This window comes from Nannocystis bainbridge (genome assembly GCF_028368995.1).
Taxonomy (GTDB): domain Bacteria; phylum Myxococcota_A; class Polyangia; order Nannocystales; family Nannocystaceae; genus Nannocystis; species Nannocystis bainbridge.
In genome coordinates, this window is record NZ_JAQNDL010000003.1 from 2130257 (window position 1) to 2186955 (window position 56699).

General features: G+C 71.3%; 50 protein-coding genes and 5 tRNA genes (1 of these 55 cut by a window edge). 22 read left to right on the plus strand and 33 right to left on the minus strand.

All coding sequences use genetic code 11. The features are described 5' to 3' along the window. Positions 1 to 71: 71 nt before the first annotated feature. The 16 genes from rplA to POL25_RS33720 all read right to left on the minus strand — a co-directional run bounded on the left by rplA (position 72) and on the right by POL25_RS33720 (position 9542). Positions 72 to 773, minus strand: a complete 702-nt coding sequence (gene rplA, locus POL25_RS33645) for a 50S ribosomal protein L1 (RefSeq protein ID WP_272090404.1) — start codon at positions 771 to 773, stop codon at positions 72 to 74. A 120-nt stretch (positions 774 to 893) separates the two neighbouring features. Next, positions 894 to 1334, minus strand: a complete 441-nt coding sequence (gene rplK / locus POL25_RS33650) for a 50S ribosomal protein L11 (protein WP_272090405.1) — start codon at positions 1332 to 1334, stop codon at positions 894 to 896. 124 nt (positions 1335 to 1458) lie between these two features. Further along, complete coding sequence (gene nusG / locus POL25_RS33655) at positions 1459 to 1995, minus strand: transcription termination/antitermination protein NusG (protein ID WP_224192981.1); 537 nt, start codon at positions 1993 to 1995, stop codon at positions 1459 to 1461. Between the two features lie 21 nt (positions 1996 to 2016). After that, complete coding sequence (gene secE, locus POL25_RS33660; protein ID WP_272090406.1) at positions 2017 to 2445, minus strand: preprotein translocase subunit SecE; 429 nt, start codon at positions 2443 to 2445, stop codon at positions 2017 to 2019. Between the two features lie 46 nt (positions 2446 to 2491). Beyond that, positions 2492 to 2564: transfer RNA gene (locus tag POL25_RS33665), tRNA-Trp, on the minus strand. Positions 2565 to 2581: 17 nt separating this feature from the next. Further along, positions 2582 to 2743, minus strand: coding sequence for a 50S ribosomal protein L33 (rpmG, locus tag POL25_RS33670; protein WP_272090407.1), 162 nt, complete (start codon positions 2741 to 2743; stop codon positions 2582 to 2584). Between the two features lie 147 nt (positions 2744 to 2890). Next, a complete protein-coding gene (gene tuf / locus POL25_RS33675) occupies positions 2891 to 4090 on the minus strand; it encodes an elongation factor Tu (protein ID WP_272090397.1) in 1200 nt (399 codons plus the stop codon). A 53-nt stretch (positions 4091 to 4143) separates the two neighbouring features. Continuing rightward, positions 4144 to 4216 (minus strand) — tRNA-Thr (locus tag POL25_RS33680). A gap of 37 nt (positions 4217 to 4253) precedes the next feature. Continuing rightward, positions 4254 to 4326 (minus strand) — tRNA-Gly (locus POL25_RS33685). 9 nt (positions 4327 to 4335) lie between these two features. Next, positions 4336 to 4420 (minus strand) — tRNA-Tyr (locus POL25_RS33690). Positions 4421 to 4475: 55 nt separating this feature from the next. Further along, positions 4476 to 4548, minus strand: a tRNA-Thr gene (locus POL25_RS33695). A gap of 233 nt (positions 4549 to 4781) precedes the next feature. After that, positions 4782 to 5972, minus strand: a complete 1191-nt coding sequence (locus tag POL25_RS33700; RefSeq protein ID WP_272090408.1) for a tetratricopeptide repeat protein — start codon at positions 5970 to 5972, stop codon at positions 4782 to 4784. Positions 5973 to 6115: 143 nt separating this feature from the next. Beyond that, on the minus strand, positions 6116 to 7846 hold the full coding sequence (locus POL25_RS33705; protein WP_272090409.1) for a HEAT repeat domain-containing protein: 1731 nt from the start codon (positions 7844 to 7846) through the stop codon (positions 6116 to 6118). Between the two features lie 274 nt (positions 7847 to 8120). Continuing rightward, positions 8121 to 8825 carry a bactofilin family protein gene (locus POL25_RS33710; RefSeq protein WP_272090410.1) on the minus strand — a complete coding sequence of 235 codons (705 nt, stop codon included), beginning with the start codon at positions 8823 to 8825 and terminating at the stop codon, positions 8121 to 8123. Beyond that, the gene (locus POL25_RS33715) at positions 8822 to 9136 is read right to left on the minus strand and encodes a bactofilin family protein (protein WP_272090411.1); all 315 of its coding nucleotides are present in this window, start codon (positions 9134 to 9136) and stop codon (positions 8822 to 8824) included. Before POL25_RS33715 ends, POL25_RS33710 begins: the two co-directional genes overlap by 4 nt. A gap of 31 nt (positions 9137 to 9167) precedes the next feature. Beyond that, positions 9168 to 9542: a bactofilin family protein gene (locus POL25_RS33720; RefSeq protein WP_272090412.1), complete on the minus strand. Its 375-nt coding sequence runs from the start codon at positions 9540 to 9542 to the stop codon at positions 9168 to 9170. A gap of 187 nt (positions 9543 to 9729) precedes the next feature. On the opposite strand from POL25_RS33720, the gene POL25_RS33725 reads away from it, so the two are divergent. Further along, positions 9730 to 11136 carry a glutamate--cysteine ligase gene (locus tag POL25_RS33725; RefSeq protein ID WP_272090413.1) on the plus strand — a complete coding sequence of 469 codons (1407 nt, stop codon included), beginning with the start codon at positions 9730 to 9732 and terminating at the stop codon, positions 11134 to 11136. 149 nt (positions 11137 to 11285) lie between these two features. Here POL25_RS33725 and POL25_RS33730 read toward each other — a convergent pair whose 3' ends face one another. The 3 genes from POL25_RS33730 to POL25_RS33740 form a co-directional block, all read right to left on the minus strand. Next, positions 11286 to 13040 (minus strand): hypothetical protein, encoded by a 1755-nt coding sequence (locus tag POL25_RS33730; RefSeq protein ID WP_272090414.1) that lies wholly within the window; start codon positions 13038 to 13040, stop codon positions 11286 to 11288. A gap of 38 nt (positions 13041 to 13078) precedes the next feature. Beyond that, complete coding sequence (gene alaS, locus POL25_RS33735) at positions 13079 to 15754, minus strand: alanine--tRNA ligase (RefSeq protein WP_272090415.1); 2676 nt, start codon at positions 15752 to 15754, stop codon at positions 13079 to 13081. A 255-nt stretch (positions 15755 to 16009) separates the two neighbouring features. Then, positions 16010 to 17218, minus strand: coding sequence for a class I SAM-dependent rRNA methyltransferase (locus tag POL25_RS33740; RefSeq protein WP_272090416.1), 1209 nt, complete (start codon positions 17216 to 17218; stop codon positions 16010 to 16012). Positions 17219 to 17567: 349 nt separating this feature from the next. Here POL25_RS33740 and POL25_RS33745 point away from each other — a divergent pair, with 349 nt between their 5' ends. Both POL25_RS33745 and POL25_RS33750 read left to right on the plus strand, forming a co-directional pair. Then, positions 17568 to 19256 carry a GspE/PulE family protein gene (locus tag POL25_RS33745; protein ID WP_272090417.1) on the plus strand — a complete coding sequence of 563 codons (1689 nt, stop codon included), beginning with the start codon at positions 17568 to 17570 and terminating at the stop codon, positions 19254 to 19256. Positions 19257 to 19260: 4 nt separating this feature from the next. Beyond that, positions 19261 to 20418, plus strand: a complete 1158-nt coding sequence (locus POL25_RS33750; protein ID WP_272090418.1) for a type II secretion system F family protein — start codon at positions 19261 to 19263, stop codon at positions 20416 to 20418. Positions 20419 to 20518: 100 nt separating this feature from the next. Here POL25_RS33750 and POL25_RS33755 read toward each other — a convergent pair whose 3' ends face one another. The 3 genes from POL25_RS33755 to POL25_RS33765 all read right to left on the minus strand — a co-directional run bounded on the left by POL25_RS33755 (position 20519) and on the right by POL25_RS33765 (position 24097). Continuing rightward, entirely contained in the window at positions 20519 to 22222 is a 1704-nt protein-coding gene (locus POL25_RS33755) for a hypothetical protein (protein WP_272090419.1), read from the minus strand. 145 nt (positions 22223 to 22367) lie between these two features. Beyond that, positions 22368 to 23594 carry an OmpA family protein gene (locus tag POL25_RS33760; protein ID WP_272090420.1) on the minus strand — a complete coding sequence of 409 codons (1227 nt, stop codon included), beginning with the start codon at positions 23592 to 23594 and terminating at the stop codon, positions 22368 to 22370. A 29-nt stretch (positions 23595 to 23623) separates the two neighbouring features. Further along, on the minus strand, positions 23624 to 24097 hold the full coding sequence (locus tag POL25_RS33765) for a DUF4398 domain-containing protein (RefSeq protein WP_272090421.1): 474 nt from the start codon (positions 24095 to 24097) through the stop codon (positions 23624 to 23626). Between the two features lie 339 nt (positions 24098 to 24436). Between POL25_RS33765 and POL25_RS33770 the strand changes: the two genes are divergently transcribed. Next, the gene (locus POL25_RS33770) at positions 24437 to 25351 is read left to right on the plus strand and encodes a hypothetical protein (RefSeq protein WP_272090422.1); all 915 of its coding nucleotides are present in this window, start codon (positions 24437 to 24439) and stop codon (positions 25349 to 25351) included. Positions 25352 to 25433: 82 nt separating this feature from the next. Here POL25_RS33770 and POL25_RS33775 read toward each other — a convergent pair whose 3' ends face one another. Next, positions 25434 to 25793, minus strand: coding sequence for a hypothetical protein (locus POL25_RS33775; protein WP_272090423.1), 360 nt, complete (start codon positions 25791 to 25793; stop codon positions 25434 to 25436). Between the two features lie 353 nt (positions 25794 to 26146). Between POL25_RS33775 and ribF the strand changes: the two genes are divergently transcribed. From ribF to POL25_RS33830, 11 genes are all read left to right on the plus strand, one after another. Then, positions 26147 to 27145, plus strand: coding sequence for a riboflavin biosynthesis protein RibF (ribF, locus tag POL25_RS33780; RefSeq protein WP_272090424.1), 999 nt, complete (start codon positions 26147 to 26149; stop codon positions 27143 to 27145). Beyond that, positions 27138 to 27611, plus strand: a complete 474-nt coding sequence (locus POL25_RS33785; protein ID WP_272090425.1) for a hypothetical protein — start codon at positions 27138 to 27140, stop codon at positions 27609 to 27611. The genes ribF and POL25_RS33785 overlap by 8 nt, the downstream gene beginning before the upstream one ends. A gap of 197 nt (positions 27612 to 27808) precedes the next feature. Further along, positions 27809 to 28705, plus strand: coding sequence for a 4-hydroxy-tetrahydrodipicolinate synthase (dapA, locus tag POL25_RS33790; RefSeq protein ID WP_272090426.1), 897 nt, complete (start codon positions 27809 to 27811; stop codon positions 28703 to 28705). 30 nt (positions 28706 to 28735) lie between these two features. Further along, complete coding sequence (gene dapB, locus POL25_RS33795; protein ID WP_272090427.1) at positions 28736 to 29560, plus strand: 4-hydroxy-tetrahydrodipicolinate reductase; 825 nt, start codon at positions 28736 to 28738, stop codon at positions 29558 to 29560. Then, positions 29560 to 29943, plus strand: a complete 384-nt coding sequence (locus POL25_RS33800) for an ApeI family dehydratase (RefSeq protein WP_272090428.1) — start codon at positions 29560 to 29562, stop codon at positions 29941 to 29943. Before dapB ends, POL25_RS33800 begins: the two co-directional genes overlap by 1 nt. A 46-nt stretch (positions 29944 to 29989) precedes the next feature. Further along, positions 29990 to 31588 (plus strand): NAD(P)/FAD-dependent oxidoreductase, encoded by a 1599-nt coding sequence (locus POL25_RS33805; RefSeq protein WP_272090429.1) that lies wholly within the window; start codon positions 29990 to 29992, stop codon positions 31586 to 31588. A 104-nt stretch (positions 31589 to 31692) separates the two neighbouring features. After that, positions 31693 to 31962, plus strand: a complete 270-nt coding sequence (locus tag POL25_RS33810) for an acyl carrier protein (protein WP_272090430.1) — start codon at positions 31693 to 31695, stop codon at positions 31960 to 31962. A gap of 7 nt (positions 31963 to 31969) precedes the next feature. After that, positions 31970 to 32554, plus strand: a complete 585-nt coding sequence (locus POL25_RS33815) for a hotdog family protein (RefSeq protein WP_272090431.1) — start codon at positions 31970 to 31972, stop codon at positions 32552 to 32554. After that, the gene (locus POL25_RS33820) at positions 32551 to 33783 is read left to right on the plus strand and encodes a beta-ketoacyl-ACP synthase (RefSeq protein WP_272090432.1); all 1233 of its coding nucleotides are present in this window, start codon (positions 32551 to 32553) and stop codon (positions 33781 to 33783) included. The genes POL25_RS33815 and POL25_RS33820 overlap by 4 nt, the downstream gene beginning before the upstream one ends. Positions 33784 to 33855: 72 nt before the next feature. Continuing rightward, a complete protein-coding gene (locus tag POL25_RS33825) occupies positions 33856 to 34719 on the plus strand; it encodes a lysophospholipid acyltransferase family protein (RefSeq protein ID WP_272090433.1) in 864 nt (287 codons plus the stop codon). A gap of 319 nt (positions 34720 to 35038) precedes the next feature. Next, positions 35039 to 35764, plus strand: a complete 726-nt coding sequence (locus tag POL25_RS33830) for a hypothetical protein (RefSeq protein ID WP_272090434.1) — start codon at positions 35039 to 35041, stop codon at positions 35762 to 35764. A gap of 734 nt (positions 35765 to 36498) precedes the next feature. On the opposite strand, the gene POL25_RS33835 is transcribed toward POL25_RS33830, so the two are convergent. Next, complete coding sequence (locus POL25_RS33835; protein WP_272090435.1) at positions 36499 to 39102, minus strand: serine/threonine-protein kinase; 2604 nt, start codon at positions 39100 to 39102, stop codon at positions 36499 to 36501. A 262-nt stretch (positions 39103 to 39364) separates the two neighbouring features. Between POL25_RS33835 and POL25_RS33840 the strand changes: the two genes are divergently transcribed. The 4 genes from POL25_RS33840 (at position 39365) to POL25_RS33855 (ending at position 43362) form a co-directional block, all read left to right on the plus strand. Next, a complete protein-coding gene (locus tag POL25_RS33840) occupies positions 39365 to 40201 on the plus strand; it encodes an inositol monophosphatase family protein (RefSeq protein ID WP_272090436.1) in 837 nt (278 codons plus the stop codon). After that, the gene (locus POL25_RS33845) at positions 40198 to 40635 is read left to right on the plus strand and encodes an HNH endonuclease (protein ID WP_272090437.1); all 438 of its coding nucleotides are present in this window, start codon (positions 40198 to 40200) and stop codon (positions 40633 to 40635) included. The genes POL25_RS33840 and POL25_RS33845 overlap by 4 nt, the downstream gene beginning before the upstream one ends. A gap of 571 nt (positions 40636 to 41206) precedes the next feature. Continuing rightward, a complete protein-coding gene (locus POL25_RS33850; RefSeq protein WP_272090438.1) occupies positions 41207 to 42208 on the plus strand; it encodes a hypothetical protein in 1002 nt (333 codons plus the stop codon). Between the two features lie 173 nt (positions 42209 to 42381). Further along, positions 42382 to 43362 (plus strand): hypothetical protein, encoded by a 981-nt coding sequence (locus POL25_RS33855; protein WP_272090439.1) that lies wholly within the window; start codon positions 42382 to 42384, stop codon positions 43360 to 43362. Positions 43363 to 43446: 84 nt separating this feature from the next. On the opposite strand, the gene POL25_RS33860 is transcribed toward POL25_RS33855, so the two are convergent. Together POL25_RS33860 and POL25_RS33865 are read right to left on the minus strand one after the other, a co-directional pair. Beyond that, positions 43447 to 44364, minus strand: coding sequence for an alpha/beta hydrolase (locus tag POL25_RS33860; protein WP_272090440.1), 918 nt, complete (start codon positions 44362 to 44364; stop codon positions 43447 to 43449). Then, the gene (locus POL25_RS33865; RefSeq protein WP_272090441.1) at positions 44361 to 44801 is read right to left on the minus strand and encodes an acyl-CoA thioesterase; all 441 of its coding nucleotides are present in this window, start codon (positions 44799 to 44801) and stop codon (positions 44361 to 44363) included. The genes POL25_RS33860 and POL25_RS33865 overlap by 4 nt, the downstream gene beginning before the upstream one ends. A gap of 165 nt (positions 44802 to 44966) precedes the next feature. Between POL25_RS33865 and POL25_RS33870 the strand changes: the two genes are divergently transcribed. Further along, complete coding sequence (locus POL25_RS33870; RefSeq protein WP_272090442.1) at positions 44967 to 45806, plus strand: SirB1 family protein; 840 nt, start codon at positions 44967 to 44969, stop codon at positions 45804 to 45806. A gap of 21 nt (positions 45807 to 45827) precedes the next feature. Here POL25_RS33870 and POL25_RS33875 read toward each other — a convergent pair whose 3' ends face one another. Further along, on the minus strand, positions 45828 to 46103 hold the full coding sequence (locus tag POL25_RS33875) for a hypothetical protein (protein WP_272090443.1): 276 nt from the start codon (positions 46101 to 46103) through the stop codon (positions 45828 to 45830). A 72-nt stretch (positions 46104 to 46175) separates the two neighbouring features. On the opposite strand from POL25_RS33875, the gene POL25_RS33880 reads away from it, so the two are divergent. Next, positions 46176 to 47066: a YybH family protein gene (locus POL25_RS33880; RefSeq protein ID WP_272090444.1), complete on the plus strand. Its 891-nt coding sequence runs from the start codon at positions 46176 to 46178 to the stop codon at positions 47064 to 47066. Positions 47067 to 47141: 75 nt separating this feature from the next. Here the strand turns inward: POL25_RS33880 and POL25_RS33885 are convergent, their stop codons facing one another. From POL25_RS33885 to POL25_RS33895, 3 genes are all read right to left on the minus strand, one after another. After that, positions 47142 to 47513: a hypothetical protein gene (locus tag POL25_RS33885; RefSeq protein WP_272090445.1), complete on the minus strand. Its 372-nt coding sequence runs from the start codon at positions 47511 to 47513 to the stop codon at positions 47142 to 47144. 79 nt (positions 47514 to 47592) lie between these two features. Beyond that, complete coding sequence (locus POL25_RS33890; protein ID WP_272090446.1) at positions 47593 to 48252, minus strand: YceI family protein; 660 nt, start codon at positions 48250 to 48252, stop codon at positions 47593 to 47595. Positions 48253 to 48368: 116 nt separating this feature from the next. Then, on the minus strand, positions 48369 to 49361 hold the full coding sequence (locus tag POL25_RS33895) for an alpha/beta hydrolase family protein (RefSeq protein ID WP_272090447.1): 993 nt from the start codon (positions 49359 to 49361) through the stop codon (positions 48369 to 48371). A gap of 95 nt (positions 49362 to 49456) precedes the next feature. Between POL25_RS33895 and POL25_RS33900 the strand changes: the two genes are divergently transcribed. After that, positions 49457 to 50605, plus strand: coding sequence for a CaiB/BaiF CoA transferase family protein (locus tag POL25_RS33900; protein WP_272090448.1), 1149 nt, complete (start codon positions 49457 to 49459; stop codon positions 50603 to 50605). Between the two features lie 16 nt (positions 50606 to 50621). Here POL25_RS33900 and POL25_RS33905 read toward each other — a convergent pair whose 3' ends face one another. The 3 genes from POL25_RS33905 to POL25_RS33915 all read right to left on the minus strand — a co-directional run. Further along, the gene (locus tag POL25_RS33905; RefSeq protein ID WP_272090449.1) at positions 50622 to 53816 is read right to left on the minus strand and encodes an FG-GAP repeat domain-containing protein; all 3195 of its coding nucleotides are present in this window, start codon (positions 53814 to 53816) and stop codon (positions 50622 to 50624) included. Next, complete coding sequence (locus POL25_RS33910; protein WP_272090450.1) at positions 53813 to 54865, minus strand: hypothetical protein; 1053 nt, start codon at positions 54863 to 54865, stop codon at positions 53813 to 53815. The genes POL25_RS33905 and POL25_RS33910 overlap by 4 nt, the downstream gene beginning before the upstream one ends. Positions 54866 to 55444: 579 nt before the next feature. Further along, positions 55445 to 56699, minus strand: partial view of a proteinase inhibitor gene (locus POL25_RS33915; protein WP_272090451.1) — the 3' portion only. Its footprint extends 119 nt past the window's final position; 1255 of the gene's 1374 nt are visible here — the last part of the coding sequence; its start codon lies beyond the right edge, outside the window; it ends in the stop codon at positions 55445 to 55447.

Below are 56699 nucleotides of genomic sequence, written 5' to 3' on the forward strand. Positions count from 1 at the left end.
CGCGGGCGGCTTCTTCACGTCACTACTGCGACAGACTTGGTGAACTCCTCGAATGAGAACTCGAGACTCGCCTAGCGCTCGAGCAGCGCGGCGACCTCGTTGGTGTCGAGGCGGACCGACGGGCCCATCGTCGACGAGAGCGAGATGCTCTTGAAGTACTTGCCCTTGGCCGTCGACGGCTTGAGGCGCTGCAGCGTGTCCAGCAGCGACATGATGTTCTCCCGCAGCTTGTCGGGGCCGAAGGACATCTTGCCGACAGGCGCGTGGACGATGCCGGTCTTCTCGGTGCGGAACTCGATGCGACCGGCCTTGATCTCGCGGACCGCCCGGGCGACGTCCATGGTCACGGTGCCGACCTTGGGGTTGGGCATCAAGTTGCGGGGTCCGAGGATACGACCGAGGCGACCGACGAGGCCCATCATGTCGGGCGTGGCGATCGCGCTGTCGAAGTCGAGCCAGTTCTCCTTGAGAACGCGATCGACCAGGTCCTCGGCGCCGACGAAATCAGCGCCCGCCTCGCGCGCCTCGTTGGCCCGCTCGCCCTTGGCGAACACGACCACCCGCAGCGACTTGCCGGTGCCGTGCGGCAGGGCGCACGACGAACGGATCATCTGGTCGGCGTGCTTCGGGTTGACGCCCAGGCGGGCGGCGACATCGATCGTCTCGTCGAACTTGGTGAACTTCAGCTTCGGCAGCAGTTCAACAGCCTCGGCGAGGGTATAACGCTTGTCGCGGTCGACCAGCTTGCGGGTCGCCTCGTACTTCTTGCCCATTGTGTCTTGCCTTTCCGGGGTCCAGGCGGCCTGTTCGGCCTCCCCCGGGGTTGTCCCCGGCCGCGATGGGCCGGGGCTCCTGCCCGCATGTCCTCAGGGGCAGGAAGGAATTCTCGACGCTCAGGCCTCGACCACGTCGATGCCCATCGAGCGCGCCGTGCCGGCGATCGTGCGGGCGGCGGCGTCGATCGACGCGGCGTTCATGTCCTTGTACTTGTACTCGGCGATCTCGCGGACCTCCGCGGTCGTCAGCTTGCCGATCTTCTGCCGATTCGGCACGCCCGAGCCGCCCTCGATCTTCGAGTTGGCCGCTTGCACCTTCTTCAACAACAAGATCGACGCCGGCGGGGTCTTGGTGATGAAGGTGAACGAACGGTCCGAGTAGACGGTGATGACCACCGGAATCACGAGGCCCTGGTCCTTCGCCGTGCGGGCGTTGAACTGCTTGCAGAACTCCATGATGTTGACGCCCTTGGAGCCGAGCGCAGGGCCGATCGGGGGCGCGGGGTTCGCCAACCCGGCCTTGATCTGGAGCTTGACGTACGCGGTTACCTTCTTCATGGCAGTGCTTCGTGACGAAAAGGGTGTTCGGTCGGTGCGGCTAGCGCCGACCTTCAGGGACAGTGAGCTTGACGCCGCTCACTGGGCGGGACAGGCGTGCTGGCTTGTCGCAGATCCGCCGGCGTTACACAACCGGCTCGACCTCGGAAAAGTCGACCTCGACGCGCGTGGGGCGGCCGAACAGCGACACCGACAGCCAGATCTTCTGCTTGTCGTTGTTGATCTCCTCCACCTCGCCGGTGAAGTTGGCGAACGCGCCGCTACGGACACGCACCTGCTGGCCGACCGAATACGTGATGTTCGGCACGACCTTCTCGACGGGCGCCTGCTCGTCCGGCGGAGCCTGGCCGAGCATGCGGTTCATCTCGGCCTTGCGCACCGGCTTGGGGTTCTGGCCGCCGAGGAAGCCAGTCACCTTCGGAGTGTTCTGGACCAGGTGCCAGCTCGCCTTGGTCAGGTCCATGCTGATGAAGATGTAGCCGGGCAGAAGCTTGTTGGTCTTCTGGACGGTCTTCTTGCCGCTCCGGGTGGTCACCTTCTCCGAGGGGATCAAGATCTCCCCGAACTGCTCCTCGAGCCCGGCATTCTTGATCCGGTCCTCCAGGGCCTTCTTTACCGAATTCTCGTAGCCCGAGAAGGTGTTGACGACGTACCACTCCATGGGAATTTGTGCCCCGATCCGTCAGAGAGCGTAGAGCCAGTCCGTCACGTTGGACCAGAACAAGTCCATCATCGCCAGAATGACGGAGCAGACGAGCGTGAGGACGACGACCACCATGGTGGCGACCCGCGTCTCCGCTCTGGTCGGCCACGTCACCTGCGAGACCTCGACAGCGACCTCGCTCACGAACGTGAACCAGCGCTTGTTCCGCCAGGCGATGAGGGCGCTGACCAGAGCGACGCCGGTGCCGAGCGCCGAAGCGATGTTCGGCGCCGGGCGGCCGAGTTGCCGCGGCCAGTACGACCACAGCAACGCCCACATGTCCTCAGTGAGATTGCTGAGGACATACGCAAGCAGCAGGAAGCCCAGGAAAAACGCCGCGTGCGCCCACCGACTGGGGTCGAACTCACGGGCGACTACGAGCTTTCTATTGCGCGGCGGGGTCGTCATGGCGGGGGCTCAGAGTGTCCGAAGATCGGCCATCTCTGACAGGAAGCAGGGGGTGGGGGACTCGAACCCTCGGCCTGCGGATTTGGAGTCCGCTGCTCTACCAACTGAGCTAACCCCCTGTAAGAACCCACTTAACCTACTTGGTCTCCTTGTGATCCGCCTGCTTCCGGCAGTGACGGCAGAACTTCTTGAGGACGAGCTTCTCGGGCGTCGTCCTCTTGTTCTTGGTCGAGGAGTAGTTGCGCCGCTTGCAGGTCTGGCACTCGAGCTGGATGATGATGCGGTTGCCGGCAGCCATAGGAGCCTCAACAGGCGAAGGGGTCCCGTTCTAGCAAGACCCGTTCCGGTTGACAAGTTCGAGCCCGGGACCGACAGATGCCGGCAAACCGGGGAGTTAGGGCAAAACAAGGCGGGGGTCACGCCCCCCGCCTCGCCATCTCGAGGTTTACTCGAGGATCTTGGTAACGACGCCGGCGCCGACAGTCTTGCCACCCTCACGGATGGCGAACTTCAGCCCCTCTTCGCAGGCGATCGTGCTGTGCAGCTCGACGACGATCTCGATGTTGTCACCGGGCATCACCATCTCCACACCCTCGGGCAGCGTCACCGAGCCCGTCACGTCCGTCGTGCGGAAGTAGAACTGCGGCCGGTACCCCTTGAAGAACGGAGTGTGACGACCACCCTCTTCCTTCTTCAGCACGTACACCGTCGCGTTGAACTTCTTGTGCGGGGTGATCGAGCCCGGCTTGCAGAGGACCTGCCCGCGCTCCACACCCTCACGGTCGATGCCGCGGATCAGCAGGCCGACGTTGTCGCCCGCCTGGCCCTGGTCCAGCAGCTTCCGGAACATCTCGACGCCCGTCACCGTCGTCTTCTGCGTGTCCCGCAGACCGACGATCTGAACCTCGTCGCCGACCTTGATCACGCCGCGCTCGATGCGACCCGTCGTCACCGTGCCACGACCCGAGATCGTGAACACGTCCTCGACCGGCATCAGGAACGGCTTATCCAGCTCACGCTGCGGCTGCGGGATGTACGAGTCGCACGCGTCCATCAGCTCCCAGATGCACTTCGCATCCGCGTGATCCCACGTCGGCGCGTTCAGGGCCTTCAGGGCGCTCCCACGGGTGATCGGGACGTTGTCCCCGTCGAACTGGTACTTCGACAGCAGCTCGCGCAGCTCGACCTCCACCAGCTCGAGCATCTCCTCGTCGCCGGCGCCGATCATGTCGCACTTGTTCAGGAACACCACCATCGCCGGGATGCCCACCTGACGGCCGAGCAGGATGTGCTCACGCGTCTGCGGCATCGGACCGTCCGGCGCGCTCACGACGAGGATCGCCCCGTCCATCTGAGCCGCGCCCGTGATCATGTTCTTGATGTAGTCCGCGTGCCCCGGGCAATCCACGTGCGCGTAGTGCCGCTGGCTCGACTCGTACTCCACGTGCGCCGTCGAGATCGTGATGCCGCGCGCCCGCTCCTCGGGCGCCTTGTCGATCATGTCGTAGCCCTTGAACTCCGCCTGTCCCTTCAGGCTCAGCACCTTCGTGATCGCCGCCGTCAGCGTCGTCTTGCCGTGGTCCACGTGACCGATCGTGCCGATGTTCACGTGGGGCTTGTTGCGTACGAATGTTTCCTTCGCCATGGCTGTGCTTCTCTGGGGGTGACGGGTTCAGTCGTCGAGAGGGATTCTCTGGGAGCCCATGAGCGGATTCGAACCGCTGACCTCATCCTTACCAAGGATGTGCTCTACCAACTGAGCTACATGGGCATAATTGTCAGGATTCACTTGCGCGGGTTGCGCAGAGAGCGGGAGACGAGGGTCGAACTCGCGACATTCAGCTTGGAAGGCTGACGCTCTACCAACTGAGCTACTCCCGCGGTAGGCAGTGGATGGGGAAGGATTCGAACCTTCGAAGCGCGGTGCGCGGCAGATTTACAGTCTGCTCCCTTTGGCCGACTCGGGCACCCATCCTCGTGATCTTGAAACAGTCGCTGCGCGCGTGGCCCGGAGGGCCGTTCGGTTGGAGAGCTGACGATGGGACTCGAACCCGCAGCCGCCTGATTACAAATCAGGTGCTCTACCAATTGAGCTACGCCAGCGTGATGGTGAGAAATCCCTCCGGGGTCTTCAGGGCGGTAACACCGCCGGTCGAGTGTCGGGCTTAGGCTAACGAAAAGCTTCAGACCCGGTCGGGGTCCGAAAGTGGACGCGCTGTATAGCCGCGGATCCGGCAGAGTGTCAAGCCACGTGGGGCGCGGGTCCACCCGGACGAGCGACGACGACGAGAGCCCCAGTTCGCGGCCCTACGCGGCCTGAACCGGCCATGCGGGCGTCAGAGCGGCGTCAGCTCCGGCACGAACAGCTTGCGATCGACAGGGCTGGGCTCGCTGCCGGCGGAGGCGATCTCCCCGGCCGCGATTTCGCGGCGGGCCTCGGGCGCGAGCGGCGGGTGCGGCTTGCCCAGCGTGGTGTCGCCGGCGAGCAGGACGGCCTGCAGCTCGCTGAGCTTGGCCTCGGTCTGGGCCGTGAACTCGCTCTCGTAGCCGAGCCGCCGGGCGGTCGCCAGGTTCTTCTCGAACACCCAGATCGCCTTGTTGACGACCGGCCTGAGCTGACCCTTGAGCTCTTCGTAGTAGACCTGGCGCTGCTTGTCGTCGAGCCAGTCGGGCACGGGGGCGTGCATCATGGCGTCGTAGAACTCCTCGAACAGGCTGCCCAGCTGGTAGCCGGCGGCCGAGACCCAAAACATGTGCTTGGCCTTGATGGTCTCGTTGTAGGCGTCCTGGGCCTTCTCCAGCAGGGCGAACTTGCGGGCGAAGTCCTCGGTCATCTGCTTCTCGGGCAGGCGGATCGCCACGTCGCGGAAGCGCCGGTGCCACACGGCGGCGCGGTAGAAGCGGGCCATGCCGACGAAGTAGTAGTTGCTGAAGCGCTCGCTGTTCTGCTCCTGGGAGGCGACGTAGACCTGGTCGGCCTGCAGCAGGAGGGGCTCGGCCTGGTCGAGCTGGCCGAGCTCGAAGTGGGCATAACCCTGGCGGGCCAGGGCCTCGACCCGCGCGCTCGGCAAGGTGGCGCGGGTGAAGGCCTCGGCGTAGCTGTCGGCCGACGCCTTCCACTCGCCGAGTTCGGCGTAACAGGCGCCCCGGCGGGCGAACAGGTCGGCGGGGCCGTCGCTGAAGCGGGCCACGTAGGCGTCGTAGGCCCGGACCGCCGCGGCGCAGTCGTGCAGGAGCTCCTGGGCGCGCGCGAGGCCGAGGTAGGCCTGGCGCACGCCGGTCTCGTCGGGGTCGCCGCCGAGGTAGCCGGAGAACAGAGCGACGGCCCGCGCCGCGTCGCCGCCGGCGAGCGCGGCCTCGGCGTCGGGCAAGGTGGCCGGGCCCGTGGGCACCGCTGCGGCCGCCTCGCCGGGCTGGACGGAGAGGGCCGCGTCCTCGGGGGTGACGACGCCGGCGGACTTGCCGGCGCAGGCGACGGGCGCGCTGGCGAGGGCGACGAGCGCGAGCCGGACGAGCGGGCGAGACATCGGCGTGAGCATGGCACACGAGGCCGTGGACATCACGGCCTGATTGTGAGTTGTCGCGTCGGAGATCGCTCCGGACGGGTTCGCGCAGCGACGCCGGAGTCACCCGCAGCCCGGATGCTGCTGCGGGTCGGCGTCGCCAGGGCTCACTCGGTCAGCTTGGCGATCGTGTCACGGGCGGTCAGCACGGCCTTCTGGTAGCTGATGTCCGTCGTGCCCTTCTCGCCCTTCATGATGTCCTCGAGCGCGTCGACGCACTTCTGGCAGCGCTTGCCCTGCATGATGCGCGAGGCCAGCAGCGCCATCGTCACGCGCGCGTCGACCTCGCGGACCTTGTAGGCCTGCGCGATCGCCTCGGCGACGGCGGCGTCGCCCGGCGCGACGCGGGTCAGCTCCATCGCCGCGTTCTCGCGTGCGACCCAGTTGGCGTTGGTGTCCTTGAGGACCTTGAGGTAGCAGTCCTTGTCGGACTTGCAGGTCTCGAGGGTGGTGAACGCGGGCTCCCACTGCTTGAGGCCCTCGGCGACCTTGGGGTCGGTGTTGGCGGCGAAGGCCTCGCGGACGGCGGCGACCTGGTCGGGGCCCGCGGCGAGCACGGCGAAGCGACCGGCCTCGATGCGGATCGACAGCGGCGTCTTGTCGGTCGACGGCAGGGTCTCGGGATCGCTCTCGGCGGTCTTGATGAAGTTGGTGAGGCACTTCACGGCCTCTTCGCCGCCGACGTAGCCGAGCGCCTCGGCCATCATGAACTGCTCCTCGAAGTGGACCGAGGCCTGGGTGCACGGACAGATCGCGGCCGCGGCCTTGGGGTCGCCGATCTGGCCCAGGGTGGTGACGATGGCGTTGCGCAGGTTCTCGCTCTCCGCCTTGTCCGGATCCTCTTCCTCTTCCTCGGCGGCCTTCTTCTTCTTGTCCTTCTTCTTCGGGTCTTCCTTGACCACGGCCTTGCAGGAGTCGGCCGGGATGTTCTTGACCAGGGCGTCGACGGCCTGCGGGCTGCCGAGCGAGCCGAGCATCAGGGCGGCGGTGAAGCGGACCACCGGGACGGTGCTGCCGGCCTCGACGACCTTCTTGATGACGATGTCGTCTTCCTTGCCGGTGAGCAGCTCGACGAGGCGCGGGACGGCCGGCTCGCCGATGCTGTTGAGGGCCAGCTTGACGCGGTTGCTGAGGTTCTTGCTGTCGGTCTGGTCGTCGGGGATCGAGAAGTTGGCGATCACCAGCGGCTCGATCGCGGCCGGGTCGCGCAGGCTGCCGAGCGCCTCGGCGACGATGCGGTGGATCTGCGGCGGCCGCATCTCGGTCGGCTGCTGCAGCGCGGCGATCAGCGCCGGCGCGGCCTTGGGGTCCTTCAAGATCCCGAGCGTGCGCGCGAGTTCGCGGCGGATCTCACCCTCGGCCTTGCCCTTGTCCTTGCTCGGGTCCTTCGTCAGGCCCTCGAACAGGCCGAGCACCGCGTCGGTCGAGCCGGTGGCCTTGGCGCGCTGGATGCCCTGCAGGGCGATCAGCACGCGCTTGCGGCCCTCCTCCGAGCCGTCGAGGGTGCTGAGCGCCTTGCTCCACAGCGGGGCGGCCTCGGGCCGGCCGATGTCGCGGAGCATCTCGAGCATGTTGACCTGGTGCTCCGGCGACGAGTCCCACTGCTCCTCGAACACCGGGACCACCTTCTGCACGAACTCGTCGAGCCGCGGCGCGTTGTCGGGCGAGGTGATGACGGTCTTGACCAGCTCCTTCATGCCCGAGAAGCCGATGCCCTTGGCGCTGGTGTTGCGGATGTTCTCGATGTGCGTCTCGTAGGCGTAAGGGTCGGGCTCCTTGCAACCAGTGGTCGTGAACACCGACAGGGCGAACAGGGACGAGAGAAGGAGCTTGCGCATCAGGCCGACCTTTCAGGAACAGGCCCGCTCGGGCCGAGGAGGAGAGATTGGGAGATCCGGCTTTATGACGGCCGAATACGGGCCGCACGGGCCATGACAGAGCTACGCCGATGTTACCAAAGGCGCGCGCGGGATGTTTGCCGCAGTTTCGTCGCGCGTCAAAAAACCCAGGCCCGACGAGGGCCGGCGCCCGAAAGGAGCACCAGACGTCGGTTGGCCGCCGCGTCGGTCGCGGCGGCGGGCTCGATGACACGAACGCGTCGCGGGGGAGCGCTCAGATGCGCTCGACCTTGTGCTTGCCGCGAGCCAGGATCCGCGGGCGGGCGACCTTCTTGGCCCGCTTGGCGCTGTCGCCCCACTCCGCTTCCTCGCCCTCGCCGTACGGGTCGCTCGCCTGCTCCTCGAGGCGAGGACGGGCCAGCGACGGCTTGGCGATGGCGCTGTCACGCCGCGGGGCGGTCCGCTGCGGGGGCAGCCGAACGCCGTTCTGAGTGGCGTACGGGGCCGCGGGGCGGGCCTGCGCCGGGCGGGCCTGCGCCTGCGCCTGCGTCCACTGGCGACCCTCGCGGCGGTCACGGGCGGCCTCGGCGTCGGTCTCTTCTTCGTCCTCGTCGGGCGGCTCCATGCTGACCTGGCCGCGGAAGGCGGCGCCGGGAGCGACGACGAGGCGGGGGGCCCGGAGATCGCCGACGACGCGGGCGCTGGCGGCGAGCACGATGCTGCCAGCGGCGGTCACGTTGCCGACCACGGTGCCGGCGACGACCACGTCATCGGCGTGCACGTCGGCGGCGATGATGCCCTCGGGCTCGACGTAGAGCGTGGCAGAGAGGTGGATGCGGCCCTCGATCGTGCCGTGGACGCGCACGTCCTCCTGGCCAGAAAGACGACCGACGATGTGCGTGCCGGGGGCGACGACGGTGGAGGCCTCGTCGGGCGAGCCGACAGCCGAGTGCGTGGAATCCGACTGCGACACCTTCATCCCCCCATGTCAACGTTGCCCTTGAACGAGGCACCGTCGGCGATGAGGATCCGCGGGGCGCGGATGTCACCGATGACGGTGCTGCTCGGGCGCAGCTCGGCGCGCTCGCTGGCGGCGACGTCGCCGCGGAGCGTGCCCTGGACTGTGATCGTCGCGGCGTCGACGGTGGCCTCGACGACCCCGCCGTCCTCGATGACGAGGGTGTCCCGGACCTGGATCCGGCCCTTCACGGTGCCTCGGACGACGAGGTGCTCTTCGCCGGTGATCTCGCCGTCGATGAGGATGCTGGAGCCGATGACGGTGCTGGACATGGTGTGCCTGCGAAGTCGGGGAATTGAAACGTCAGCGAGGACGCGGTTGCCGGAGGACGTTGCCGGGCAGCGGGACGTCCATCTCGACGGCGCCCTTGAACTGCGCGCCGTCGGCGATCTCGACGCGCGGGGCGCGAAGGTTGCCGACCACGCGGGCGCCCTCGCGGAGGGTGATGCCCTCGGCGGCGACGACGTCACCCTCGACCTGGCCGTGGATCTCGACGCTGTCGGCCTCGATGTCGGCAGCGACCATCGCCGGCCCGGCGATGAGGAGGTGCGCGGACAAGGCGATGCTGCCCTCCACCCTGCCCTGCACTACGACGTCTTCCTCGCCGACGAGAGACCCGCGGACGGTGATCCGTGGGCCGATGACACAGGGTGCTTCGTGGACGGCAGATCCAGCCATGAGCGTTACGCCGGCGAAGAGTAACGGCGGGTCTGCGCCGCGGTCAAGCGCAGGTGACGGTCGGGGCCGGCGCCGCGGCGCCTGTGGGCCGATCGCACGCGGCGGCGGCCTGCAATTCGCTGTCAAGTCGCGCCAAACGCCACGTACACTGACTCCCCGCCAGACCTGGCGACGACCCGGAGCCTCCGTGAGCAGCACCCCCGAGACCCCCGCCTCCAGCGCGCCGCTGCAGCCCGAAGACCTCACGGGGTTCTTCCGCCGCGCCGAACGCCCCGACCGCCGGACCCACAAGATCGGCACCGAACACGAAAAGTTCGGCGTGTTCGTCGCCGACGGCGAGTACCGCCCGGTCGAGTACGAGGCCCACGTCCTGGCGGTCATGAATAGCTTCATGGAGCGGTTCGGCTGGCAGCCGGGCGGCGAACGCGGCAACGACGGGGCGCTCATCAGCCTCGTACGCGACGGCGCCTCGATCACGCTCGAGCCGGGCGGCCAGTTCGAGCTCAGCGGCGCACCCCTGGCCGACGTCCACCTCACCTGCCAGGAGTTCACGCAGCACCAGCGCGAGCTTCACGCGGTGTCGCAGGAGCTGGGGATCGCCTGGATGGCGTCGGGCTTCCATCCGTTCGCCACCCGCGAAGAGATCCACTGGATGCCCAAGCCGCGCTACGCGGTGATGCGGGCCTACTTGCCGACCGTCGGCCAGCGCGGCATCGACATGATGCTGCGCACGTGCACGGTGCAGGCCAACTTCGACTTCGCGTCGGAGGAGCAAGCCGGGACCCGGCTGCGCCTGGCGATGGGGGTGTCGGCGCTGACGACGGCGCTGTTCGCCAACTCCCCTTATAAGGAGGGCGAGGACCGCGGGTTCGCGTCGCTGCGCAGCGACAACTGGACCGACGTCGACGCCGCCCGCTGCGGGCTGCTGCCGCTGGCGTTCGAGGCGCCGTTCTCGTACGAGCGCTACGCCGCGTGGGCGCTGGCGGTGCCGATGTTCTTCATCCGGCGCCAGGGCCGCTACATCCCGCTGCACGTGCCGTTCCGCGAGTACATGGCGACCGGCTACGTCGACCCGGACGGGGTCCGCCACACGGCGACGCTGGGCGACTGGGAGCTGCACCTCAGCACGCTGTTCCCGGAGATCCGCCTGAAGCCGTACCTCGAGGTCCGCGGCTGTGATTCGGTGCAGCAGAACATCCTCTGCGCGCTGCCGGCGCTGTGGAAGGGGCTGCTCTACGACGACGACGCCGGCGAGGCAGCGTGGGAGCTGGTGGCCGACCTCGACTTCGGCGAGCGGCTGACGCTGTGGTCCGAGTGTCGCCAGGCGGCCCTGGCGTCGCCGCGCGTCCGCGCGCTGTGCCAGCGCCTGCTCACCATCGCGCGCGAGGGGCTCGACCGCGCCGACATCCGCGACCGTCGCGGCCGCACGGAGGCGTTCTTCCTCGACCCGCTCGAGGCGCTGGTCGCCGCCGGCACGTCGGCCGCCGACGTCGCGCGAGCCAAGATCGGCCCCCACCCCGGCCGCGACGTGGCGGCCCGCCGCGCGTTCGTCCGCGCGTTCCACTTCGCCGGCGCCGGGCTCGAAGAGGGCTGACCTCTCGGGCATGTTCTCGAGGGCATGTCCGAGAGGGCATGTCCGCAGGAACATGACCTAACAAGCAGGAGCCGCGCGGGCGAGGAAGCGGACGCTCGCGCCTCCGGTCAAACAGGGCGCGGCGCGAGGACATGTCCCTCGCGCCGGCCTCACTCGTCGTCGTCGCGCAGGTAGGACGGCAGGTCCTCGATCAGCTCGACGCGGCTCAGCTCCTGGATGTCGTCGTCGACCGGCGGGGGCGGCGGAGGCTTGCGCGCCGGCGGGGGCGGCGGCTTGCGCGGGTTCGGCGGCTTGGGGCTCGGGCCGCGCGGGCCGACCGCGGCCGCGCCGGAGCCGGCGCGCGGCTTGCCGACCGGGGCGCCGAGCTCGACGACCTTCTTCTTGGGAGTGCGGTGGCGCAGGACCGGGGCGCCGCTTTCGGCGTCGACGTCGATCGCCGGCAGGCCGGGCATCGGCGGGGTGTCGCGGGTGCGCGCCGGTTGGGCGACCGGCTCGTCGTCGTCGTCGTCGAAGCCGTGCGCCGGCGGCAGGTTGGGCGCGTCGTCGTCGTCGTCGAGCAGCGCGCCGCGCACGTCCTCCATCGACGAGCGACGCACCGGGGCCTGCGAGCGCGTCGGCGGCGGCGACTCATCGTCGTCGTCGTCGTGCAGCACGCCGCGTACGTCGTCGATCGACGAGCGACGCACGGGCGCCTGCGAGCGCGGCGGCGGTGACTCGTCGTCATCGTCGTCGTGCAGCGCGTGGCGCTCGTCTTCCATGGACGGACGGCGCACCGGCGCCTGCGGCGAGCGCATCGGCGGCGGCGCGTCGTCGTCGTCGTCCAGCACCCTGCGCACGTCGTCGATCGACGAGCGGCGCACCGGCGGCGAGACGGGCCGGCGCGCGTCCTCGACCGCGGCGCGATGCACCGGCCGGATGTCTTCGCGGCGCGGATCCTCGGGCGCCGCGTGGCGCACCGGCGGCGCGTCGTCGTCGTCGATCAGGACGCCGCGCGCGTCGTCCAGCGAGGCCCGCCGCGCCGGCGCGTCGTCGCGGCGGCGCAGGTCGTCGAACGCGGCGCGCCGGACCGGCCCAGCGTCCTCGAACATGCCGCCGCGACCGAGGTCGAGCGGCGGATCGTCGTCGCGCGGCTCGTCGTCGTCACTCAGGGTGGGCAGCGGCAGGTCGTCGTCGTCGTCCTGGATCGGCATCCGGACGTCGTCGTCGTCGTCGATGAAGCCCGACGCGTGCGCGCTGGTGTGCGAGGACACCGTCGGCGCGCGCGGTTCGTCGCGGTCGTACCGCATGCTGGGGTAGAACAGGTCGCTGACGCCCGAGCCCTCGCTCGCGTCCTCGTCGGGGATCCCCAGCACCAGGGCCGCCGACTCTTCGCTGCTGATGCCGAGCGCCGCGGCCAGCGGCAAGGTCGCCGAGAGGTCGGCCGGCGGCGAGTGGTTCGACGACGAGTAGTCGCTCTCGCGCTGGGCCGCGAGCGCGAAGCTCCGCAACAGCGTCGGACGCGGCTCCTCCGCGGCCGGCTCCTGCTGGCGGTACGGGTACGGGCGGCTGAGCTTGAGCATCGACTGGAAGCGGGCGAACCCGCCGAGCCCGGAGTCGGGGTCGTCGTCGATCACCGGGGCCGACGGCTGCGACGAGGTCGCCGCCGTGACCGCCTGGCGCAGGTCGGCCGGGATGTCGCCGTCGAGCTCGTCGAACTCGGTGCGGAAGTCGTCGCTGTCGCGGCGGACCGGCGCGCTGTCCCTCGAGACATGTCCCGAAGGACCGCCGAGGAGCTCGCCCAGCGTCGAGTCAGGGTCGAGGCCCTGGAGCAGCACGTTGGCCCGCGCGCGCGCCCACGCGAGCAAGGCCGGCACTTCCCTGGGGCCGTAGCCTTCGCGCGCGAGCAGGTCGTCGGGCTGCGGCATGGAATTTCACCGTATCACAGCGCGCCCGGGCCAGGCGCTCAGCCGAGCTGCGCGGCGAGGGCGCTGCCGGCGGCCTCGATGGCAGCGGGCAAGCCGGCGGCGTTGGGGCCTCCGGCCTGGGCCAGGTCGGGCCTGCCCCCACCGCGTCCGCCGACGTGCGCGGCGAGGGCGGCGATGAGGTTGCCGGCGTGGACCTTGCCGGCGAGGTCCTTGGTGACGGCGACCAGCAGCGAGGCCTTGCCGTCCTTCTCGGCGCCGAGGACGATCACGCCCGAGCCGAGGCGATCGCGCAGGGTGTCGGCGGCTTCGCGCAGGGCCTTGGGGTCGGCGACGCTGACGACCTTGGCGAGCAGCTTGACGCCGGCGACCTCGGCGATCGCGTCGGCGCTGCCGCCTCCGCCGACGGCGAGCTTGCGCTGCAATTCGCCGATCTCGCGCTCGCGCTTCTGCGCGCTCGCCTGCAGGCGACCGAGCTTGTCGAGCACGTCGCCGGGGCCGCTGGCGTGCAGCTCGCTGGCGGCCTTGTCGAGGATCTGCACGGTCTGCTGGAGGTGGTTCAGCGCGTTCATGCCGGTCACCGCCTCGATGCGGCGCACGCCCTGGGCGATGCCGACCTCGCTGACGATGGCGAACAGGCCGATGTCGCCGGCGCGGTGGACGTGGGTGCCGCCGCACAGCTCGACGCTGTCGCTGCCGATCCGGACCACCCGCACCTGCTCGCCGTACTTGGCCTCGAACAGGCCGATCGCGCCGGCGGTCTTGGCGTCGACGGGGCTCATCTCGCGCGTGTCGGTGTCCGCGTTGGCCAGCGTCATCTCGTTGACGATGCGCTCGATCTGCTGCTTCTGCTCCGCCGTGATCGGGCGCGGGTGCGAGAAGTCGAAGCGCAGGCGGTCGGGCGACACCAGCGAGCCCTTCTGCGCCACGTGGGTGCCGAGCACCGCGCGCAGGGCGTGGTGCAGCAGGTGGGTCGCGCTGTGGTTGCGGCGGATCGCGGCCCGGCGCGCGCCGTCGACCGTGAGCGTGACGAGGCGCCCGACCTCGAGCGTGCCCCGGGTGACCTTGCCGCGGTGGATGTGCACGTCGCCGGTCGGCTTGAGCGTGTCGGCGATCTCGACGCGCACGCCCTCGCCCTCGGCGATGCCGATGTCGCCGACCTGGCCGCCGCTCTCGCCGTAGAACGGGGTGACCTCGGTGATGAACTCGACCTCGTCGCCCTCCTTTGCCGCCGTCTTCTCGACGCCGCCGACGGCCAGCGCGAGCACGCTGGTGCGGCCCGAGAGCTCGGCGTAGCCGGTGAAGCGAGCCTGCTTGGCGAACCGCTCCTTGAAGGAGAAGTAGAGGTTGCCGATCGCCTTGTCGCCGCCGCCGAGGTTGGCCGCCGCGCCGGCCGTCTGGCGCGCCTGGACCTCCTGCTTGACGGCCTCCTCGTCGAGGGTGAGGCCCTTCTCGCGGCTGAGGATCCCGGTGAGGTCGATCGGCAGGCCGTAGGTATCGTAGAGCTCGGCGGCGACGCCGAGCGGGAACGCGGTCTCGCCGGCGGGCAGCTCGGTGACGGCGCCCTCGAACAGCCGCAGGCCGCGCTTGAGGGTGCGACGGAAGCCCTCCTCCTCGCCGCGCACGACCTCCTCGATGGTGGCTGCCCTTTCGACCAGGTTGGGATAGGCCTCGCCGAACTCCTCGACGACCTTCTTGCAGACCTCGTGGAAGAACAGGTTCTCGAGCCCGACCTTCTCGCCGAAGCGGATCGCGCGGCGCATGATCCGGCGCAGCACGTAGGGGCGAGTGTCGCGGTCGGGGAACACGCCGTCGGCGATCAAAAAGGCGGTCGCGCGCGCGTGGTCGGCGATGACGCGGAACGGCGCCTCACCGGCCCCGAGGTCGTGGGCGGGCGCACCGGCGAGCCGCTTGGCGAGGTCGACGAGCGGGGTGAGCAGCGAGGTGCGGTAGTTGCTGCCGACGCCCTCGAGCACCGAGGCGAGCCGCTCGAGGCCAGCGCCGGTGTCGATGCTCGGCTTCGGCAGCGGCACGAGCCGACCATCGTCGAACTTCTCGTACTGCATGAACACGAGGTTCCACAGCTCGGTGTAGCGGCTGTCCTCGTAGGCCGGGCCGCGACCGGCGATGCCGGCGTCCGGCGGGGCCTGGTCGCCGTGGAAGATGTGGATCTCCGAGCACGGGCCGCACGGACCGGTCGGGCCCATGGCCCAGAAGTTCTCCTTGGCGGGGAACCGGTAGATCCTGTCCTTCGGGACATACGCGGTCCACAGCTCGTAGGCCTCGTCGTCGGCCGGCGCCGACTCGCCCTCGCCGCTGAAGACGCTGACGACCAGCCGATCGGCCGGGATGCCGAGATCCTCGGTGAGGAACTCCCAGCCCCAGCGGATCGCGTCCGGCTTGAAGTAGTCGCCGAACGAGAAGTTGCCGAGCATCTCGAACAGCGTGTGGTGCCGCTCGGTGAAGCCGACGTTGTCGAGGTCGTTGTGCTTGCCGCCGGCCCGCAGGCACCGCTGCACGGTGACGGCCCGCTTGTACGGCCGCGGGTCACGCCCGAGGAAGGTGTCCTTGAACTGCACCATCCCGGCGTTGGTGAACAGCAGCGTCGGATCGTTGGCCGGCACCAGCGACGAGGACGGCACGACGGCGTGCTCGCGGGCGGCGAAGTAATTGAGGAATCGGCTGCGGATCTCGTGAGCGCGAATGGGCCGCTGCATGGGCCGGGGAGAATAATCGATCCGCGCGTCCACGAGCCCCCGCGCGCACGGTGCCCGCCGCGTGCGATTCCGCGCGCACTTCGCGCAGGCCGAACGAGACGGGCTCGCAGGCGCGTCCCGGCCGGATCATGAGCGGAGGCACGAGGCCGGATCGCCGGGGGCTCGCGTCAGGACCGCCCCGACGAGCGGCGACGGTCGCCGCGGCGGGAGACGGCCGACGAAGTAGCGAGGCGGGCGGCGCTCGCCGACGCCGCGTCAGTCGAACTGCAGCAGCTTGATCTTGAGGTAGCGGCCCTCGACGAAGGCCGGGAGGACCGGGAAGTCGGGCGGGAGGCCGCACTCGCTGACCAGGCGGGCGGTGCGGCCAGCCGCGTGGACGCCCTCGCCGACGGCCAGCAGGAACTCCTCCTCGGCGAGGCGCACCGCGTTGCTGATCGCCAGCACGTGGCCGCCGGGGCCGACGACGCCGCTGACGGCCTGCATCAGCTCGCCGTAGTCCTTGAGCGCGCTGAAGGTGCTGCCCTTGACGTTGCTGAACGGCGGCGGGTCGACGATCACCAGGTCCCACACGCGGCCGCGCTGGCGGAACTTCTCGAGCAGCGCGAACGCGTCGCCGGTGATCGTCTCGATCGCCTCGGGGTCCATCTTCGAGGCGCTGAGGTTCTGCCGGCAGCGCGCGTGGCTGCGGGCCGCGGCGTCGACGTGGGTGACCGAGCGCGCGCCGCCGCGGAGGGCCCGCAGGCCGAACGCGCCGGTGAAGCTGAACAGGTTGCACACGCTGCGATCGCGCGACCACGCCTCGAACAGGCGCCGGCCCTCGCGGAGGTCGAGGAACAGGCCGGGCGAGACCGGGGCCGTGACGTCGACCATGAACTTGAGGCCGTCCTCGTCGACCTCGAGGTCGGGCGGCGCGGCCTTGCCGGCCAGGTGGAACGCGGGCGGCCGGCGGTCGTCGGGGGTGACGCCGCGGATCCGGTCCTGCAGGTAGATGCCCGCGGGCTTGAGCTCTTGCTCGAGCATCGGCACCAGCGCGTCGAGGTAGCTCTCGGCGATCTTGGCGTACTTGTAGACGAGCAGGTGCGAGCCGAGGCGGTCGACGGCGAGGCCGGGGAAGCCGTCGGCCTCGCTGTGGATCACGCGGCAGGCCTCGGCCGGGACGCCGACGCTGCGCCGACGCACGGCCGCCCGCACGCGCGCCAGCATCTCGGCCTCGTTCCACTCGAAGTCGGGCTTGAGGCTCAACATCCGAATGGCGATCGCGCCCTCGGGCTCGTGGAGGCCGTGACCGATCAGGTAGCCGTCGAGGTCCATGACCGGGATGACGGCGCCCTCGGGCAGCGCGAGCGGCCGCAGCACGGCGTTGCGGAACACCCACGGGTGACCGGCGCGCAGCAGGCGGGCGACCTCGTGCGGCACCTTGACGTGCGGGCCGCGGACCGAAGGTCGCGGGTGGCCGCCCTGCACGCGCCGGCGAGGCGCCTCGGCACCGCCGCCGCCGCCGCCGCCGCCGCTGCGACGCTGGGGCCGCGAGGTCTCGGCAGGACGAGTGGCGGGACGAGTGCGCGTCGGTCGGCCGTCGGTGGGCATGGCGGCCGCGGAGAATAGGCGATAGCGCCGCGACGTGGCGAAAAAATCAGGTCCCCGGGCCATGGAGCCGGCCGCGCCGCGCGGGCGGACAGCGGTCCGTTGCCCCGCCTCCGTGGCGCAAAGGACAGGCGCGACGGGCCGCGAAAGTTTCCTCGCTTGGCGGGCCGGGCGGCGGGCTGTAGGCTTTTCTGCCCTGGCCGCGCCCGCCGGCGTCGGCCGAGCCCGCATGGCAGACCGACTCGGCGAACTGCTGGTCCATCGTGACCTTATCTCGCTGCCGCAGCTCCAGCGGGCGCAGTCGGAGCAGCGCGCGTTCGGCAAGCGGCTGACGACCATCCTGCTGCGGCTCGGCTTCATCAGCGAGCGCCAGCTGGCCGGCTTCCTCACCGAGCACTTCAAGGTCCCCTACTTCGATTTCGCCACCCACGAGATCGATCCGGCGGTCATCCGCACCGTCGACAAGTCGATCGCCGTCCGCCACCTCGCGGTGCCGGTCCAGCGCGCCGGGTCCAAGCTCATCGTCGCGATGGCCGACCCCAACAACATGCTGGCGATCGACGACCTCAAGTTCCACACCAGCCTCCACATCGACGCGGTGGTCAGCCTCGAGCCGGCGATCGAGGCGGCGATCGCCCGCTACTACGACAAGGTCGACCTGGCGGCCCCGTACGGCGAGGTCCTCGGCGGGCTCGGGCTCGAGCCGGCCGTCAGCCTGCCGGAGCGCGAGCGGCCGCCGCCGCAACTGTCGGAGCCGGAGCAGACGATGGCCGGCCGGCTGTGCGAGGCGATCCTGCGCAACGCGCTGGCCAAGGGCGCGTCGGACATCCACATCGAGCCGTACGAGAAGGGCATGCGGGTCCGCTACCGCATCGACGGCGCGCTCTACCACGAGATGGACCCGCCGCTCGGCTACGGGGCGTCGCTGATCGGCAAGTTCAAGCAGCAGGCCGGGCTCGACGTCGGCGATCGCCGCCTGCCGCTCGAGGGCCGCCTGCGCTTCAAGGCCGGCAAGGAGCGCGAGGTCGCGTTCCACGTGGTGACGCTGCCGACAGTCTTCGGCGAGGCGCTGCGCCTGCGCCTGCTCGACCGCGCGGCGCTGCCTTCCGACCTGGCGCGGCTCGGCGTCGACGGCGAACCACTGCGCCAGGTCCGGGCCGCCCTCCACCGCGCCCACGGCCTCGTGCTGGTCGCCGGCCTCGCGGGCGCGGGCCGCTCGACCACGCTGTGCACCGCGCTCGGCGAGCTCACCGCCGACAGCGTGCGGATCGCCACCGTCGAAGATCCGGTCGAGTACCACCTGCAAGGCGTGTCGCAGGTGCAGGTCCACCCCGAGCTCGGCCCCGCGGCGGCCGTGCGCGCGGTGCTGCGGCAAGATCCGGACATCGTCATGGTCGGCGAGCTGCGCGACTTCGAGACCGCCGAGCTGTGCGCCCGCGCGGCCGCCGGCGGTCGCCGCGTGCTCGCGGCCCTGCCCGCGCCCGACGCCGCGGCGGCGCTGATCCACCTCGTCTACCTCGGGGTCGAACCGCACGTGCTCGCGGCCGCGGCGTCGCTGGTGATCGCCCAGCGCCTGGTGCGACGGCTGTGCCCCGAGTGCGCCGAGCCCGATCCGAGCTGCAGCGTGCAGCGGCTGGTCGACGCCGGGGTCCCGCCAGCGCTCGCGCGCGACGGCTCGCCCCGGCGCGCGCGCGGCTGCAAGGCCTGTCACGGCGGCTTCCGCGGGCGCACGGCGATCTTCGAGGTCATGCCGATCGGCGAGGCGCTGCGCGAGCGGATCCTGGCCGGCGCCGGGGTGGCCGAGCTGCGCGCCGAGGCGGTGCGGCTCGGCATGCGACCGCTGCGGCTGGCCGGGCTCTCGCGCGTGGTCGACGGCACGACCTCGCTCGACGAGATCCTGCGCGCGACCACGGACTGACCGTATGCCGCTGTTCGTGTGGGAGGCTCGCACCAGCGCCGGGGAGATCCGCGGCGGCGAGCTGGCGGGGCTCGACGAGGCGCAGGTGATCGAGGCGCTGCGCCGCCGCGGCCTGCGAGTCACCCGCGTCGACCGCAGCAGCCGGCGCGCCGCGCATCGCCTGACCGAGGCCGCGGCGCCAGAGCTGCTGCCGGCGCTGCGGCAACTCCTGACCTTGAGGACAGCCGGAGTCGGGGCCGCGCAGGCGCTCGAGCTCGGGGCCCGCAGCAGCCGCGGGGCGGTGGCGCGGGCGCTGCACGCGGCCCAGCTGGCGGTCGAGTCGGGCGCGGGCGTCGGCGAGGCGCTCGCCCAGCACCCGACGGCCCTCGGGGCGCTGGCGGCCCGGGCCCTCGGCGAGGCCGAAGCGCGCGGGCTGTTCGAGGTCACGCTGGCGGCGCTGATCGAGCTGCTGGCGACCGCCGAGGCGGGGCGGTCGGCCGTGCGCGCGGCGATCGTGCGCGCGGGCGCGGCGGCGCTGGTGCTGCTCGGCGGCACCGCGGCGCTGACGACTGTGCTCGTGCCGGCGGCCGGCGGCCTCTATCGCCGCCTCGAGCTGGCGCCGACCGGCGCGGCGGCCGACGTGCTGGCGATCGCGCCATGGCTGTCTCTCGGGACAGGTTTACTCGCCGCCGCGCTCGCGGGGGCGGCCGCGCTGCTGGCGATCTTCCCGCCGTTGCGAGCGGGCGCGTTCGGGCTGGCCGCCGGCCTGGCCGAGACGCTGCGGCGCCTGGCGCTGGCCCGGTTCGCCCGCGCGCTGGCGCTGCTGGCGGTCGCCGAGGCGCCGCGGCAGCTCGCGCTCGAGCTGGCGGGCTGGGAGGCCGGCGACCGCGAGCTGGCCGAGGTCGCCCAGCGGGCCCGGCTCGCGGTGGCCCAGGGCGGCGAGCTCGGACCGGCGCTGGCCGAGGCCGGGCTGCCGGCCGGGTTCGCCCGCGCGGTCGAGGCCGCCGACCGCGGCGGCGACCTGGCCGCGACGCTGCGCCGCCTGGCCGAGCTCGAAGAGGCCGCGGCGCTCGACTGGCTGGCCCGCAGGACAGGGCGGATCGCCCAGGTGTGCTACGCGCTGTCGGCGACCCTGGCGGTGACCGCCGCGCTGGCCCTGGCCGCCCCGCTTCTGCGAACGTGAGGCCGGCGCGAACGTGACATGCATCGAGGGACATGCCCTCACAGACATGTCCCTCGCGCCAGGCCCTCTCGGACATGCCCTCTCGGACATGTCCCTTCGCTCAGAACGTGATGACCGGGCCGATGTTGAGGTCGATGAGGAGGCTGGTGGTCCGCGGGAACCACACGCCGACCTGAGCCTCGCCGAACAGGCCGAAGTGCTTGGCGGCCTGCCAGTGGAAGCCGAACACGCCGCCGATCATGCCGCCGCCGATCCGGACGGTGTCGATGCGCTGGGACTTGTCGGCGTTGGCGGTCACCGCCGCCGCGCCCTGGATCGCGTTGGTGCTCTCCGTCCCGCTCGGGTCGCCGCAGTCGTACTTGTACGGCCACACCGCGGTGCACTGACCGCCGCCCTCGAACGCGGCCTCCTTGTCGTCGGGCACCGAGTTGCCGTTGCGGTCGTTGGCGAAGCCCATCGGCACGCGCAGGCGGGTGAAGCCGCCGCCGAGGAAGCCGCCGGCGAACAGGCGGAACTTCTTCTCGTCCGAGCCGAAGAAGTACTTGATCTTGAGGCCGCCCGCGATCGTCACGCCCGGCTTGCTGCGGATGCCCTCCGGGTTGGGGTTCGTGACGTCGTTCATGTACGAGTCCGGCAGCGACGCCTTGGGGTCGTCGCGGTAGACCTTCGAGCCCGTGACCGCCTGGATGCGGAGGAAGCCCGAGAGCACCAGCTTCTTGCCGATCCGCCCGCCGATCTCGGGGGCGACGTGGAACGGCGCCGAGGCCATGCCGGTGCTGACCTTGTGGTGGGCCGCGCACTCGCCCGCGTTGTAGGCCATCGCCAGCTGGTCGACCGAGTACGGCGTGCCGTAGGCCATCACCGTCGGGCCCATCTGCGTCTGGTACTGGACCGGGTCGCCGGGCAGGTCGCCGGTGCCGCTGCTCCACCGCGCCAGCGCGCAGGCGAACTCCTTGAGGCCGTAGTTGAAGTTGCCGGCCGGGGTGTACTGGCTGTACGTCTGGTCGGCGACCCCGCGGGCCACGCCGATGCCGGTGCCGAGACCGAGGTTGATGAAGATCTTCGGCAGCGAGTGCTTCGGCGGCGGCGGCTTCTCCGGCTCCTTCTCCTTCGGCGTCTCCTTGACGCACTTCACGTCGGCGACGAGCGGGTTGTCCTGCGCGCCCTTGTTGCCGAGCGCCTTGTTGGCGCCGTCGTAGACGTAGACGAAGTACTCGACCGGCTTGTCGCCGTGCTCCGAGGCCAGCACCTGGGCGGTGGCGATGTTGCCGAAGGCGTCCATCGTCACCGACTTGAAGTCGCCCGAGTCGCCGACGTTGCGCCAGTAGAGCCCGACCTGGCCGCCGTCGGGGATGCCGGATGTGGCGACCTCGAAGTTCAGGTCCTGGCCGCAGCCGTCGGTCGACGGCGCGGTGTGGCGGACCGACTCGCTCGGCGCCGACACGCCCGAGTCCTTGCGCGCCTTGTCGAGCAGCTTCTGCAGGTCGGGCGAGCGCAGCTCGGTCGGCAGCGTCACGTGGTAGTCGGCCTTGACCGCGCCGACGAACGCCGCCGTGGTGTCGTTCTTGTTGCCCGAGTTCGAGAAGATGATGACCGCCCGCAGCATCCGCAGCGGCGCGGTCGTCGGGTCCTCGGCGGCGCTGCCCGTGAGCGCCTGGTCGAGGCCCGCCAGCGCCTGGTCGAGCTCGAGGTTGTTGTACTGCCCGAGCGCCTTGTTATAGGCGGCCTTGAGGTCGTCGCGGCCGTCGGCGAGGGCTGTCCCCGAGGACAGGAGCACGGCCAGCGACAGCGCGGCGGTCAGCAAGCGCGAAGGGGAAAGCCAGCTCAGGTCCAGGGGCCGACGGGGACGGACGAGGGTCTGCGTTCGCACAGGATCTCGGGCTCCTTCTAGCCGAACGCCGGCTCAGCGCCGGCGTTGGGTGTCCAGGGGGTTCGGCGCGCGGCGCCGATCACTGGATGGTCTTCTTGCAGTCCTTGAGGTTGAATTCCACGCGGCGGTTGTTCGCGCGGCCATCGTTGGTCTTGTTGCTGTCGATCGGCTTCTCCTCGCCCCAACCGATCGGCTCGAGGCGGCCGGTGTCGATGCCCGCCTTGACCAGGTAGTCGCGCACGCTGTTGACGCGCTTCTGCGACAGGGTCTTGTTGTACTTGTCGGAGCCCTTGCTGTCCGTGTGGCCCTCGATGAAGATCTTGATGTCCGGGGCCGCGTTGAGCGTGTCCTTGACCTCGTCGAGCACCTTGAAGCTCTTCGGGTCGATGTCCCACTTGTTGAACTTGAAGTAGATCTTGTCGGACAGCTTGATCTGGCAGTTGTCGATCTTCAGGACATCCGGGCAACCATCCTCGTCCTCGACGCCGTCGTAGTCCTCGGGGAGGTTGCGGCAGTCGACCTCGACGCCGTTCTCGGTCTTCTTGTCCTTGTTGATCCACTGGTACGTCCCGTCGGGGTTGCGCACCAGCTCGGCCGCGTCGAGGACCTTGTCCTTGTCGTTGTCGACGTCGGGGCAGCCATCCTCGTCCTCGAACCCGTCGAAGTCCTCGGGGTCGTTCGGGCACTTGTCGTTGACGTCGAGGATCGTGTCGCGGTCGTTGTCCGGATCGGGGCAGCCGTCCTCGTCCTCGAACCCGTCGACGTCCTCCGGCTCGTTGCGGCAGTCGATCGTGCGACCGCTCTCCGTCTTCTTGTCGTTGGTCGACCAGGTGTAGCTCTTGCGCGCCTCGTCCTTCGTCAGCTTGTCGGCGTCGAGGACCCCGTCCTTGTCGTTGTCCTTGTCGGGGCAGCCGTCGTCGTCCTCGAAGCTGTCGAAGTCCTCCGGATCGTCGGGGCACTTGTCGGCGATGTCGTCGTAGCCGTCCCAGTCGCGGTCGTTGGCGCCGACCGGCGGCCGGCTGACCACGTTCGGGTCCTTGCAGCGGACCGGGTCGGTCTTCTTGCGCGCGAGCTGGGTGTAGAGATCGGCCTTCTCGGCGTGATCCTTGCCGCGGTAGTACTCGCCCATCGTCAGCGCGTCGCGCGAGAAGCGGATGTTCGCCTCGGCGATCGCCGTCTCCTTGGGCGCGCAGCCGATCGACTTCGAGCCGTCGGCGATCGCTCCTTGCAGCACCGTGTCGGTGCCCTGGACCTTGCCGAGCAGGCGCTCGCCGAGACACCCGAGCCCGACGAAGGAGCTCGCCATCGTGGCGACCACACAAACAGTAAGGCGGTTCACTTGCCACCTCCGACCGACACGCCGGCCTTGACCTCGCCCTTGGCACCGCCCGCTCCGGTGGAGCCGGTCGCCTTGGCGTCGCCGCTCGCCTTGCCGTCGGCAGGCGTCGTCGCGGCCGGAATCTCGTCGGGGGTCGCGACGCCCTCGGCGCGCTGGTCCATCTGCCCCTTGCGCCGCATCTCGGCCTTCTTCTTCGCCTCTTCGGCGAGCTGCTTGGCCCGCTCGCCGTAGTCGAACGAGCGCTCGTATTCGCTGTAGCCCATCAAGATCTTCGACTGCTCCAGGTAGGTCACCGAGCCCCAGTACTCGTAGGGGGCGTTCTCCTCGGCGCCGGCCGCCTCGGCGTCCGCCACCGCCCGGGTCGACTCCTTGGCCACCTTCTTGAGGTACCCAAAGGGTCCACAGCCCGCAGTACACGCGGCCGCGACGACGATGGGGATCAGCTTGACGAATCGCGTTGTTCGCAGCACCAGAAGGCTCCCTGGTTCGAGATCGTGGCAGGCGTCGTTGAAGGGGGTCGTAAGGGTCCGGCCCCAGGCCCGCGATGGGGCCGTCATGGAGCCGGGGTCTGCCCGAGCGGGCGCGACGACTGCCGAAATCGCCGCGACGATACCAGGGGCCGGCGCAAAGGGTCAACAAGCCGACCTCCGCGGTCACGACCCCGACAGAGCCGGCGTGAACGCCACTTCTGGCGCCTCCGGCCGTAGCGGCCGCGACCGCGGAGTCCCAGCAAGCCGTGGGGAAAAGCCCTCCTGCCCCAACCGGTCACTCCTGGTTCTCCTGGTCGCTGGCGGGTACGCTGCACGCCGATGTCGTCTCGCCGCGCAAGGCCGCCGTCCGCGCGCCTGGCCGTCTGCCTCGCCGGGATCGCGCTCGCAACGGGCCTCGCCTGCACCCGCGTCAGCGACACGCCGCGGTTCGAGCCGATCTCCGAGCGCCTCGAGATCCTCGAGACGATCCCCGGCCCGATGGCGGACGACGTACCTCCCGGGGCCCAGATCGACTTCTGCTTCTCCGGCACCCTCGACCCGCGGGCCCTCGACGACCTCGACGCCTCCCTGCGCTCCGGCCTCGTCACCTTCGACACCCAGCTCGACCTGCAGTTGTTCGCCTGGCGCCCGCCGGGCGAGAGCAGCGGCACCGCCGACGCCCCGTGGTGCCCCGGCAGCGTGGTGTCCCTGCGCGCCAAGGAGCCGCTGGTCCCGGGGGTCCTCCACCGCGTCCGCCTCGCCCCCTCGGCGGTCGGCTGGGCCGGCGAGCAGCTCGACGTCACCACCCCCGGCTGGGTCGCCGACGACGGCGGCCCGCTGTTCATCCTGCAGTTCTACGTCCGCGAGCCCGAAGACGACGGCAAGACCGACCCGCCGGAGCCGGCGCCGACGCTGACCCAGCTGTTCGCCCCAGGCCAGGTGTTCGCCGCCAACAACCCCGCCTGCAGCTGCCACCGCGACCCGGACGCGCTGGCCTACGAGCGCCTCGACCTGTCGTCGCCGCAAGCCGCGTTCGCCGGGCTGGTCCTGCCGACCCGCCGCCAGTCGACCGGCTTCCCGATGGTCGTGCCCCGCCGCCCGTCGGAGAGCTTCCTCGTCCAGGTGCTCCTGCGCGACGACGACGGCCAGGCCCTGCACGGCGTGCGCGGCGACCCGATGCCCCCCGACGCGCCCCTGCCCTATCAGGAGATGCTGGCGATCGTGCGCTGGATCGAGGGCGGCGCGCTGCCCTGAGCCGACCGGGCCGGAGGTCGAGCGCCGATCTCCGCGGCTCGAGCTCCGGCCATCCCCGCGGGGCCGACAGCCCGGCCCGCGCTCACGGCACCTTGCCGCCCGGGTACTCCGGCTGCTCGAGCTCCCGCAGGGTCGTCAGCATGCCCTGCAGCCGCTTGGCCCGCTCGCGCGCCTGCTCGCGCGAGCGCTCGAAGTCGAGGTCCTTGAGGCCGAGCGCCGAGGCCCGGTCGTACAGCGCCAGCGCTTCTTCCTGGCCCTTGAGGCAGGTCTGGATCTGGTCGCCGGAGATCACGTTCTGGCCGATCTGTTGATCGAACACCAGTTTGCACGGGCCCCGCTCGGCCTCGCCTTCGGCCTTCATCCCTTGCGCGTACACCTCGCGGGCGGACTCGCCGCAGCCGAGGAGAAGGACCAACCAGAGCCCGAACGACAGCCGCGGCATGCCTCCACCCTAACCGCTTCTCGCGGCCCGGGCGAGCGAGCCGCGCCAGAGAGAGGGGTCCCGGCCCTCGCGCTCCTGCCGTCCCGACTCTGGCCCTCGTCGCCCCTCCGAGCGCGAACCGTCCCGACCCTCGCGTTTATCTGCGAGCACGACCTCGCGCGATCTTCTGCAACCTGTGCAACCTGCCCCCCACGGCCGGGCGAGGCGCCGCTGCGAATCCGGTCCCTTCCTTCTGTCTGTCCTGCGAGCCGCTCGCGCGAGACCCGGCGTCCAACAGCGTCCCACGTGAGCCAAGCCCCGCGCCGCCCGCGCTCCGCGCCCTCGTGTGCATGCTAGCTTCGCGGCCGGTCGCCATGCGCCTCCTGCGGCAGCCCACGCCCCTTCCTCCTGGCACCGCAGCGTGCATCGGCGCCTTCGACGGCCTCCACCTCGGCCACCAGGCGCTCCTTCGCCGCGCCGCTGCCCTGGCCCCGCGGATCGCCCTCGTCACCTTCGACCCGCACCCCGCCCAGGTCCTCGCGCCCGAGCGGGCCCCGCCGCGCCTGCAGACCCTGGCCCAGCGGGCCCGCGTCGCCGCCGCGCTCGGGGTCGACAGCCTCGTCGTCCTGCCCTTCACCCGCGCCCTCGCCGACACCGCCCCTGACGCCTTCGTCGAGCGCCTCCTGCTCGCCGGCCTGCGCCCGGCCGCCGTCGTCGTCGGCCCCGATTTCCGCTTCGGCTCCGGCCGCGCCGGCGGCCCCGCCGACCTGCGCCGCCTGCTCGGCCCTGCCGGCGTCGAGGTCGAAGTCGTCACCGAGGTCAGCCTCCCCACCGATCCATCCCAGGCCAAGCTCGGCAGCTCCGGCATCCGGCGCGCCGTCGAGCGCGGCGACCTGCCCGCCGCCGCCGCCATGCTCGGCCGCGCCTACAGCGTCGAGGGCCCGGTCGTCTCCGGCGCTCGCCGCGGCCGCGACCTCGGCTTCCCGACCGCCAACGTCGCCGTCCGCAACCCGCTGCTGCCCCCGCCGGGCGTCTACGCCGGCGCGCTCGCGCTCGTCGCCCCCGATCCCGATGCCGGCACCGTCTGGCCCGCCGTCATGAACCTGGGTCAAAACCCAACCTTCGGCCCTGACAGCCCCCAGACTCTCGAGGTCCACGCGCTCGACGTCGACCTCGGCCAGTCGCTCTACGACCGCCCGGTCGAGGTCGCCTTCGCCGCCCGCCTGCGCCCCGAGGAGCGGTTCCCCTCCGCGACCGCTCTGGTCGCCCAGATCGCCCGCGACATCGAGGTCGCCCGCCCCCTCCTCACCGCGGACTGGCTGGCCCACGCGGTCCTCGGCGCCGCCTCCACCTGGGACGACGACCATGTCTGAAGCGCCCGCCCTCGTCAGCGCCACGCTCGCCCAGCTGTACATGCAGCAGGACCACCTCGAGCAGGCCCGCCGCGTCATCCAGCGGGTGCTCGCCGCCGATCCGCTGCACGGCCACGCCCTCGTGCTCGCCGACCGCCTGGCCAACCGCTCGCGCGCCCGGCTCTACGCCGCCTTTCAGCCCGGCAGCGGCGTCGTCGTCCGCTGGCACGATGCCCCGCCCGAGCCCGCGCTGCACCTGATCCTGGCCGTCTTCCGCGCGGTCCCGGCCTTCCCCGGCCGCACCAGCACCCAGGTCACCTCGATCCGCTGCCGCGCCGAGGCCGGCGAGCACACCTTCCCGATCGCCGGCGGCCCGCGCCCCAGCCCCGCCAGCGCCAGCCTGTGCCTGGCCCGCCTGGCCCCCGACGGCCTCCAGCTGCTCGCCGTCCACGAAGCGATCTCCTGGCCCACCCCCACGGGCCCGTAGCTGCCGATTCAGGCGGTCGCTACGCCTGCTCGCCCGCGAGGTCCGGGCTCACTGGCACGATCGACCTTACGCCCCGTCTCCTCCCGTCCCCGATCGGCCTGCACCGTGGCGGCGCGCACGGATGACCGGCGCACCGGCCTCGTGCGCGCCCGCAGACGCGCGCGCGCCTGGGCGCCTGTGCTAGTGTCCGCCCGCTCATGTTCCGCGGAGCCCTCACCGCCCTGATCACTCCCATGCGGCCCGCGGCCGGCGGCGCCTCCGAGCTCGACGAGCCCGCCCTGGTCGCCCTCGTCGAGGCCCAGATCGCCGCGGGGATCCACGGTCTCGTGCCGTGCGGCACCACCGGCGAGGCCAGCACCTTGAGCGCTGCCGAGCACCTCCGCGTCGTCGAGCTCGTCGTCAAGACCGCGCGGCGGCGCGTCCCCGTGCTCGCCGGCGCCGGCGGCAACGACACCGCCAGGGCCGTCGAGCTCGCGCGCGCCTGCAAGGCTGCCGGGGCTGACGGCACGCTGCAGGTCACTCCTTACTACAACAGGCCGACCCAGGCCGGCCTCGTCGCCCACTTCCGCGCCATCGCCGAGGCCAGCGACCTCCCGGTCGTCGTCTACAACGTGCCCGGGCGGACCGGCTGCGATCTGCTGCCCGAGACCGTCGCCGAGCTGGCCCGCGACCCGAAGATCGTCGGCATCAAAGAGGCCACCGGCGACATGAACCGGGCCGCCCGCCTGCGTGAGCTGCTGCCCGGGCGCCGCGACTTCGCCCTGCTCTCCGGCGACGACTTCACCGTCCTGCCCTTCCTCGCGCTCGGCGGTCACGGCGTCATCTCCGTCACCTCCAACGTCGCCCCGCAGTGGGTCGCCGGTCTGTGCGACGCCGCCGCGGCCGGCCGCTGGGACGACGCCCGCGCCCTGCACGACCGCCACTACCCGCTGGCCCGCGCCCTCTTCAGCCAGCCCAACCCGATCCCCGTCAAGGCCGCCGTCGCCCTCCAGGGCCGCTGCACCGGCGACCTCCGCCTCCCGCTCCTCCCGCTCGATCGCCAGGGCCGCGAGGGCCTGGCCGACACCTTGCGCACCCTCGGTCTTCTGTCCTAGAAGACAGGTCCCAAAGGCCAGCCACCGATTATGACGACCGAACGCCTCGTCCCCATCAGCATCGTCGGCGCCCGCGGGCGCATGGGCAAGACCCTCATCCGCGAGATCGTGCTCAGCGACAGCATGATCCTCGAGGCGGCCGTCGACCGTGAAGGCGGCGCCGGGCTCGGGCAGGACGCCGGCCGGCTCGCCGGGCTGCACGACATCGGCGTGACCGTGGTCGACGAGCTGCGGCCGCGGCGCAACAGCGTCGTCGTCGACTTCTCGCTCGCCCCCGCGACCGACGCCAACATCCGCCGCTGCGTCGAGGCCGGCGTGCCGCTGGTGCTCGGCACCACCGGCCTGCAAAAGTCCACCCGCGAGCTGCTGCGCGGCGCCTCCCGCGAGATCGCCATCGTCAGCGCCGCCAACTTCAGCGTCGGCGTGACCCTGCTGACCAAGATCGCCGGCCTCGTCGCTGGCTCGCTCGGCGAGAGCTGGGACGCCGAGCTGCTCGAGATCCACCACAGCCACAAGCGCGACGCCCCCTCGGGGACCGCCCTGCGGATCGCCAAGGCCGTGGCCAAGGCGACCGGCCGCGACCTCGAGGGTGTCATGCGCACCGACCGGGCCGGAGAGAACGCCCGCCCGCGCGAGCGCGGCGAGATCGGCGTGGCCGCGGTCCGCGGCGGCGACTCGATCGGCGAGCACACCCTCATGTTCCTCGCCGACGGCGAGCGGCTCGAGCTGACCCACCGAGCCTTTGACCGGGCCATCTTCGCCCGCGGCGCCCTGCGGGCCGCCCGATGGGTCGCCGGCCGAGCGCCGGGCCTCTACAGCATGGCCGACGTCATCGGCCTCGGCGACCTGGGCTGATGCGCCGGCAGTTCGACCTCGAGCTGGTGCGGCGCAGCAGCACCGGCGGCGGCGAGACCGCGACCTTCGCCGTCGAGGTCCCGGCCGACCTGCTCTATTTCGCCGGACATTTCCCCGGCGAGCCGGTGCTGCCCGGCGTGGCCCAGTTGGTCGCCCTGGTGCTCGACCGGGTGCGGGCGCTGTGGCCCGAGCTCGGCGAGCCGACGCGGGTCGGCAGGCTCAAATTCAAGCAGCCGATCGCCCCCGGCGACGCGCTCGAGCTCACCGTCGAGCTCGAGCGCGGCGAGGCGGCCCCGCGGGTGCATTTCCAGATCGATCGCAAAGGTCAGGCCTGCACCGTCGGGGTCATGACCTTTGCCACGGCGGGCGAATCGCAGGGTTGAGCGCCGGCGCCGTCCATCGGCTATGTCATCACCTCCCGGAGGTCATGTGGAAGCAGTTCGAACCGTCGACGTCGCCGTGCTGGGCGGCGGCCTCGCAGGCAATCTGATCGCCCGCCAGCTCCGCCGCCAGGTCCCGGGCCTCTCGGTCGCGGTGTTCGAGAAGAGCACCGAGGGCTCGTTCAAGGTCGGCGAGTCCTCCGTCGAGATCGCCGGCAACTTCCTGACCCGCCGGCTCGGCCTGACCTCGTACCTCTACCAGCACCAGCTGCCGAAGAACGGCCTCCGCTTCTTCTTCGACACCCCCGAGAAGAACGCCGAGCTCCACGACATGACCGAGCTCGGCAGCCGCCACCTGCTGCGCTTGCCGTCGTTCCAGCTCGACCGCGCCCGCCTCGAGAACGACCTCCTGCGCATGAACGGGGACGCCGGGGTCGACATCCACCTCGGCGCCAAGGCCCACGACCTCGCGCTCGCCGAGGGCGCCGAGGGCGGGCCGGCGATGCACGAGTTCACCGTCACCGAGGGCGAGCAGCAGACCCGCTGGCGCTGCAAGTGGCTGATCGACGCCAGCGGCCGGGCCAGCCTGGTCGCCCGCGCCAAGGAGCTGCGCGTCCCGACCGAGCTGCCCGTCAGCGCCGTCTGGGGCCGGTTCCGCGGCTACGCCGACATGGACGACATGGGCCCGCCCGCGTGGCGCGACCGCGTCCAGAACACCGCCCGCTTCCTCAGCACCAATCACTTCTGCTACCCCGGCTACTGGATCTGGTTCATCCCGTTGGGCCAGGAGGTCATGAGCGTCGGCTGGGTCGGCGAGAAGGCCCAGTTCAGCGACGCGTGGCGCAAGCCCGAGGGCTTCCTCGAGTTCCTCAAGGGCCACAAGGCCGTGTGGGACCTGCTGCGCGGCGGCCAGGCCGAGCTCGTCGACATCCTCTCGTACAAGCAGCTCGCCTACGGCACCAAGCGGTTCTTCCGCGGCGAGGACCGGTGGTTCCTGCTCGGCGAGGCCGCCGCCTTCACCGACCCCTTCTACAGCCCGGGCAGCGACTTCATCTCGATCGAGAGCGACTACATCGTCGACATGATCGCCCGCGACGCCGCCGGCGAGAGCCGCGCCGACATCGCCGAGCGCTCGGACACCTACGACGAGTTCATGCAGTTCCGGTTCGCCGCCACCGTGCTGCTGTACCGCGACCTCTACTCGGTGCTCGGCAGCTACGAGCTGCTCAAGCTCAAGTGGGACTTCGACATCGCCTGCTACTACAACCTGTGGGCGGCGCCGTTCTTCACCGACCAGCACCTCGACCTGCGCTACTTGAAGGCCGAGCTGCGGCGCAAAGAGTTCGTCCTCCTGGGGCTCGAGAATTTCGCCCGCTTCTTCAAGCAGATCGAGGGCGAGATGCACGCGCGCGGCGGCTACTACCGCAAGAACCTCGGTCAGTATTGCTACCAGCTCGACTTGGTCGACTTCATGGATGACATGTTCGCGCCGCGGCCGCGGCGGCAGGTGATGCGCACCACAGAGGCGATCTTCAACGGCACCCGCGACCGCGGCCTCGCCATCTTGCAGGACCTGGGGGTCGTACCGACGCGAGACGCCCCCGCCCTGCCCCTTTACGAGTTCATGCTCCAAGAGCCCCTCGCCTGAGCCGACCGGGTCGGGCCCTGCGGGACCCGAAGCGGCCGGCCGAGCCCCCGGGCGAGCTTTACCTCCCCGGGCCCTGCAAGTACCATTCGCCGAACGACCCCAGCATGACGCGCGCGGAAATCTACAATCGGATCGTCGGGATCCTCGTCAAGAGCTTCGAGCTCGACCCGAACGACATCCGCCCCGAATCCCGGCTCTTCGAGGACCTCGACCTCGACAGCATCGACGCCATCGACATGTTCGTCGAGCTCCACGAGGTCACCGGCCGCCGGATCGACGTCCAGGTCGCGCGGAAGATCCGCACCGTCGAGGACATCGTCAAGCTCGTCGAGTCCGAGCTCGCCAGCGCCAACGTGCCCAAAAACCAGGAGTGACGGGCCCGTGGCCTTCCCGCCGCTCGACGAGATCTTGCCGCATCGGCCGCCGATGCTGCTGCTCGACGCGCTGACGGCGGCCGAGGCCGAGTCGGCGACCTGCCGCGCCACCGTGCGGGCGGGCGCCCCGTTCGTGGTCGGCGAGCGCGTCTCCTCGCTCATCGCGCTCGAGTACTTCGCCCAGACCGTCGCCGCCCTGTTCGCCTACAAGGCCCGCAGCGGCGCCGGCGGGCCGTTCCGCGGCCTCCTCCTCGGCGCCCGCGACCTCGAGCTCGCCGCCTCGCACCTGCGCGTCGGCGACGTCCTCGACGTCCACTGCCGCGAGCAGTGGGCCAGCGGCCCGGTCGCCCAGTTCCACTGCACCTTGAACCGCGGCGGCGAGCAATTGGCCACCGGCGCCGTCACCGTCCTGCGCGGCGACCCGGCCGAGTTCGCCGCCGGCGGCTCCGACCTGTCCCCCGGGACAGCCGCCTCCGACCTGTCCTCCGGGACATCCAGCCTATCCTCTACGCCAGCCTCCGACCTGTCCCTCGGGACATCCGCCGGGGAGCCGTCCGTCACTCGCCTCGACCTCGTGGAGCCCGCGCCATGAATCCCCGTCGCGTCGTCATCACCGGCGTCGGCATCGTCTGCCCGATCGGCCACAACCTCCCCGAGGTCACCGCCTCGCTGCGCAGCGGCCGGCACGGCATCGTCGCCATGCCCGAGTGGGGCCGCGTCGAGGAGATGCGGACCCGCCTCGGCGGCGTCGTCACCGGCCTCGACCTCGACCGTCGCTGGCACCGCAAGAAGACCCGCACCATGGGCCGCGTCGCCCTCCTGGCCGCCTACAGCGCCGAGCAGGCGCTGGCCGACGCCGGGCTCGACGAGGCGACGCTCGGCTCGGGCGTCACCGGCCTGTCGTACGGCTCCAACTCGGGCTCGTCCGAGGCGCTGGCGGAGTTCTGCACCACCCTGCTCACCACCATGAGCATGAAGGGCCTGCAGTCGACCAGCTACCTCAAGTTCATGCCGCACACCTGCGCCGCCAACCTGGCCCAGTTCTTCGGCATCCGCGGGCGGGTGATCCCGGTGACCTCGGCCTGCGCCAGCGGGGCCCAGGCGATCGGCGGCGCCTACGAGGCGATCAAGTACGGCCTGCAGGACGTCATGGTCGCCGGCGGCGCGGACGAGATGCACTACACCACGGCCGTCACCTTCGACCTGATGTTCGCCACCTCGACGAACTACAACGAGCGGCCGGACCTCAGCCCGCGGCCGTTCGACGCCAAGCGCGACGGCCTGGTCGTCGGCGAGGGCGCCGCCACCGTCGTGCTCGAGTCGTACGAGCGCGCGCGTGACCGCGGCGCCACCATCTACGCCGAGGTCCTCGGGTACGGCACCAACTGCGACGGCCTGCACATCACCGCCCCGTCCGAGCAGGGCATGCGCCAGGCGATGGCCCGCTCGCTGCGCGACGCCGGCCTCGGCCCCGACCGCATCGACTACGTCAACGCCCACGGCACCGCCACCGACATCGGCGACGTGGCCGAGAGCAACGCCACCCGCGAAGTGTTCGGCCGCCCGGTCGCCCTGTCCTCGACCAAGAGCTACACCGGCCACACCATGGGCGCTTGCGGCCCGATCGAGGCCGCCTTCTCGGTCGCCATGCTGCGCGAGGGCTTCCTCGCCCCCACGCGCAACCTCGTCGAAGTCGACCCGCGCTGCGCCGACCTCGACTACGTGCGTGAGGTCCGTGACGTCCGCCCCGCGATCGTCATGAGCAACAACTTCGCCTTCGGCGGCGTCAACACGAGCCTCATCCTCGGCCGGGTCGACTGAACCGGCCGCGGCGCCAGCCCGAGGCGCGCCCTCGCCCCTCGGGCCTATCCCCCGGCATCAGGCAGTCCCCGCGTGCCCAAGTTCCTGCGCATCCCCGTGTCCGGCCTCGCGTTCGTCGGCTTCTTCACGTTCGGCTGCATCGCCGGCTGGATCGGGCTGCCGCTCCTCGCCCTGTGGCCGGGCAGCCCGGAGGTGAAGCGACGGCGGATCGAGCGGATCATCTGCGCGATCTACCGCCGCTTCCTCAGCATCCTGAACATGGTCCGGCTGATCGACTACGTCCGCCCGGAGCTCCCGCCCGACTTCCCGCGCGGCGGCGGCTACGTCGTCATCGCCAACCACCCGTCGCTGATCGACACCCTGATCCTCATGGGCCTCGCGCCCGGCCTGTCCTCCGTCGTCAAGCCGGGCTGGTACAGCTCGTGGATGCTGCGCCTGCTGATGCGCTACGCCGGCCACATCCCCGGGACCGACCGCACCGCCGCGCTGACGGATGGCTCTTCAGACATGTCGCAAGAGGCAGCCGACAGCGACATGCCGGCCGTGGTCGACCGCATGGTCGCGCACCTGCAGGCCGGCCACGCGCTGGTGATCTTCCCCGAGGCTTCGCGCTCGTGGGAGCGCAAGATGCGACGCTTCCGCCGCGGCGCCGTCGAGGCGGCCGTGCGCGCCGGCGTGCCGATCGTCCCCGCCTTCATCTCGGTCAACCCGCCGATGTTGATGAAGCACCAGCCGTGGCACGAGGTCCCCGACCGCCGCGGCGTGTTCCGGGTCGAGTTCTTCCCGGTCGTCGAGACCGCCGGCCGCGACCTCGACCCGCGCCAGCTCAACCGCGAGCTGCGGGCCCTCTACGACGGCCGCTTCGCCCAGATGCTGCGCGAGCGCGACGCCTCGGCCCTCACCGCCGCCCCGATCGCCCAGCTGCCGCAGACCTGAGCCTCCGCTCGACGATTCGTCCCGCCTCCGCGCCGCAGCCGTGGAAGTCGCCTGCGAAGACTCGCCCGCCTGTCCTCTGCGGGCTCGCCGACGTCCCGGATTCGCTGCATTGATTCTGCCGACCGCCGCACGGGCCGTCGTGTTTGGCGATCGACGCCGAACCGACACCCCGCGGGCCCTTCCCATCGACGGCCAAGCGACCGCGGCTCCCATCGACGGGCCCTCTCTTCCTGCGCGGAGCGCACGGCCGACCGGCCTGCGCTCTTGCGCATCATCGCCCCGCGCGTGAACCCGGCGTATCGCCTGCTACGCTGGGCGCGTGGTCCCTCGCCTCTCTCTGGTGGCAGCGTTCGTCCTCGGCCTCTTCGTCGGTCTCACCCCATTGGGCGAGCCGCGCGCCGGCGCCTGCCAGAAGCCCGGCGATTGCCCGACCGGTTTCACCTGCGCCCGCGGCTCCTGCGTCGCCGATCAGCTGCGTTGCGTGTTCGCCTGCGAGGGCCGCGACGTCCAGGGCGAGTGCGTCACCTACGGCCAGGATTTCTGCGCCGCCGACGCCGTATGCGCCAAGGACTGCGCCGTGCGCAGCACCTACGGCGACTGCCACACCTGGGGCGCGGACGCCTGCGGCGAGTCCTTCGCCTGCTCCGTGCGGTGCAAGGAGCGCAGCACCGACGGCACCTGCCTCGCCTACGACCGTGACGCCTGCGGCACCCGCTACAAGTGCGCCAAGCACTGCGCTCAGCGGGCCCAGAACGGCACCTGCATGGCCTACGGCCCCGACGCTTGCGGCCCCAGCATGGCCTGCACCCCGCGCTGCCTCACCCGATCGATCCACGGCGACTGCACCATGTGGGGCCAGGACGTCTGCGGCCCCTCCGCCACCTGCGCCCGCCGCTGCATCTCCCGCGACGGCGGCGGCACCTGCCTCGGCTGGGGCGGCGACGTGTGCGGCGAGGGAGCCGTCTGCGTCAAGCACTGCAACAGCCGCGGCAGCTTCGGCGCCTGCTTCGCCTTCGGCCCCGACGAGTGCGAAGCCGGCAACTGACCCCCTTTCGCCGCTGGCGTGCTCCACCGAGCCATCACTTCGTATTCAAACCCCGCGAGTGCGAAGCCAGATCCTCCACTCACATCACATGTCTCATAGGACATGTTGGTACCTCGACCCGCGTCCATTTCGAAGCGCGCAGCTCACCCACCATCCATCGCCCGTTCACACCGTTCGGCGAACCTGCGCAGCAAGAGCGCCCGTCCGTAAGCGCCGACGAATGTAGCCCCGCTCCCCCATACGGCGAACCTGCGCAGCAAGAGCGCCCGTCCGTAAACGCCGACGCACGTAGCCCTAGGGCCCCCGTGCAGCCCGCTCCCTCCGCGCGGCGAACCTGCTCAGCTCGAGCACCGCTCCATAATCGCCGAAGAACGCAGCCCCAAGACCCCCGCGCAGCCCGCTCCCCGCGCGCAGGAGGACGCGCCGAAAGCACGCCAGATGGCGGTTGTTCGGCGGCCAGCCCTGGCCGTCGAACAGCCGCCCCCCGGTCGGTTGCCTTCAACGATGACTGCATCGGAGCCGAGCGCGGCGCGTCGGCCTCTCACGGCTGCAGCCGTGCCGGGGGTCCGGGGAAGGGTCGACCGACAATACGAGGCAGGATGAGCGCGAGGAACGAGCGTTCATCCCGACGCTGAACTGTCGGTCGACCCTTCCCCGGACCCCCTGCGAGACGCAGTCGGCAATTCGCGAAGCCCCCGCCCCCACTCCCCAAGGACATGTCCCCAAGGACAGATTCAAACGCTCCACATCGACTGCACCCGCGCCCGCACCTTCCGCCGCGCCTCCCCGAACCCCGGCAAGCTCGCCAGCGGCTTCAGCGAAGGGCAGCGCTCCACCCACTCCACATCGATCAGCACCGAATCCGCCGCCTTCTGGAAGTACACCAGCGCGTCCTCGTAGAACCCCCGCGCGCAGTACACCTCCACCACCAGCTGGCAGATCAGCGTGTGCAGCCGCGGGCTCACCCCGTCGGCCACGATGCTGAGCACGTACGCGTCGAGCTCTTCCTTCGTCGACTCGCCCAGCAGCCCGCGCGCGTAGCCGACCGAGAACTTCGCGAAGCCCACCATCACCTCGTCGCGGATCGAATCGATCACATCGCGGACTCGATCCATGTCCCCGTACCAGCCTGCCACGCGCAGCCGGATCTGCGTCGTCGGGTTGCGGTAGCGCGCGTCGGCCTCGATGCTGCGGAGGATCTCCTCGTACTCACCCAGCTCCCCGCGCAGCGCGTGCACCCGCGCCACGTCGAACAGCCCCACGAACAGCCGCGGCTCGAGGTCCACTGCCAGGCGGGCGCGGGACACTCCTTCGCGCGTGTTCCCGGCCTCGCACTGCAGCTGCGCCAGATACTGGTGCGCGTGCGCGTACGTCGGTGCGATCTCCAGCGCCTTCACCAGCGCCTGCACCGCGTCGCGCCACTCCCCGGTTTGCACCGCCAGCATCGCCTTCGCCAGGTGCGTCTCGGCCAGATCGGCCGCGTCCGCCAGCGCCCTGGCCAGCGCCCTGCGGGCCTCCGCCGCCCAATCGCGGTCCGCCGGCGCCTCCGAGAACGCCGGCAGGAACCACGCTCGCATGCACGCCACCGCGTAGCTCGCCAGCGCCGGGCGGAACTCCGGCGCCAGCTGCATGCACCCCTCGAGCAGCTCGATCGCCCCGTCTTCGCCGAGGATGTGCAGGCTCGTGATCTTCCGCCGCGCCCGCAGGTACAGCGCCACCGCCTCGGCTGGCGCGTCGCCGCGGGCTGCCACCGTATTGAGCTCGACGCGGAGCGCCTCCGCGATCCGCTTGCTCATTCGGTCCTGCATCTCGAACACGTCTTCGATGCGGCTCTCGAACCGGTCGCTCCACAGCTGCGTCCCCGTCGCCACCTCCACCAGGCGCGCCAGCACCCGGATCTGCGACGGTGAGCACTGCACCGTCGCGTCGACCACCGCGTCGACCCCGAGGTTCGTGCCGATCGCCCGCGGATCGCGGTTGTCGCGGTACTGCGCCGTCGCCCCGCTGCCGAGCACCCGCAGCCCGCGGGTCCGCGACAGCACGTCGATGAGCTCATCGCTCAGCGCGTCGCCCAGGTAGCTCTGGTCGGGCGGACCTTGGTATCGGAACGGCAGCACCGCCAGCGCGCGATCGGCCGACGGCACCGGCGCCAGCGAGCGCATCGCCGCCGTCGGCATCATCGACGAGCGACCGATCCCCGTCGCGCCGGCCACCGACCCACCCGCCGTCGCGTTGAGGCGCCCGCTCGCCAGCGTCGAAGGGGCCGCGGCCGTGATCGCGCTCGGCGTCAGCGCTCCGCCGGTCGACACGATCGTCGTCGCCTCGCGGTGGACCGCCGCGGCCATCGCCGCCAGCAGCGGCGCCCCGGCTTGCGGCGCCGCCGACTCGCCCACGCTGATCAGCCACGCCCGTAGCCGCTCGGCCACCTGGACCGCCCCGGCTGGCCGCTCATCTGGCTCCTGGGCCATGCACTGAAGCACCAGTTCGCCGAGCAGCGGCGGCACGTCCTCGCGGATCGTCCGCGGGTCGGGCGGCGGCTGGGTCAGCCGGGCCAGCGCGACCGTCAGCGGCGACACCGGCCCCGACGCCCGCGCCTCGCCGGCGAACGGCAGCGTCCCCGTCAGCATCTCGAACAGCATCAGGCCGACCGCGTAGACATCGGTGCGGGTGTCGACCGGCTTGCCCGAGACCTGCTCGGGCGACATGTAGAGCGGCGTCCCGACCAGCCCCTGCGTGCGCCCGCCCTCGTCGGTCAGCGCGCGGGCGATGCCGAAGTCGGTGAGCACCACCCGGCCGGTGTTCTCGATCAGGATGTTGGCCGGCTTCAGGTCGCGGTGGACCACCCCCGCCGCGTGGGCCGCCGCCAGCCCCTCGCACACCGCCAGCATCACCCGCGCGGTCCGGGCCGGCTCGAGCGCCAGGCGCCGCCGCTCGCCGTCCTCGCGCACGCGCAGCACGTCCTGCAGCGTCGTGCCCTCGATGAACTCCATGGTGATGAAGTGCGTCCCGCCGGCCTCGCCCATGTCATGGGTGCGGGCGACGTTGGGGTGGGTGATCCGGCGCGCCAACCTGACCTCGCGGCGGAACCACTCGAGCTGGTCCGGGGCGCGCGTGATCTCGATGTCGAGCACCTTGAGCGCGACCACGTCACCGACCATGGCATCCACGGCGCGGTACACCACCCCCATCCCACCGCGACCGACCAGCCGCTCGACCCGGTAGCGACCGGCGTACAGCTCGCCCGAGGCGGCGAGCGGCCCCGTCGAGGTCGCCATCGGCGTCGCGGTCATGCCCTCGCCGAGCAGGGTCTTGTCGAGCGGATCGAACTGCTTGACCACCGGCGCGAGCGTAACAGACCGGGTTGCGCCTGGCAGCGCGATGGGCCTCGCACCCGAGCGCGCGGCCGCTCCGTGGCCACGCGCCCCGTCGCGCACCACGCGCAAACCCCACCACTGCGGTCCAGGGTCCCTTCCGTCCGCGCACCCCACGCCGCCACACCGACCGCTCGCTATGACGGCGACGCGCGCGCTCCCGTCCGCGGTCCCGCGCCGCCATCGGCCGCTGCGTCGGCAATCGCGACCGGCGTGCTACGTACGCCGCATGCACGATCCGGAGCTCGCGCTCGCCACCGCCGCCGCCCACGCCGCCGGGGCGGTGCTCCTCCGCCACTTCGAGGGCGTGTTCGAGGTCGAGACCAAATCCTCCCCGATCGACCTCGTCACCACCGCCGACCGCGCCGCCGAGGCGGTCGTGATCGAGGCCCTGCGCAGCGTTCATCCTGACCATTCGTTCCTGGCCGAAGAGTCCGGTCTCTCGGGACATGACCCGAAGTACACGATCTTGCCCGGCCCCGACGAGCTGCGGTGGGTCATCGACCCGCTCGACGGCACCACCAACTTCGCCCACGGCTTCCCTCACTTCTGCGTCTCGATCGCCCTGTGCGACGCTCACGGCCCGCGGCTCGGCGTGATCCACGACCCGATCCGCGGCGAGACCTTCGCCGCCGTGCGCGGCCAGGGCGCCCGGCTCGACCGCAATCCGCGCCCCGGTCGGGACCTCGCGGTGACCCACGCCGGTCGCCTGCAGCAGGCGCTGATCGCCACCGGCTTCTCGTACCAGCGGGCCACCACCCGCGACGACAACCTGGCCGAGTTCTGCCGCGTGGTCCCGCAGGTGTGTTGCGTGCGACGGGCCGGCAGCGCCGCGCTCGACCTCGCCTACGTCGCCGCCGGCCGGCTCGACGGCTACTGGGAGTACCACCTGCAGCCGTGGGACGTCGCCGCCGGCGCGCTGCTGGTGCAGGAGGCGGGCGGACAGATCCGGCGTTTGAGCGGCGCCCCGTGGCAGCTCGGCTGCGCCGACGTCGTCGCCGCCGGCCCGACCCTGATGCCGATCTTGCTCGACGAGCTGCGCGCGGCCAAGATCGAGGCGCCATGAAGACCAAGCAGCCGGGCCGCGGCAGCGCGCGCCGGACCCAGCGGCTGCTGCTGTGGTGCGCCGCCACCGACAGCACCTTCGAGCGCGCGGTCGCGGGCGACGGTCGGGCCGTGCTGACCGGCAAGTGCATCCACTGCAACGCCCGCCACACCCTCACCGAGGCCGGCGCGCCGCTGACCTCCGCCACCATCGAGCACATCGTCCCGCGCTCGCACGGGGGCACCGACGCGATCGTCAACCTCGCGATCGCCTGCGCCCGCTGCAACATCGGCAAGGGCCACCGCCTCGACGATCGCCCGTGGCAAGACCCCACCTTGCAGCGGGTCATCGCCACCTTGCAGGAGCGCCGAACCGCCCGCATGCGCCCGCCGCCCGACTGGCTCGACCTGCCCCCGCTGGCCCCCGCGCCCGACGGTGACGCCGACGAGCCCTGAACTGCTCCTGCGGCGCGCCGTGGGCCTCAACGAAGGCGCCGCCCGGCTCGACCCGTCCTCCGGGACATTTTTTATTGCGAGCCCAGGGCCCATGTGCCGGTTCGCGATGGGCCGAGCCGGCTCCCTGTCCTCAGGGACATCTGATTCCCAGGGCCTCCGGTGTCGGCTCGCAACGAGCCGAGCCGACGCGCAACGACCTGTCCAAAAGGACATTTGATTCCAAGCCAGGGACCCGCTGTCGGTTCGGGCCGAGCCGACGCGCCACGACATGTCCAAAGGGACATCTTATTCCGCCCCCATGCTCGGGCCCGAACGACGCTCGCGCCTCCGCCCCTCCGCCCCTCTCGCCCGCGGGAATAACCCCCACCCCCTCGCGCGTGACCTACCCGAGCCGCGCGCGATGAGCCGCGGCGCCATGACTTCTCGAGCATGTCCCATCGGACATCTCGCCACCACGTGCGCGTGAGGCCTGGGCGCCGGCACGCCGCCGGAGGACCCTGCCATGACCTCGATGCCCCCCAGCTCTGCCGGTCCCCCCGGCCATCTCCTCGCCCAGCGGCGTACCCGGACCTTGACCCTCGCCGTCGGCCTCGCCGCCGTCAGCGTGCTGGGCCTCGCCGTCCTGCTGCCGCCCCCGCCTGACGCCGGCAGCCAGGCCATCCGCGGCGCCGGCGTGTTCGCCCTGCTCGCCTTCGGCTTCCTCCTGCTCGGCGCTCTCCTGCGGCGCGTCCAGCTCGGCTGGCACCGCAGCCTGCGCGGCCTGCTCGTCGGCGCCGGCGAGGCCGTGTGGCGCCTCAGCCTGCGCCTGTGGCCGCGCGAGCCCGCCAGCGACGCCCAGGCCCCGCCCATGCGCCTGGGCGAGCGCATCGCCCTCGTCGCCGGCCTCGGCCTCACCGCCCTCGACGTCGTGCTCACCACCCTCCTGCTGCGCGACGTCTTCCCCGAGCCGCCCTACCGCTTCGACCTGTTCGGCCTGCTCTCGCCCGCGGCCGCCGAGTGGTCGTTCTACGTCGCCGTCGCCGCCTTCAAGGCCGTGCTCGAGGTGTGGTTCGGCGTGTTCGACACCATCCGCGGCGGCGGCAGCACCCTGCGGTGGTTCGTGCTCGGCGGCGCCTCGGCCTTCGACGCCGCCCTGGCCGCCTCGCGCGGGCTCGTGCTCGCCGAGCAGGGCCTGGTCGGCTCCTCGGTCATGGTCAGCAACATCATCTTCATCGGCTTCGGCCTCGCCGTCCCGTGGGTCGCCGCGCACACCGGCGGCCTGCTGGTCAGCGCCATGGACGGCTGGCTGGCCCGCCTCGGCGTCCTGCGCCTCATCTCCGCCCTCCCGCGCCTCGCCGTGCTCGCCCTCCTGTGGCTGGCCGCGATCGCCGTCGGCGCCCCCGCCGTCGCCCTCGTGCTCGCCGTCGGCCTCGTGGTCGCCGTGTGGTCGGCCCTCGACGACGTCATCGCCACCATCCTCGGCCACGACGACGGCGCCCAGGCCCTCGCGCTCCCGGCCGAGGTCATGCGCGCCGCCGACGAACCCACGAACCCGCCGCACGCCCCGCTGCAGATGACCGCCAGCGTCTCCTGAGACCTGTCCCTTCGGTCATCTCCTGCCAGTACTCCCGCGACATGTCCCATGAGACATGTCTCCGCGCCGACCGGCGCGCCTGGACCGACATGTCCCTTTCGCCATGTCCTGTGATTCCTCTCCGCACCCGTCTTGAAGCCTGCCCCTCACCCTGCGCCGATCGGAGCTGTCCCATGAGCCATCTTCAACCCCTCGCCGCTCTCGGCGGCCTGCTGCTCGGCGGCGCCCTGCTCGGCGGCCTGCTCTGGTGGCAGTCCGGCCTGCAGCCGCCGGCGCCCCACGACGACTGGCGCCCGCCCTGCCTCGCCCGCCTCGGCAAGACCTACGCCGCCTTCGCCCCGACCCGCGCCGCCGACGAGCGCCTGGCCCGCAACCTCCTGTTCGGCGTCGACCGCAGCGGCAGCAACCGCGAGCTCGCCGACGCCCAGCTCGACGCCGCCGTCGCCTACGCCGCCACCCTCGGCCCCGAAGCGGGCGTCGGCGTGCTGCTGATCACCGACCGCAGCGACCGCTCGACCACCCCCGACATGCCCTTCGAGCCAGGCGAGGTCGGCCAGCGCTGGACCGCCGCCCCGGTGCTGTGCGACGGCTGCAAGCCCGACAGCCTGTTCCAGCAGAAATGCCTCGAGCAGCTCGAGGTCGCCCAGGGCCGCCGCGTCGGCGAGCTCAACGCCGGCGAGGACGCCCGCCGCACCGGCCTGCAGGAGCAGCGGGCCCTGCGGATCCACGCCTGGCGCGACCAGGTCGCCGGCTACACCCCCAAACCCGGCACCTCGCTCCTGGCCTTCTTCACCAAGCTCGCCGACCTCCCGCCCGTGCGCCGCGAGCCCGAGCGCACGGTCGTCGTCGTCATGTCGGACCTCGAGGCCAGCCAGGCCGGCGAGCGCAAGCAGCTCGACAAGTTCGAGCGCGCCTACCGGTCCTCCGGGACCTGTCCCGAAGCATCATGGCTGCCGAAGGGCATCTCCGGCCTCGAGATCGCCCTGGTCCAGAGCGTGCGCGACGGCATCGACGCCGACCTGTGGGCCCGCCGCTGGGACGCCGTGCTCACCTGCGCCGGCGCCCACGTCCGCCGCCACCGCTACAGCACCGCCGTCCCGCTGCGCCAGCTGCTCGACGACCCACCGGGCCCCGCGCTCGCGCTCGCCGACTGACCCGGCCGGGCCTCCATTCGGATGTCCCCAAGGACATGCCCCTCCAGACATGCCCTTTCGAGCATGCCCGGGCGGACATGTCCTCTAATTCGCCGGGACCACCCCGAGCTCGCGCAGCCACGCCAGCATCGTCGCCGGCCACGTGCCCATCTGCGGCATCCCGGGCCGCTGGGCCAGGCCGACCCCGTGGCGCCCGTCGTCGTACAGCTGCAGCCGCGACGAGGCCCCGCGCGCCCGCGCCGCCTCGTCGTAGAGCTCGCTGTTGTGGAACACCACCTTGGTGTCGTGGCGCGAGTGGACCAGCATCGCCGGCGGCGCGTCGGCCGTGACGCGCTGCTCGAGCGACAGCTCCTGCACCCGCTCCGGCGTCGCCGGCTCGTCGCCGAGCATGCTGCGCTTGCTGCGTTGGTGGGCCCAGCGATCGTCGAGCGTCACCACCGGATAGACCATGACGATGAAGTCCGGCCGGCACGACACCTGCTCGAGCGGGTCCTGGGCCGCGGCGTCGCCCTGCTTCGGGCACGCGGTGGCGACGAAGCCCGCCAGGTGCCCGCCGGCCGAGTAGCCGACGAAGCCGATCTTGCTCGCGTCGACCCCGAGCTCGCCCGCCTGCGCGCGCACCCGCTGGACCGCGCGCCGGCCGTCGGCCAGGAAATCGCGGTGGTGATAGCCGTCGCCGCTGACGCGGTAGCGCAGCACCACCGCCACGAACCCCTGCTCGCTCAGCCAGCGGGCCGTCGGGAACGCCTCCGGCCGCAGCCCGCCGGTGTGCGCGTAGCTGCCCCCGGGCGCCACGATCGCCGCCGCCCCGTTGGCCTTGCCCGGCGCCGGCAAATAATAGAACAGCTCCGGCCGGTCGGCCTTGGCCGTCCCGCGGGCCCCCGGCGCCCCGTCGGGCCACAGCAGCTCGTGCCGGGCGAAGTCCCGCGGCGTGCAGCCGAGCGCGACCACCAGCCCCAAAGCACATGTCCCCAGGGACATGTATTTCAAGAAATGTCTCATGCGCCAGCCTCGGCGTCGATGTGGGCGCAGTACGGCGCGATCTCGGCGCGGAAGCTGTCGGTCCACGGGACCGGCCGCTTGCTCTCGGGATCGACGCGGACCACCGTGCGCCGGCCGGTCGCGTGCTCGATGTCCTCGTCGAGCGGCATCACCCGCAGGCCGAAGGTCAGGCTGGTCCGCCCGAGCCGCTCGACCCACACGCGCACCCGCACCTGGCCGGTACCGATCACCGGCCGCTGGTAGTCGAGGGAATTCGCGCGCACCAGGTGGTACTGGTCGGGGTTCGAGTTGAAGTCGAGGACCCCGCCCCAGCCGAGCTGCCGCCAGAACGAGCCGATCGCGTGCTCGAAGAGGAGCAGGTAGCGGGCGTTGTGGAGGATGTGGAACGCGTCGAGGTCGTCGAAATAAACCCCGTGGATCGTCTCGTGGAAACGCATGACCGTCCGCGAGCGGTATACCGCACGCCGGCCCCCGCGCGGGCCCGATCGGGGCGCCTGTCGGCGTGTCCGGACACTCGTTCACATGTCCGCGCGGCAGCCCTCACACGACCCGCCGCCGTCGGCGCCGCTGGTTGTGAGTTATCGTGATCGCCAGGCCTCGGGATGGACGCCCGCCAACACCACGCCCGCCAGCAATTCACCCGCCTCGCGGGCGCCCCCGACCACGCCCTCGACCTCGGCGAGACCGCGCTGTGGATCGGCGCCGAGGAAGACGGGCCGGTCGCCGTCGAGGACTACCTGGCCCGCCTCGACGACCTCGCGGCGACCTTGCGCCAGCGCCTGCTGCCCGAGCACACCGCGCGCGAGCGGCTCGATCGACTGCTCGCCTACGTGTTCCGCGAGCTCGGCTTCCACGGCAACGAGTCCGACTACTACGACCCGCGCAACAGCTACTTCCACCAGGTGCTCGACCGCCGCTGCGGCCTGCCGATCTCGCTGGCGCTGCTGCTGATCGAGCTGGCGCGGCGGGTCGGCCTGCGCGTCGCCGGGGTCGGCTTCCCGGCCCACTTCCTCGCCGTCGACCTCGACCTGCCGCAGCTCTTCATCGACCCGTTCCACGGCGGGCGCCTGCTGACCGAGTACGAGTGCCGGGTGATGCTGCGGCAGAAGACCCAGGGCCGGGTCGAGTTCGACCGCAATCAACTGCGCCCGGTCGGCGGTCGTCAGCTGCTGGTGCGCATGCTGAACAACCTCAAGAGCGTGCACCTGAGCCGCGGCGACCTCGAGCGCGCGCTCGCGGCCAGCGACCGGATCCTCCTGCTCAGCCCCGGCGCCGCCGAGGAGTACCGCGACCGCGGACTGTGCCAGCTGCAGCGCCGGGCCTACCGCGCCGCCGCCCTGGACCTCGACCATTACCTCAGCCTCGCGCCGATGGCCGACGACCGCCAGTTGGTCGCTGCCCGCGCGGTCGAGGCCCGCAACAAAGCCCGCCTGGCCAATTGACCAGGCGGGCACCTCGCCGGCTCACACGTCGTGGGCCATCTGCAGCATCTGCGGGATGAAGTGGACCCGCACCTTGATCATGCTCTCCCACTTGCGCTGCGTCTGGCTCCGCACCCCCTCGTGATCGGGCTTGAGGGCGTTGCTGTTGACCGTGTCGTTCTCGAAGTCGTAGGCCTGGGTGGCGCCCTTTTGGCCCCTGCGGGCGGCCGCGTCGGCGTCGGCGTCGGTCTTGGCGGCGGGCGCGGCCCAGGCGGTGGTGGAACAGAGCACGAGCGAAGCGAGGACGATGAAGCGCATGCGAATCTCCTGACGGGGTGTCAGGCAGCAACGACGACCCCGGGCCGGCGGTCTACGTGCTATGAGTCCGGCGTGCGTCGCGTCGCCGCCGTCGTCTTCGCCCTCGCGCTCGCGGCCTGCGCCGAGAAGCTGCCCGAGGCCCACGTCATGCCGCTGGTCGGCGCCGAGCGCGGCTTCGGCCGCGAGGTCGCCGAGCTCGGCCTGGTCGACGGCTTCACTCGCAACCTCGCCACCGACGCGGTGCTGCTGCGCCCCGGCCCCAAGCCGGCCGCGCAGGCGCTCGCCGAGCCCGCGAACTTCGACCTGACCTGGGAGCCCGCGTTCGCCGAGATCGCCGCGTCGGGCGACCTCGGCTACACCACCGGGCCGTTCCGGGCCCACGGGCGCGACAGCGGCGAGGTCACGCACGGCCACTACGTCAGCGTGTGGCGCAAAGACGGCGACCGCTGGCGCCTCGTCGTCGACGGCGGCAGCCCGCACCCGCCCCCGCTCAACCTGCCCGACCGCTTCACGTACATCACCGCGCGCGTGTCCGCGAACTCGGCCGACCACGCCGCCGAGCTCAAGAGCCTGCGCGCCGTCGAAGACGCGCTCATCGCCGGCGTCGCCGCCGAGGGCGCCCGCGCCCTGCTCAAATCCGCCGCCCCCGACCTGCGCTGGCACCCACCCGGCAGCTTCCCCGTCACCGGCGCCAGCGCGGTCCAGACGGCCCTGCTCGGCCGCACCGACGTGTTCACCTATACCCGCCGCGGCGACGGTGTGTCGGCCGCGGGCGACCTCGGCTTCGCCTACGGCGAGGCCACCCGCACCGTCAAACCCGGCAACCCCCCCGAGCTCGGCGGCTACCTGCGGCTGTGGCGGCGCGACGCCGAAGGCCGCTGGCAGCTCACCCTCGACCTGACCGTCACCGAGCCGCAGCCGAAGGCCGTGCTCGACGACCACGACGCCAAGCACCAGCCCTGAAGCGCCTGGCCTTCAGGGCATGTCCACCAGGGCATGTCCGAAGGCACCGGTCCTTCAGGACATGCCCCGAATTTCTCAGTGACGCTCGGGCTTGGCCAGGCCGATGAAGCCGGCGACCAGCACCAGGACCGCGGCCGCGAACGCCATGTACCCGCCGACCTCGAGCTGGATGCCGACCGGACGGCTGGTGGCGAAGACGCACAGGGCGACGCCGATCAGCCCGAACAGCAGGTGGAGCACGCCGAGGCCGCGCGCGAAGCCCCTGCGGCCGACCAGCACGCCGAACAGCGACGGCAGGATCGACGGCACGGTGAGCATCAGGCCGAGCGCGACGTTGCGGATGACGCCGGCGAAGGCGCCCTCGGTGATGGTCATGAGCGACCGCAGCGGCAGAAACAGCGCGGCGATGCTGAGGAGGAGCGCGACGAGGGCGAGTTTCTTGGCCATGCACGGCCCTGATACCACAGGGCCGCACGGCACCGATAGTGACATCGGATCGAACAGCGAATGAACGCCGTTCTCCCGCTCAACCAGCCTTGAACTTGAGGTCGAGCTTCAGCAGGACCTCGTCCTTGATCAGGTCGTCCGGCTTGCCGGGGTACTCGATCTTGAAGTCCTTGCGGTTGATCGTGAACTCGGCCTGACCCTGCGCGCCGCTGGCGTCGACGGTGATCTTGGCCGGGAAGCGGATCGCCTTCTTCTCGCCGTGCAGCTCGAGCTCGCCGCCCAGCTCGTGGGTCGCCCCGTTGTCGCCGGGCTTGGCCACGAACTCGTTGGCCGAGAACACCGCGGTCGGGAACTTCTCGACGTCGAAGAAATCGGGGCTCTTGAGGTGACCCGTGAGGTCCGCCGCGTCCGACGTGACCGAGGGGGTCTGCACCACCACGCGCAACGACTCGATCTTGTCGCCGACCACCTTGGCCTCGCCCTCGAACTCCTCGAAGCCGCCCTTGTGGTCGCCGGTCAGCTTGGCACCGACGAACTGGACCGAGCTGCCGGTCTTGTCGAGCTTGAGCGTGCGCGCGGTCGCGGCCGGCGCGTCCGTCTTGGTCTCGGCCTTGGCCTCGGTCTTCTTGACGTCCTCGACCTGCGCCTTGGGCTTGCCGTCGATCTCGGACGAGCAAGCGGCGCTCAGCGACGCCGCCAGCGTGAGCGACAGCAGCGAATAAAACGATGTGCGTGCCATGGTGCCGCGGACCCTAACACGAGCCCGCCGCGCCCGGCAAACCGCGCGGCCGGGCCGCCCGCGACTGCGATGAATCGTCCGCCGATTGGCCCGCCGCGTGGGCCCTCACGTCGGACTCAACGCCGCCCGGCCTGCAACACCAGCGGATGCCCCGACAGCTGATCGAGCTGCTCCACGACCTCGCTGTCCTCGCGGACATATGCGTCGAGGAACGTCGAGATCACCTCGACGAAGAAGTTCCGCAGCGCCTCGCCCGGCGCCGTCGCCCGGTGATCGAGGAACGACCGCCCGGTGGTCGGATCGTCGGGGTGGCAGAACGCGAAGTGATTGGCCCCCGCGAGCAGGAACATGTGGGCGTCCCCACGGCCGCCCGGCAGCGCCTCGTGGAAGGTGCGCCGGATCAACGCGAACGCATCCGCCGGCGATGACCCGTAGCGATGACTGCTGGCCGCGATCACCCCATCGCGCTCGCCGCCGAGGAGCAGCAGCGGCACCTCGCCCGGCAGCGGCAGCAGCGAGTGCTCCGGCCAGCCGAGCGCCGTCAGGGCCCCCGCGTGACCCGCATACGCGAACGCGGCCGAGAGGTTGTTGAAGTAGCGCAGGGCCGCGTTCTGCAGCGCTGCGCAGCCGCCGGCGGAGTGGCCGCCGAGCACGACGTGCTCGAGATCGAGCAAGCCGGCGAGGATGCCCTCGCACTGCAACCTGGCCAGCTCCTCGAGCAGCGGCCCGATCGTGGTCGACGTCGGCGCGTGACCGAAGCCCTCCGGCCCGAGGCGCGAACCATCGAACCCGGGCGTGAGCCCGACCACTCCTGGCTCGCCGAGCCGCACCTCGCCGACCAGCGAGAACGTCACGAACACGTAACCGCGATCGGCCAGCGCCTGCGCCAGCCACCGGTAGCTCTCCGGCCCGACGTTGACGCCCGGCAGGAAGATCACGACCGGAAACGGCCCCGCGTCGGCGTCCGCCTCGACCGCCCCGAGCTCGCGCTCGGCCATCCCGCCGGTCAACCGCCCCGGGTAGAACACCCGCGCGTGCAGCGTGTCGTGCGGCCCTCGCAGCCCCGGCAACCGCACCGCCCGATGGAGCGCGCGCACGATGCGAGTCATCGCCGCGCCTCCATGTCACCTGTCCCGAAGTACAGCCCGGCTGAATTCATGCCTGTTCGCCTCCTGTGCGGGTCGCCGATAGTATCCTCCGACCCATGGAAAAAGCCGCCCTCCCGCTCGCCGGCCTGCGCGTGCTCGACCTGTCGCGGATCCTCGCCGGGCCCAGCGCCGCCCAGCTGCTCGGGGATCTCGGGGCAGATGTGATCAAGATCGAACATCCTCTCGGGGACGACACGCGTCGCTGGGGCCCGCCCGACTTTGAGGGCAGCGCCGCCTACTATTTGGCCTGCAACCGCAACAAGCGCTCGCGGGTGCTCGACTTCAAGCGCGCGATCGACCGTCAGGAATTGCTGGGCCTGCTGGCCGGCGCGGACGTGCTGCTCGAGAACTTCAAGGTCGGCGACCTCGGCCGCCACGGCCTCGACTACGCGACCCTGGCGCCTCGCTTCCCGCGCCTGGTCTACTGCAGCATCACCGGCTTCGGCCAGACCGGCCCCGACGCCGGCCGTGTGGGCTACGACGCCCTCATCCAGGGCCTCGGCGGGCTCATGAGCATCACCGGGCCCGACCATGACCACCCGACCAAGGTCGGCGTCGCCGTCGCCGACCTCGGCACCGGCCTCTACGCGGTGGTGGCCATCCTGGCCGCCCTGCTCGAGCGCAGCCGCAGCGGCCTCGGCCAGCACATCGACCTCGCGCTGCTCGATGCGCAAGTCGCCGGCCTCGCCAACATCGCCACGAATTTCCTGTGCACCGGCGAGGTCCCACGCCCCCTCGGCAACGCCCACCCCACGATCGTGCCCTACCAGAGCTTCGCTACCGCCGACCGCCCCTTGATGCTGGCGATCGGCAGCGACCCCCAGTTCGCCAGCCTGTGCGTCGCCCTCGACGAACCCGCGTGGGCCATCGACCCACGCTTCGTCACCAATTCCGCGCGGGTCGCTCACCGGGCCGAACTGGTGGCGCGACTGGAACACCGCCTGTCCCAAAAGACACGCGACGAATGGCTGCGACGCTTCGCCACCGCGACCCCGCAGTTCCCGCACGGACCGATCCGCGACCTCGCCGAAGTCGCCGCCGACCCACAAGTCACCCACCGCGACCTGTTTAAAACAATGGACGACGGGCGCACCCCCTGCCTCAAAAACCCGATCGTCTTCTCCCGCACCCCGATCCAAACCTACCGCCGCCCGCCCCACCTCGACGAGCACCCCGACGCGACCTGGCTCGAAGAACCTGTCTGAACAGACATATCATCAATTACTCGGACGACCGCGCCCGCACCCCGAGGCGCGTCAGCCCTTCGCGGTCGACGTAGACCCACTCCGGCCCCTCGTCGTCGAGGCGCGCCTGCTGGATCTGCCCGTCGGCGATCGTCGCCGACCCGCCTGCCGGCAGCGGCTTCGTGTGCAGCGTCGGCCCGTCCGCGCCGCCGCGGGCGAACACCAGCCGCCGCGACGTCCCGGCCACCAACACCGCCAGCACATCCGTGACGCCGTCGCCATCGAAGTCCTCGACCGCCAGGCCGCCGATCTGCGCCTCCTCCGGCCCGAGCCGCAGGTCCCGGCAATCGCCGCGCGGCCCGCTCGCCCCGCCGTGACACACCCGCAGCGTCGCCCCGCCGGCGTAGCCCGCGGCTGCCAGCACATCGCCGTGACCGTCGCCGTCGACATCGCCGGCCGCCAGCGGCCCCGCGCTCCAGCCCAGCGGCCACGTCTTCGGCGCGCTCGCGAACCCGCCGCTCCCGTCGCCCCCGTATACATGCGCCCCGCCGCCCCACGACAGCAGCAGCGCATCGAGCCGCCCGTCGCGATCGACATCGCCGAGCGCGAGCCCCATCGCCCCCGCCGCCACCAGCGGTCCCCTGCGCCCCGCGCTCAGCCCCTCGGGCCCGCCCAGGTGCGTCACCAGCACCCCGGCCGGCTCCACGTACACCAGGTCCGCGTCGCCGTCGCCGTCGACGTCCCCCGCGCGCAGCGGACCGCTCGCGCGCACCTCGAGCCCCCGCTTCGCCACGGGCACCCAGCGATCGCCCCGCGCCCGCCACAGCCCGGTCCCCTCGGTCTGCGCCGTCAGCAGCTCATCGATCCCATCGCCGTCGAAATCGAGCAACAACCCGGCCGCATTCTCAGATGCCCCAAAGGACATGTCGTATCGAACATGCCCCAAAGAACCTGTCCCATCGAACCTGCCCGTCCCCACGCCCCCGTCACGACCGAGCACCACCACCTCGTCGCTACCATCACCATCGACGTCCCCGAGCTGCACCGCCTGCGCCTGCCCCGTCTGCCGCGCTGGCGAACGATCGGCCACCAGCACCCCCTGCGGCCCCCCGCGCAGCACTTCCAGCCCGTCCTCTCCCGCGGCCGCCAGATCGGGCACACCATCACCGTCAAAATCCGCCACCGCCAGCGCGCGCGGCCGATTGCTCGCCGTCGTCATCCCACCTGCCACCAACTGCGGCAACCACGGCAGCGCATGCCCGAGCTGCACCGTCACCCGTGGCGACGCGAACCGCTCCGACAGCATCAAAACATCCACGCGCCCGTCGCCGTCGAGCTCTTCCACCAGAGCCCCGTCGCAGCGCGATGTTGAAACCCACACCGCCGGCGCGAACAAGTTCCAGGCCCGCCCGGTCGCTATAATTAAACCGTCGTCGCGGCACACCAGCAGATCGGCCAGCCCATCGCCGTCGACATCGGCGCGCGTCAGCCCCAGTGTGCGCCCCTCGGGCAGCGTCCCCGCGATCCACCGCTGGCCCGCGCTGCGGCTCTCGATCACGATCTGCGGCCCCTCGCTGCCCTGCCCGACATGCAGCAGCTCGTCGCCCGCGTACTCCGCCGAGAACTCCCCCACGATCAGATCGTCGCTGGCCGCGAACTCGCGCGACATCGAAGCGTCGACCAGCGCGAACGCCTCGCCCGTCAGCGCCAGCGTCAAAAGCCCCGTCGTCGCCTCCGCCGCCTCGCCCGCGAACGCACCTTGCAGCGCCAGCAGCTCGCTGCGGCCGTCGCCGTCCGCGTCGAAGCCGACCACTCGCCGCGGATCGCCCGCGAACGCGAACTCGACCGGCGATGCGAATCGTTCACCGACCCCGCGCGCGCTCCACAGCCGGCCCGCCTGCACCTCGCCGGCGCTCGCCTGCCCCGCGCGGCGCCACGTCACCACGTCGTCGACCCCATCGCCGTCGAGGTCGGCCAGCGCCAGCGCGGCCGCCCCGTCCGGCCCCGGCGAGCGCACCGGCGCGGCGAAGCCCCCCTCCTGCCCGCGCAGCACCACCAGTTCGCCGCGCTCGCCGTCGCTGACCACCAGATCGGTCCACCCGTCGCGGTCGAGGTCGCGCGCCACCATCGGCCCCGTCAGCCCCGCCGCCCGGGTCGAGAACCACGGCGTGAACCCGAACCCCGGTCGTTCGCGCAGCACCGTCGCCCCCGCGCCCGCGTCGCGCACCACCACCTCGTCGCGCCCGTCGCCGTCGACATCGCCGACCGCCAGCCCGTCCCACGCCTCCGCGTCGGTCGTGGTCCGCCGCTCCGGCGCCGCCAGCGGCAGCCGCGTCAGCGCCGGCTGCAACCTCGACATGACCAAAAGTTCATGCCCGTTCGGACCTGTCCACAACGACATGTCCGAAGGGCCCGCCGCCACCGGCCAGCGCCGGGCCTCGCGCGCCCCGCCCGCCCCGTCGCCGAACACCACTGCCACCTCGTCGAGCAGCGCGTCGATCACCGCCAGGTCGAGCGCCCCGTCGCCGTCGAGGTCGGCCGCCAGCGCCTGCTGCGGACTCGCCCCCGCGTACAGCTCGCCGCCGGCCCGCAGCCCGCCATCACCTGTCCCAAAGAACAGCCTCGCGGTCCCCTCGCCCGCCAGCGTCACCACCACGTCGATCCGCCCGTCCCCCGAGAAATCACCCGTCGTCACCGCCGTCGGCCGCTCTCCGGCGGCGATCGGCGCTCCGCTCGCCATTCCCATCGCCCCGGCCCGCAGCACCCGCAGATCGCCCGCCTCGGCGTCGGCGACGATCAGCTCCGCGCGCCCGTCCCCGTCGAGATCGGCGGCCGCCACCGCGACCGGCTGCGGGCCCACCGGCACCTTCTCGACCGCGCCCCCGCGCAGCAGCGCCACCGCGGCCTCACCCGCCAGCGGCGCCGCGATCTCGAGCCGCCCGTCGCCGTCGAAGTCGGCGATCGCCAGCCCCGCAGGCGCCTGACCGATCGGCCAGGTCTCCATCGCCCCCGACCCGCCCCACGCGATCGTCAGCGTCCCCAGCGATGGGCTGACCGTCACCCACTCGCCCACCCCGTCGCCGTCGAGGTCGTGCACCTGCGCCGGGCCCTCGCCGCCGCCCAGGCCGAACCGCTCGCCCGGCGTCGCGCACACCTGGTCGATCGCACATTGCTCCGCGGCCAGCTCACACCCGGCCATCAGCACCATCACGACCGCCGCGACTGCCCTCATTCCCCGAGCTTCTCCACCACCACCCCGAACGTCACCGGCGCGGCGGCCTCGGTCTCGGCGCGCAAGAAGTAGCGGCCCGCCGGGAGCTCGACCTCCCGCACCTCGCCGGCGAGCAGCCGCACCAGGCTGGCCCGCTCGCACCCGCCACAGCTCCCGATCGTCGCCCGCACCGCCCCGCTGTCGCGCAGCTCGACGCGGAAGCGCCCCGTCGCCGCGACCTCGAAGCTGTGCAGCGTCCGCACATTCACCCCCGCGGCCCCGATCGCCGTGTCGTCCTCGCAGTCGAGCGTCAAGGAGCGGGCCAGCCGGTCGCCGTCCCACGCCAGCTCGGGCGCCTCGCACTCGAATGTTTTAAAACGATACCCCGAATAGTAGCAGTCCGCCCGCTCGGCCTCGAACTCGACGACGGTCTGCTCGAGCGTCGTCCCGAACACCGCACGAAACGCGCGCGCCAGGGTCCGGTACGAATCGGCGTACCAGGTCCGGCGATAGAACTCGAGGTGCAGGTCCAGCCCGAAGCGATCGATCAGGTAGCGGGTGAACGCCCCGGCGACAAAATAATACTCGCCTGGCAGCCACAGCGAGCGGCCCCGCAGCGCCGTCAACACCCGCGACATCGGAGCGGCCTTATCCCCGTCGCCGGCCTGCGGCTCATCGTCGGTCGGCCTGGCATCGCGCGCCCCGCCCTCGAACGCCATCGCCAGGCCCTCGACGAAGAACGGATGCGCCAGCCCGAGGTCGCTCGCTACCGCATGGACCAGCTCGTGCTCATGCGGCATCTCGGTGGCGTAGACCGTGCGACCCAGCGCGCACGCCGGCATGCCCGCACACGGGTTGCGCCGCGCGTAGTGCTCCGGCGTCATCCAGCGGTAGGAGATCCGCGGCTCGTCCGGCAGCGGCAGCCCGCTCGCCCCGGCGAACCACTCGACGAACCGGTCCATGTGCTCGAGCGTGCCGCCGCACATCTGCAACCCGGCGTCCGCCTCGACCTCGACCTGCCGCCCCCGCGTCTCCGCCGTCTCCAGACAGCCGACCAGCCACCAAACCATCCCCACCAAGATCACGTGTCCCCAAGGACATCTTTTTTTAATGGGGCGAGCGGACGCCCGGGTGAGGATCGAGGACAGCACCGACCTCGGCAGGCTACTTCAGCAACCTCGGCCAGATCTCACGAACCATCAAAAAACCCTCAACGCGATCGCACGGCGCCCCACCCGCCCTCTTCATATCTCGAGTGGCAACGCTCGCAGCGATCACCCGACCGGCGCCTCGCTCGCCGCAACCTGAAGCCGCGCTCGCCGCAATCACAAGTGGATGCCGGGCATCATTCCTGGCAATGACAAGAGCGACGCCACGCTCGCCGCCCCCACGACGCCACGCGCGCCGCAATCCCGGGACCGGCAACGCCCGTCACACCCGACAATGACACGAGCGGCGCCGCGCTCGCCGCCCGCACGACACCGCGCGCGCCACGATCCCGGGATCGGCTACGCCCGCCACTCCGGACAATGACACGAGCGGCGCCACGTTCGCCGCCGCACGACGCAATTCGAGAGCCGCCACCCCCGCGGCGTCACTCCCGACAGTGACACGCTCGGCGCCCCGCTCGCCGCCTCGCTGCTCTCGGCTCAGTACTCGAACAGGCAGCGCGTGATCGGCACTCCGATGTCGGCCAGCACGTACAGATAGTACCGCGAACCGTCCTTCAGCGCCGGCGGCGACCCGTCGACCGGGAAGCTCTGGCTCGCGCCGTCCGGCAACTCCCCGTAGCGGACACCGCCACTCGGCATCGGCGCGCTGTCCCACGGCACCTCCACCCGCCAATGTGTCCCTTCGGGCAGGTCGAGATTCGGCGGCAGACCGGGGTTCGGCGCGTCGGCGGCCAGCACGTACAGGTAGCGCGCGCTGCCGCCTTCCCACGTGATCGTCCCGTCGCTCGCCGCTCCTTCGCCCGCTGCGCACGCCTGCGGCTCGAACAGGAGCTGCTGGTAGAACGGCGCCGGGGTCGGGTCCGCCTCGGCGAAATCGTCGGGTGACATCCCGCGGTGCTCGAGCTCCGCGGCGAAGAACGCCCGCATGCGCTCCGGATCGGTCGTCGGCAGCCCCGTGCTCGCGCGGTCGAAGCCGTTGTTCTCGGCCGCCGGATAGGCCCCGAGCAGCGACGAGTCGAGGAACCCGCCGGCGAACGCCAGCCCGTACGGCGTGAAAGTGTTGATCCAATTGCCGGGCGCCTCGATGTCCCAGATCGCCGCCCCGTCGGGCGTGATGCTCGTCTGATGGCAGCACACGCACGCGCACGCCGACACCTGCTCCGTCACCCACGCCAGCTCCTCGGCGTAGGCCGTGTCGCCCAGGCGCGGATCGTCGACCTGCGGCTCCGGCGTCATCTGGGCCGAGTACGGCCGCTGCGTCCGCACCATGTCGCACGACGCGTACTCCGCGAAGTCGCGCCCCGGCTCGGTGCAGCCCGAGATCATCGACCACGTGCAGACATCGCCGCCCTCGCCCGCACCGGCCGGCTCGCCCTCGAGCGGCTGCTTGCACTCGAGCACCGGCCACTGGAACACGTTGCCCTCGACCGGGTCAGGCAGGTCCTCGCCGCCGCACACCGGCCCGGGCACGAAGATCCCGCCGCCGAAGAGCTCACAACCCCGCTCCTGCTGCCGACAATCGCCGTTGTCCGCCCCGGGCACGACCACGCGGATCACCCGCTCCGGATCGCCGAGGATGCACGCGCCGAGGATGTCCTCATATTCGCAGGCCCCGCCCTCGAGCTCCGCGCCCCAATCACGGCAGTCCGCGCTCGCCCCCGCCTCGTCCCAGCGGTCGCCGCGGTATTCGCGGCACTCGGTCCGCTTGGAGAACCGATTTTTATAGGTGCAG

Bases quoted from the DNA above. Each gene is read 5' to 3' on its own strand.
- rplA (WP_272090404.1), bottom strand. From the start codon at position 773: ATGGGCAAGAAGTACGAGGCGACCCGCAAGCTGGTCGACCGCGACAAG.
- rplK (WP_272090405.1), bottom strand. From the start codon at position 1,334: ATGAAGAAGGTAACCGCGTACGTCAAGCTCCAGATCAAGGCCGGGTTG.
- nusG (WP_224192981.1), bottom strand. From the start codon at position 1,995: ATGGAGTGGTACGTCGTCAACACCTTCTCGGGCTACGAGAATTCGGTA.
- secE (WP_272090406.1), bottom strand. From the start codon at position 2,445: ATGACGACCCCGCCGCGCAATAGAAAGCTCGTAGTCGCCCGTGAGTTC.
- rpmG (WP_272090407.1), bottom strand. From the start codon at position 2,743: ATGGCTGCCGGCAACCGCATCATCATCCAGCTCGAGTGCCAGACCTGC.
- tuf (WP_272090397.1), bottom strand. From the start codon at position 4,090: ATGGCGAAGGAAACATTCGTACGCAACAAGCCCCACGTGAACATCGGC.
- POL25_RS33700 (WP_272090408.1), bottom strand. From the start codon at position 5,972: ATGTCTCGCCCGCTCGTCCGGCTCGCGCTCGTCGCCCTCGCCAGCGCG.
- POL25_RS33705 (WP_272090409.1), bottom strand. From the start codon at position 7,846: ATGCGCAAGCTCCTTCTCTCGTCCCTGTTCGCCCTGTCGGTGTTCACG.
- POL25_RS33710 (WP_272090410.1), bottom strand. From the start codon at position 8,825: ATGAAGGTGTCGCAGTCGGATTCCACGCACTCGGCTGTCGGCTCGCCC.
- POL25_RS33715 (WP_272090411.1), bottom strand. From the start codon at position 9,136: ATGTCCAGCACCGTCATCGGCTCCAGCATCCTCATCGACGGCGAGATC.
- POL25_RS33720 (WP_272090412.1), bottom strand. From the start codon at position 9,542: ATGGCTGGATCTGCCGTCCACGAAGCACCCTGTGTCATCGGCCCACGG.
- POL25_RS33730 (WP_272090414.1), bottom strand. From the start codon at position 13,040: ATGCCGCAGCCCGACGACCTGCTCGCGCGCGAAGGCTACGGCCCCAGG.
- alaS (WP_272090415.1), bottom strand. From the start codon at position 15,754: ATGCAGCGGCCCATTCGCGCTCACGAGATCCGCAGCCGATTCCTCAAT.
- POL25_RS33745 (WP_272090417.1), top strand. From the start codon at position 17,568: ATGGCAGACCGACTCGGCGAACTGCTGGTCCATCGTGACCTTATCTCG.
- POL25_RS33750 (WP_272090418.1), top strand. From the start codon at position 19,261: ATGCCGCTGTTCGTGTGGGAGGCTCGCACCAGCGCCGGGGAGATCCGC.
- POL25_RS33760 (WP_272090420.1), bottom strand. From the start codon at position 23,594: ATGGCGAGCTCCTTCGTCGGGCTCGGGTGTCTCGGCGAGCGCCTGCTC.
- POL25_RS33770 (WP_272090422.1), top strand. From the start codon at position 24,437: ATGTCGTCTCGCCGCGCAAGGCCGCCGTCCGCGCGCCTGGCCGTCTGC.
- POL25_RS33775 (WP_272090423.1), bottom strand. From the start codon at position 25,793: ATGCCGCGGCTGTCGTTCGGGCTCTGGTTGGTCCTTCTCCTCGGCTGC.
- ribF (WP_272090424.1), top strand. From the start codon at position 26,147: ATGCGCCTCCTGCGGCAGCCCACGCCCCTTCCTCCTGGCACCGCAGCG.
- POL25_RS33785 (WP_272090425.1), top strand. From the start codon at position 27,138: ATGTCTGAAGCGCCCGCCCTCGTCAGCGCCACGCTCGCCCAGCTGTAC.
- dapA (WP_272090426.1), top strand. From the start codon at position 27,809: ATGTTCCGCGGAGCCCTCACCGCCCTGATCACTCCCATGCGGCCCGCG.
- dapB (WP_272090427.1), top strand. From the start codon at position 28,736: ATGACGACCGAACGCCTCGTCCCCATCAGCATCGTCGGCGCCCGCGGG.
- POL25_RS33800 (WP_272090428.1), top strand. From the start codon at position 29,560: ATGCGCCGGCAGTTCGACCTCGAGCTGGTGCGGCGCAGCAGCACCGGC.
- POL25_RS33810 (WP_272090430.1), top strand. From the start codon at position 31,693: ATGACGCGCGCGGAAATCTACAATCGGATCGTCGGGATCCTCGTCAAG.
- POL25_RS33820 (WP_272090432.1), top strand. From the start codon at position 32,551: ATGAATCCCCGTCGCGTCGTCATCACCGGCGTCGGCATCGTCTGCCCG.
- POL25_RS33840 (WP_272090436.1), top strand. From the start codon at position 39,365: ATGCACGATCCGGAGCTCGCGCTCGCCACCGCCGCCGCCCACGCCGCC.
- POL25_RS33845 (WP_272090437.1), top strand. From the start codon at position 40,198: ATGAAGACCAAGCAGCCGGGCCGCGGCAGCGCGCGCCGGACCCAGCGG.
- POL25_RS33855 (WP_272090439.1), top strand. From the start codon at position 42,382: ATGAGCCATCTTCAACCCCTCGCCGCTCTCGGCGGCCTGCTGCTCGGC.
- POL25_RS33860 (WP_272090440.1), bottom strand. From the start codon at position 44,364: ATGAGACATTTCTTGAAATACATGTCCCTGGGGACATGTGCTTTGGGG.
- POL25_RS33865 (WP_272090441.1), bottom strand. From the start codon at position 44,801: ATGCGTTTCCACGAGACGATCCACGGGGTTTATTTCGACGACCTCGAC.
- POL25_RS33870 (WP_272090442.1), top strand. From the start codon at position 44,967: ATGGACGCCCGCCAACACCACGCCCGCCAGCAATTCACCCGCCTCGCG.
- POL25_RS33875 (WP_272090443.1), bottom strand. From the start codon at position 46,103: ATGCGCTTCATCGTCCTCGCTTCGCTCGTGCTCTGTTCCACCACCGCC.
- POL25_RS33885 (WP_272090445.1), bottom strand. From the start codon at position 47,513: ATGGCCAAGAAACTCGCCCTCGTCGCGCTCCTCCTCAGCATCGCCGCG.
- POL25_RS33890 (WP_272090446.1), bottom strand. From the start codon at position 48,252: ATGGCACGCACATCGTTTTATTCGCTGCTGTCGCTCACGCTGGCGGCG.
- POL25_RS33895 (WP_272090447.1), bottom strand. From the start codon at position 49,361: ATGACTCGCATCGTGCGCGCGCTCCATCGGGCGGTGCGGTTGCCGGGG.
- POL25_RS33900 (WP_272090448.1), top strand. From the start codon at position 49,457: ATGGAAAAAGCCGCCCTCCCGCTCGCCGGCCTGCGCGTGCTCGACCTG.
- POL25_RS33905 (WP_272090449.1), bottom strand. From the start codon at position 53,816: ATGAGGGCAGTCGCGGCGGTCGTGATGGTGCTGATGGCCGGGTGTGAG.
- POL25_RS33910 (WP_272090450.1), bottom strand. From the start codon at position 54,865: ATGGTTTGGTGGCTGGTCGGCTGTCTGGAGACGGCGGAGACGCGGGGG.